The following is a 55,730-nucleotide window of genomic DNA, read 5'->3' on the forward strand; positions in this document are numbered from 1 at the left end:
GCACCGTGGTGGTGGAGCCCGGCGGGGGCGGCGGCAGCTGGGCCACCGCAGGCGCCTCCGGCAGGGTCGGCGACGGCGGCACCTGGGGAGCCACGACCGGCCGCGGCAGCGGCTCCTCCGGCGGCGGCAGCAGCCGTTCGATCTGCGACTTCGCCCCGCGGTCGTTCAGCCGCTCGTAGACCAGCTTGTCCTGGTGCGGCACTTCCATGCCGCCGGGCTGCTCCGGGCGGGCCTTGGTCGGCGCGCTGTCGGCCATCAGCAGCGGCGGAGCGCCGTCCGGCGTGCCGCGGCTTCCGCCGCCATAGACCACGACGATCGCCCCGGCGAAGGCCACGATGCCGACCACCGCCAGACCGAGGCCGAGCAGACCGCGCCGACCTCCCCGCTGCGGCGGCGTGCCGTAGGGATCGCTGGCGTGGTTGACATCGCCCTCATACCTCATGACCGCATTTCCTCCACCGGTTCCACGCCCATGACGGCGAGGCCGGAGGCGATCACCGTGGCGACCGCGCTGACCAGCGCCAGACGGGCCACCGTCACCTCCTCGTCGCCGTCGATCAGGAAGCGCAGGCTGGTGTCGTCGCGGCCCTTGTTCCACAGGGCGTGGAAGTCGCTGGCGAGGTCGTAGAGGTAGAAGGCCACGCGGTGCGGCTCGTGCGCTTCGGCGGCGGACTCGACCAGGCGCGGCCAGGTCGCCATGCGCTTGGCCAGCGCCAATTCCTCCTCGCTGTCGAGGCGGGCGAGGTTGGCCTTGGCGGCCAGCGCCGCCAGCGACAGGTCGGCCCCCGGCAGCGCCGTCGCGGCGTGGCGCAGGACCGAGCGGCAGCGGGCGTGGGCGTACTGCACGTAGAAGACCGGGTTGTCCTTCGACTGCTCGACGACCTTGGCGAAGTCGAAGTCCAGCGTCTGGTCGTTGCGCCGGGTCAGCATGATGAAGCGGACGACGTCGCGGCCGACCTCCTCGATCACGTCGCGCAGCGTCACGAAGGTGCCGGCGCGCTTGGACATCTTCACCGGCTCGCCGTTCTTCATCAGATGGACGAGTTGGCAGAGCTTCACGTCCAGCGACGCCTTGCCTTCGGTGATCGCCGTCGTCGCCGCCTGCATGCGCTTGACGTAGCCGCCATGGTCGGCGCCCCACACGTCGATCTGCAGGTCGAAGCCGCGGCGGTGCTTGTCGTAGTGATAGGCGATGTCGTTGGAGAAGTAGGTGAAGGAGCCGTCCGATTTCTTCAGCGGGCGGTCGACGTCGTCGCCGAAGTCGGTGGACTTGAACAGGGTCTGCGGGCGCGGCTCCCAGTCGTCGGGCTTCTTGCCCTTCGGCGGCTCCAGCACGCCGACATAGATCAGGCCGCGGTCCTCCAGCGCCTTCAGCGCCGTATCCACCGCCCCGGCCTTCACCAGAGCGCGCTCGGAGCTGTAGACGTTCATATGGACGCCGAGGACGCCGAGGTCCTCCTTGATCCATTCCATGATCGTGGCGATGGCGAAGTCGCGGCAGGCGGGCAGCCAGTCGGCCTCGTCCGCGCCGACCCATTTGTTGCCATCGCGCTCGGCCAGGGCCTGCCCGACCTCCTTCAGATACTCGCCGGGATAGAGGCCCGCCGGGATCTCGCCGATGGCCTCGCCCAGCGCCTCGCGGTAGCGCAGGAAGGTGGAGCGGCCCAGCACGTCGACCTGAGCGCCGGCGTCGTTGATGTAATATTCGCGGCTGACGGCGTAGCCCGCCTTCTCCAGCAGCGCGGCCAGTGCGTCGCCGAAGACGGCGCCACGGCCGTGGGCCGCGTGCAGCGGGCCGGTGGGGTTGGCCGACACGTATTCGACGTTCACCGGACGCTGGCCACCCAGCGTGCTCTCGCCATAGGCGGTACCGGCGGTCAGCACGTCGCGGATGCGGTCACGCCAGACGTCGGCCGTCAGGCGCAGGTTCACGAAGCCCGGACCGGCGATCTCGGCGCTCGCCACGTCGGGGCGGGTCTTCAGCTTCGCCACCAGCAGCTCGGCCAGGGCGCGGGGCGGCTTGCCTGCCGGCTTGGCCAGGATCATCGCCGCGTTGGTCGACAGGTCGCCGTGCGCCGCCTCGCGCGGCGGCTCCACCGTCAGGCGCGCGGTGTCGAGCCCCGCCGGGATCTGGCCCTCGGCGGCCAGCTCGTCCAGCAGCTTGCGGATGTCGTTCTCGAAGACCTTGAAGATGTTCATCGGTTCAATTCTTGCTTTAGGTCTGGGCCGTTTAGGTCTGGGCCGTTCAGGTCTTGGCGTCCATGTCGAACAGGCGGGCGTATTCGGCGAGCGCGTAGCGGTCGGTCATCCCGGCGATGTAGTCGGCCACCAGCCGCGCCAGCACCGTCCGCTCCCCCTGTCCCTGCCCGTTCCCGCCCTGTCGGGCGATCTCCTCCTGCCATTGCGTCGGCAGAGTGTTCGGCTCGGCCATGAACAGGTCGAACAGGGCGGTGACCACCCGCTTGCACTTGCTCATTTCCCGGTTGACCCGGTAATGGCGGTACATGCGCTGTTTCAGGAAGGCGCGCAAGGGCCGCTGCGCCTCGAACATCGCGGGGGAGAAGCTGACGACCGGCTCCGGCAGGGCGCGCAGTTCGGCGGCGCTGCCGGGACGGTGGCGGTCCAGCCGCTCCCGCGTCTCGGCCAGCAGGTCGACGACCATGTTGTTGATCATCCGCCGGATCGTCTCGTGGATCAGGCGGGAGCGCTCCAGCCCCGGATAGCGGTCGCAGACCTGCCGCACCACCGGGCCGACCAGCGGCAGCTCCGCCACCTCGTCCACCGTGAACAGGCCGGCGCGCAGCCCGTCGTCGATGTCGTGGTTGTTGTAGGCGATGTCGTCGGCCAGGGCCGCCACCTGCGCCTCGGCGCCTGGGTTGGTGTGAAGCTCCAGGTCCCAGCGCTCCTGGAAGGCGGCCAGGGTCGTCGGCAGCTTCTCGCCATTGCCGAGAGGCAGCAGCGGGCCGTTGTGCTTGACCACGCCCTCCAGCGCCTCCCAGGTCAGGTTCAGCCCGTCGAAATCGGCGTAGCGCCGCTCCAGCATCGTCAGGATGCGCAGCGTCTGGTCGTTGTGGGCGAAGCCGCCGTAGGGCGCCATGCAGGCGTTCAGCGCGTCCTCGCCGGCATGGCCGAAGGGGGTGTGGCCGAGATCGTGGGCGAGCGCCACCGCCTCCGCCAGATCCTCGTTCAGTCCCAGCGCGCGGCTGATCGAGCGGGCGATCTGCGCCACCTCCAGGCTGTGGGTCAGGCGGGTGCGGAAATAGTCGCCCTCGTGATAGACGAAGACCTGCGTCTTGTATTTCAGCTTGCGGAAGGCGCCGGAATGCACGATGCGGTCGCGGTCGCGCTGGTAGCACGAGCGCGTCGGGCTTTCCGGCTCCGGGAACAGCCGGCCGCGCGTCTGTGCGGGGTCGCAGCCATAGGGCGCCGGGCGATCCTGGAAGAAGTCCGCCGTCATGGCGCGGACACTACCGGCGCAAACCGCGCTGTGCAACGGCGAAGGCGGAGACCCGCCGAGACATCCGGAAGCCGCGTCATGGCGAACCGCAGGTCAGGCATGAGTTCGTCGGACATGCCTTTGACGAAAGGCGGACGCACCCTTACATTCGTCATTGTGTCGTCTGTCCCGCGAAACTCCCCCGCGAAACACCGAGGTCCGTCCCATGCCCGACACCGCCCTTCCCGCCACCGCGCAAGAGGGTGCGCGCGTTCTCGCCGTGTCCGACAGCGCCGCCAAGCGCGTCGCCTTCCTGATCGAGCACGAGGGCGACCCGGCCCTGATGCTGCGCCTGACCGTATCGGGCGGCGGCTGCTCCGGCTTCCAGTACGGCTTCGCCTTCGACGCCACTGCGAACGAGGACGACCATGTGTTCGAGAAGAACGGCGTGAAGGTCGTTACCGACGACGCCTCGCTGGACCTGCTGGCCGGCTCCACCCTCGACTATGTCGAGGATCTGATGGGCGCGACGTTCCAGATCAAGAATCCGAACGCCACGGCGTCCTGCGGCTGCGGCAACTCCTTCGCCGCCTGACGGTTCCTTTTTTCCCCCTGGCCTTTGCCGAACAAGAAGAACACGACGTGAAGATCGCCACCTGGAACGTCAATTCGGCGAAGGCCCGCCTTCCGCTGATCACCGACTGGCTGCGCGCGGAGTCCCCGGACGTCGCGCTTCTGCAGGAGATCAAGTGCGAGACCGCGGCCTTTCCCCGCGCCGCCTTCGAAGACCTCGGCTATCACGTCACGCCGGTGGGACAAAAGTCCTACAACGGCGTGGCGTTCCTCTCCAAGGCACCCCATGAGGACATCCTGACCCGCCTGCCCGGCGAGCCGGAGGACGAGCAGGCCCGCTATGTCGAGGCCACGGTGGGCGGTGTGCGCATCGCCTCGCTCTATCTGCCCAACGGCAACCCCCTCGGGACGGAGAAGTTCGCCTACAAGCTCCGCTGGATGGACCGCCTGCACGCCCACGCTCGCAGTCTGCTGGAGCAGGAAATCCCTTTCGTCCTGGGAGGCGACTACAACATCATCCCGGAGCCGCGCGACGTCTTCGACCCGGTGGCCTTCGCCGGCGACGCCCTGTTCCAGCCCGAATCGCGGGCGAAGTTCCGCGCCCTACTGAATCTGGGTCTGACCGAAGCCTACCGCGCCCTGCACGACGACGACCACGCCTACACCTTCTGGGACTATCAGGCGGGATGCTGGCCGCGGGACCTGGGGTTGCGCATCGATCACTTCCTGCTGTCCCCGCAGGCCGCCGACCGTCTGGTGGAGTGCCGCATCGACCGCCGACCGCGCGGTGCGGAGAAAGCGTCCGACCACACGCCGGTCCTGCTCGACCTGCGCGATGGGTCAGACATTTCTTAAATTTTTTCACGCATCCTCAAGGCCGACTCGGAAGCCGAGCGAGCGTCCATCCGCGGGGAGAGGCGGCAAGGCGATGGTCTGGGGACAGGACAGCGGCCGCAGGGCGATCGAAGAGCTGCTGACGGCCATCGAGCAGCAGGCCGGCGAAGCGGTCGCTCTGGGGGCGCGCGCGCAGCGCGACATTGAGGAAGACCGCTTTTCCTCGTTCCTGGGCTTCCGTCGGAAGGTGGAGGAGGTGCGCGCCCTCGTCGCGCTGACGGAAGAGCGCCTGACGACCGTCAACACGGCGAAGCTGTCCGACCTGCGCACGGAGTTCGAGCGGATCGACCTTCTCCTGACCGGTCTGCTGGCCCGCGCCACCCGGAACTATTTCGAACGGATGCGGGAGGATCAGGCGCTCCCCATCGGCGCCCGCGAACTGTTCGAACCGGAGTTGAAGATCATCGAGGAGATGCGCACCAAGCTGGACCGTCCGCACTATGCGGGGCGTGTGTCGGCCACGGTGATCGAGGATCTGGAGGCGACCGGCGTCATGATCCGTAAGGTCCTCAGCCGAGCCCCAAGCCTGCCCGATTTCTCCGACTCCCCGACGCCTCCGAAGCCGACGAAGCGGCTGTCGAACCTGGGCCGCCCGATCCGGATGTGACGGCGTCACGATTAACGTTGGGGTTCGTTGCATAGCGGGGCTCAAAAGCGAGTTGACCCCGGAACAGGGACACGGCATGTTCCCCCCGCTTCCGATCCGCAGCAAGCGGAGAGCCGAGATCAGGCTCCGATTTGGGGATCAGAGCGGGGATCAGCAGGCGATGGTCCCCGAATGCGCAGGGCGACGCTCCTGATGCATTGATTTGGATGGGTGGCCGAGCGGTTTAAGGCTCCAGTCTTGAAAACTGGCGTGGGGGCAACTCCACCGTGGGTTCGAATCCCACCCCATCCGCCACCCAATCTTCTGCCCGGAATGCAAAGCACCGCCCCCTCGTTCGAAGTCTACCAGTTTTCAACGCACCGCGCTTGCATTCGCGCGATTTTCCCAACCGGGTCGGTGCTTGCAACCCCTTGATGCAAGCTCATTCGAAAATCCATACGGTTGTAATGTTTCCTTCAGGGCTTTGTGCTTCTCTGGAGCAATGGTCTCGGAGGCCGCATGCGGATTTTGGTGGTGGACGATTCGCGCATGGCGCGTACGGTGCTGTGCCAGCAGCTTGAAGGCTTCGGCCATCAGACGGCCTTTGCCGAAAGTAGCCACGCAGCGTTGGCACGTTGCCGTGATGAGCCCATCGACATCGCGCTCGTCGATTTCCGGGTTGGCGAGATGGAGGGCGTGGAGGTCTGCTGGCACCTGCGCGCGGCGCAGCGGGAACGGCACCTCTATCTCATGCTGATGATCCCCGGCAGCATCACCAACCAGTTCTTCGAGGTCGTGGAGAACGGGGCCGACGAGTTCCTGCGCAAGCCGCTGGACCTGACATGGCTGCGTGCCCGGCTGCTCGCCGCCTCCCGCGTGGTCGACATGCAGCGCCAGTTGGAGCGGCTGGCCACCACCGATTCGCTGACCGGGGCGCTGAACCGCGGCCGTTTCATGGCGCGCGCCGCCGACGAGGTGGCACGGGCGCAACGCAACGGCCAGCCGCTGTCGGCGATCATGCTGGACATCGACCACTTCAAGAAGGTCAACGACACCTACGGCCACGCCACAGGGGACGAGGCCATCCGCAGCGTGGTCCGGGTCTGCCGCTCCATGGTGCGCGGCGCCGACGTCCTGGGTCGGCTGGGCGGCGAGGAGTTTGCCATCCTGCTGCCCGAAACGCCGCCACAGGGAGCGGCCCTGCTCGCGGAGCGACTGCGCCGGGCGCTGGCGGAAACCGACGTGCGCATCGCCAACGGCGCCGGGTCCGTCCTCACCTTCACCGTCAGCATCGGGGTCAGCGCGCTGCGACCGGGGGAGACCAGCGTCGCCGCGGTGCTGGCGCGGGCGGACGAGGCGCTGTACCGCGCGAAGAACGGCGGCCGCAACCGCGTGGTGTGCGACGCGGCACTGTGATCCGACATCAAGCCGTCAAGTTCCCGGCACCAGCCAGGGCCGCGCCGCGACGTCCGCGCGGTCGAAGTCGTCGATGACGTCCTGGTGGCGCAGGGTCAGGGCCACGTCGTCGAGGCATTCGTACAGGTTTGGTCAGCAGCGATGTTGGGGATGCCAATGATCCAGACGCGATCAATCGGGCGCCTGCGGCACCGCCCACCGAAATCGGCGGGGTCCGCACCCCAAATGTGACGGAGATGGGAAAAGCTCGGTAAGACGGCGCCCAAAAGAAAAAGGCGCCTCGGAAGGGAGGCGCCTTTTCGTCTTACTTGTGGTTTGCCGTCAGGACTGTTCCAGATTGATCCGGCTTGGCAGCGGATCGAGCTGGTCGCGGTATTTGGCGTCGGGGCGCGCAGCGTAGGGCTTCGAAGTCGGCGACATCAGCGTCTCGAAGCTGAGGGCGCAGATGCGCATGCCCGGCCGCAGCGCCAGCGGCAACCGTCCGCAATTGAAGAATTCCAGCGTGATGCGACCGTTCCAGCCCGGATCGATGGTGTGCGCCGTGGCGTGCACCATCAGGCCCAGGCGGGCGAGGCTGCTGCGCCCGTCCAGACGGCCGGCGATGTCGTTGGGCAGACCGATGCGCTGAACCGTGATGCCAAGCACCAGTTCGCCTGGATGCAGGAAGAACGGCTCGCCGACGGGGACCTCGACACGATCCATCAGCTTGTCGGGAACCTGGCTGGGATGGCCCTCGGGTGGGGCGAGGTCGACGAAGGCCGCCTTGCCCGGCGGGAAGACCTGGAAGGCGTTCCCGAGCTGGAGGTCGACCGACATGGCGCCGATCTGGCTCTCGGCCGGCAACGGGTCGATCTCAATGCGTCCTTCGGCGAGGTATCGGCGAATATCAACGTCTGACAGCTTCATTCTTTCCGACCCTCCTGTCGAAACCGCAATCGGCGCGGCTCCGGTCGCTTCCCTGGCGCACTCTATAGCCGGATCGACGCCTCTCGACAACACAATCACCAATCCCTTAGATGGCACCAGTCCCTTAGACGGGGCCGCTTTGCACAAGGGGTGATGGGAATGGCGGTATTCTCGATCGACGCGCCGGCAACGGACTCATCGGCGACAAACCAGGAGGCCGAGTTGCGGCGCCTGTCCGTCATCCTGGGCGAGGTCCCGCCCGTGGACGCCCGGCCCGATGCGGTTTCGCTGTTCCGGACTCGCATCGCCGAACATGGGGAGCGGGTCCGCGCACTTCGCAACTCCGTGTCGCCGCTGTTCGTCGTCAACGGCGACCTCGCCGCCTACAGCGCCGAGGACGGCCCCCTGCCGGAACTGATCCTGGTCGGCGACAACCCGGGGCGCCGGGAGTACGAGCAGTCCGTCTATCTGTGCGCCCAGGGGCGCGCGGGGGCCATGGCGCACAGCTTCTTCGACGGCATCTTCGGCGGCGGGTCCTTTCGCAGCAAGGTGATGGTGCTGAACAAAAGCTCCTTCCACACGCCGCGCACGGTAGGGCTGAACGAGGCGATGCGCGGCGATCCGGGACTCGCCGAGGCTATCCGGCGCGACCAGGAGGAGAACGCGCGCCTGATCGCCGACTCGGTGGCCCTGCTCGGCGTTCCGGTCGTCACCATCGGCATGGAAAGCGGCGGGACGACCTTCCAGAGCTTCCGCAAGACGCTAGAGGCCCGCTATCGCGCCCTCGGCACCCCACCGGCGGTCTTCCAGAAGAAGCGCCTCGCCAGCCCCTTCCGCAAGGTGCCGCACTTCTCGCTGTCGAAGATTTTCTGCCGCAACGCCGATTCCGCCTGGAACGCCGCGTTGGACGGCTTCCTCACACGCCACGCGGCAATTCCAGGCCTGCGAACGGAAAACGGCAACGTGTCGTCCAAACTGCTGCTCGGGCTGGGCGATGGCCCGTTGCTCGCCGATTACCTGGACAGGGTGATCCTCGGCCACGGTGGGTGATCCTCGGCCACAGTGGGTGACCCTGCACCTCCGTCAATGGCTCAGGCCTTGCGCAGCCTTGCGGCAAGCGTCCTCGCAGGTCCGGCAGGACTCGGCGCAGATTCGGCAATGCTGGTGCATGCCGGCGTGCCGCTCGCACTCTTCGGCGCACAGGCGGCAGGCGGTGGCGCAGGCATCGAGCATGGCGCGGATCACCGCCTCGTTGGAGCCGCTGCGCCGGGTGGCGACGGAGCCGGTCGCCGCGCAGACATCGGCGCAATCCATGTTCAGGCGGATGCACTGGACCAGTTCGGCCACCTGATCCTCGCCCAGGCAGGCGTCGGCGCAGGTGGTGCAGGTCTGCGCGCAGTCATAGCAGGCTTCGATGCAGCGGATGAGCGCGTCGTTGGTGTTTCCGCGGACATGCGGGTGCGTGCTGATCATCTCGCGGGCGTGCATGGGCCGCCTCCGAAGGGCAGGGGTGTGGGGATGTGGGCATCGGCGCCCTCCCCCACCAACAGCGCCGCACCGCCATGGTTCGGAATTCTTCCGCTCTTTCCCTGGTCCCACCCACGCGCGCCGGTTTACAAGCGACCGGTACGGCTTTGGGGGAAATGCGGGTGTTCAACGAGACGGTCGGTCTGACGGCGCTGATCCTGGCGGTCGCCACGCTGTACGCCGCGGTCGGACAGGCCGGAGCCTCGGGTTATCTGGCGGTCATGGGCATCGTCGGGCTCGACCCGGCGACGATGAAACCGACGGCGCTCGCCCTCAATCTCCTGGTGGCGACCATCGGCACCGTCCGTTTCGCCCGCGCCGGGCTGTTCGACTGGCGGGCCTTCTACCCGTTCGGCGTGCTGGGGATGCCCTTCTCGTTCCTCGGCGGCACGCTGCACCTGCCGCCGCACCTCTATTACCCGCTGGTCGGGGCGATCCTCCTCTTGGCGGCACTGGAACTGGCGCGGTCCACCTGGGCGGCGCGCGGAATGCCCGAACGGGCGGATAGGACCGCGCCGCCGTTTCTGCCGGCGCTCGCTGCCGGGGCTGCCGTGGGGTTCCTCTCCGGGATGACCGGCACGGGCGGCGGCATCTTCCTGGCGCCACTGATCCTGCTGATGGGTTGGGTCGAGACGCGTCGCGCCGCCGCCGTCTCGGCCGCCTACAATCTGCTCAACTCGGCGGCGGCGCTGGCCGGGACCTGGACGACCACGACGACCCTGCCCGCGGCCCTGCCCTGGTGGCTGGCGGCCGCCGGGATGGGTGGGGCGGTCGGCGCATGGTTGGGCAGCCGCCACCTGCCGACCGCCACATTGCGTTATCTGCTGGCGGCAATCCTCGCCTTGTCCGGCCTCAAGATGCTCACGGCCTGACCCTCGAACCCTCCCACGCCCGCCGCTCCCAGACATGGGCGGGCAGACGGCTCATCAGCGCGATGGGCAGCACGAACAGGGCGAGATTGGTCCAGGAGATGCCCCGGCGCCCGTCCGTCCGTCCCTGCGGCGCCTGCGCGGCGGCGCGCTCCATCCAGCCGCCGCTCGCCTCCCGGTAATCCGGCATGGCCTTCAGAACGCCGCCGGAGGTGTCGTGGGCCGGACGGTTGTCGAACATGTCGCGGTCCATCCGGTGGGCCAGCATGCGGTCGGCCAGCGCCGGCGCCACCACGTGCGGCAGTGCGGCGGAACGCCCCGCGGCTCCGACGAACAACTCCGGCCGGGGATTCTCGGCCAAGCGCAGGATGGCCTCGGCCACCTCCTCCGGCGGGCGCAGCGGGGTCATCGCCTTGACGGCGCGGCCGGTGTAGTTGGCGCCATGCTGCCACAGCGGCGTGTCAATGGGGCCGGGCAGGACGGTGCAGACCTGGATGCCGGGGTCCTCCACCAGTTCCTGCCGCAGCGTTTCGGAAAAGCCGCGCACCGCGAACTTGCTGGCGGCGTAGGCGGCGGCGTAGCGTTGCCCGACGATCGAGGCCAGAGAGGCGACGTTGATGACCGTGCCCTCTTCCCGCTCCAGAAAATGCGGCAGCACGGCGCGGCAACCGTTGGCGGTGCCGAAGAAGTTGGTGCGCATCACCTCCTCGAAGACGTCCTGCGGAGTCTCCTCGAAGCGCCCGAAGGCGATCACGCCCGCGTTGTTCACCCAGACGTCGATCCCGCCGAACACCTCGATGGCGCGCTCGGCCAGCCGGTTCATCTGCTCCTGGTCACGCACGTCAGTGGGCACGACCATCGCCCGCCCGCCCGCCGCCACGCACTCCTCCGCGACCTCGTGCAGGGCGGCGTGGCGCCGCGCCGCCAGAACCACCGCGGCGCCGTGGCGCGCGAACTCCACCGCGGTCGCCCGGCCAATCCCGCTGGACGCCCCGGTGATGACCACCACCTTGTCAAAATGCCGACCGGCCATAAGCGTTGCTCCCGCATTGTTCGTTCGAATCCGTTTCCCTGGCTAACATCCCAAGCCGGCAAAGGTGCCCCGGCCCTCCGGAACGCCCAACCATCCGGAACGGTGGAGACGGAGGCGCGAACCCGGTACAGTCGCGGCGTTCGGTGACGATGCGGAAGAAGAGGTTACGTTCGTGGCGGCCAAGGAACTCGACGTGAAGGGGCTGCATTGCCCGCTGCCCATCCTGCGGACGCGCGCCCTGCTGGACAAAATGGCCGAGGGGGAGGAGGTGATCGTCTACGCCACCGACCCGGCGTCGATCATCGACTTCAAGCATTTCTGCAACACGACCGACAACGTGCTGCTGGCGCACGAGACGCGCGGCGAGGTGTTCGTGTACCACATCCGCCGCGGCGCCTCCGTCGCATGATGCCCGTTCTTGCCTTGGCCGTCGTCCATTCCTGAAGGAGCCCGCCCCATGCCGACCCTGCGCCCCGCGGTTCCTCCCCCGCTGCGTCCCGGCGCGGTGGTCCATGGCCCCGGCTCCGCCGCCGTGGACGCGATGATCGACCGCTTCGTAACGGAGCTGCGGCGGCGCGGCTTCCGCGTCGGCGGCGTGATCCAGCGCAACACCGGCGCGCCCGGCGACTGCGCCGACCTGATGGAGCTGGTGGACGTCGCCACCGGCAAGGCCTACGACATCTCGCAGCATCTGGGCCGCCAATCGCAATCCTGCCGCGTCGATCCCCAGGGGGTGGCGGAGGCCAGCCAGGCGCTGCGCCGGGCCATCGCGGAGCGCGCCGACCTGCTGGTGGTCAACAAGTTTGCCGGGCTGGAAGCGCATGGCGAGGGTCTGGCGGACGAGCTGCTGGCCGGCATCGCCGAGGGCATTCCGGTGCTGACCAGCGTCGGCAGCCGCTTCCTCAACGAGTGGCAGAGCTTCACCGGCGGCTTCACCTCCCTGATCTCGCCGGACGAGGACGCGCTGTGGCGCTGGTGGGGAGCGCACCGGCTCTACGACGACCTGCTGCACGGGGTGGAGGACGCGGAGGTCCGCGCCATCACCATCGGCGCCAAATGGATCATGGTGGAGACGGACGGCGCCACGGGGCCCGGCATCGGGCTGGCCGCCCGCCCGCAGTCGGCGCCGCCGCCCGATCCGGCGCGCTGGGCCGGCGTCGGCCTCGCCAGGCTGGCCGCCCATGCCGCCCGCTCCTGGGACCCTCAGGAGGCCGCGGTCGGCATGGCCGCCCTGAACGCCCACTACAACCGTCCGGACCTGACCGGCTCCGCGGCCAACGGGCTGGACCTGTTCTCCGGCATGGAAGGGCGCGTCGTCGTCTTCGGGGCCTTCCCGCAGATTGCCCGGCGCCTGCCCAACGCCCATGTGGTCGAAATGAACCCCAGCGACGGCGAGTATCCGGAAGCCGCCGGGGAATGGCTGCTGCCGGGAGCGGAGGGGGCGGCGATCACCTCCTCCACCCTGACGAACCGCACCCTGCCCCGCCTGCTGTCGGTGGCCGAGGGCACCCGCGTCGCCCTCGTCGGGCCGGGGACGCCGTTGACGCCGCGGCTGTTCCGCTACGGCATTACCGCGCTGGCCGGCTTCGTGGTTGAGGACCGCGACGCGGTGGCCGAGGCGATCCTGGGCGGCGGCTCGTCCCGGAGCTTCCACCGCCATGGCCGCTTCGTCACGCTGCACAACGAACAGAATTGAGAGGGATAGGAATGGACGAGAAGACCCGCACCGAGCTGGAAGCCGCCGCGTTCCGCGGTCTGGTCGCGCATCTCCAGAAGCGCACCGACGTGCAGAACATCGATCTGATGAATCTGGCCGGCTTCTGCCGCAACTGCCTGTCCAAATGGTACGCCGCCGCCGCCAAGGAGCGGAACGTGCCGCTGACCGACGAGGAGGCCCGCATCGCCGTCTACGGCATGCCCTATTCGGAATGGAAGGCGAAGCACCAGAAGGAAGCCACCCCCGAGCAGCAGAAGACCTTCGAGGACACCAAGCCCCTGCACGCCGAGATCAGCGGCCACATGCCGAAGAAGTAAGGGATCTCCTCCCTCTCCCGGCCCCCCGGGAGAGGGATCGTCCGGCGCTCAGGCGAACAGGCCGGTGAAGGGCAGGAACTCCACCATGTCCCCCTCGCGGATCGTCGTGGCGTCCGCCGGCATGTCCACCAGCCCGTCGGCCTCGACCATCGAGGTCAGGACGCCGGAGCTGTCGCTGGGAAACTTGTGGGCGACCGGGCGGCCATCCGGTCCGGTCGCCAGACGGGCGCGCAGGAACTCGCGGCGGCCCGGCTTCTTCTTGAACTCGAAACCGGCGACGACGAGGCAGCGGGGGGCCGGCGCGTTTTCCGCCCCCGACAGGCGCAGCACCAGCGGGCGCCCCACCAGCATGAAGGTCACCATCGCCGAAACCGGGTTGCCCGGCAGGCCGAGGAACGGCGTGGTCCCGATGCGCCCGAGCGCCAGCGGCTTGCCCGGCTTCAGCGCGAGCTTCCACAGATCGACGGACCCCAGTTCGCCGACCACCGCCTTCACATGGTCCTCCTCGCCCACCGAGGCGCCGCCGGAGGTGACGACGAGATCGGCGGTCGCCGCGGCCTCGGCCAGGGCGGCGCGAGTCACGTCCGGCTTGTCCGGCAGGATGCCGAGGTCGCGCACCTCCGCCCCCAGCGCGTCAAGCTGGGCGGCCAGCGTGTAGCGGTTGGCGTCGTAGATCGTACCCTCCGGCTTCTCCATCCCCGGCTCGCGCAGTTCGTCGCCGGTGGAGAACAGGACGACGCGCAGCCGCTTGCGCACTGACAGGATAGACCGCCCGACCGCGGCGGCCAGACCGATTTCCTGGGCGCGCAGGCGCAGGCCGGGAGTCAGCACGACCGACCCGGCCGTCATGTCCTCCCCGGCGTCGCGGATGTTGGCGCCGCGCTGGAGGGCGGCGGGCACCAGCACCGTCCCGTCCTCGGCCCGGCAATCCTCCTGCATGGCGACGGTGTCGACCCCCGCCGGGACCGGCGCGCCGGTGAAGATGCGCACCGCCTCGCCCGGCCCGACCGTACCGGGGAAGACGGACCCGGCGGGCACACGCCCCACCACGGTCAGCCGCCGGAGATCGCCCGCCTCGGCACCGTCCGCCTTGCCGTATCCCCAGCCGTCCATCGCCGAGACGGCGACCGGCGGCACATTCACCGTCGCCGTCACCGGTTCCGCCAGGATGCGGCCGAGCGCGGCGCGCAACGGCACCTCCTCGGGCTCCGTCACCGCGCCGTAGGTCCGCTGCACGCGGGCCAGCGCCTCGTCCAGCGGGATGGGGGCGGCGGGGCCAGGGCCGGCGAAGCAGTCCATGCGACAATCCTTCTCCCTTGAGGGCCACCCTCACGGGGCGGCGCCGCGTCATATCACCCCGGATAGTCCGGTGCGCGGTCATGTTCCACCTTGATCATCGTCAAGACGCGGCGCGGCGCAAGCGTCCGTTCGTGGACGCTCCATCACGGTGGAACATCACAGCGGATATTTCGCCTCTTAATTGTTTGATGCGCGAATTAAATTTCGCAGCGCTGCGTTTTCCGTCTTGCGCATTTGGATCGATCCAAATAGGCTCCCCCAACATCCGGCGCCGGAGGCATCGCCACGGCTCGCCGGACGACGAGAGGCCGATAACGAGAATCCCGCACAGGGACCGTCCACCGGCGGCGTACAGCGCCCCGGCATGGTTGCGGCCGGCCCGGATGCGGAGGGAAAGCCCGTGAACTACACCTTCGATTTCAAGGCGGTCATCGATTCCTGGGACTACCTGCTCCAGGGCGCGTGGCTGACCGTGCAATTGTCGATCGGCGCCATGATTCTCGGCCTGATCGTGGCCATCCTCTGCGCGCTCGGCAAGACGTCCGGGCCGAAGCCGGTCCGCTGGCTGATCAACGCCTACATCGAGGTGGTGCGCAACACGCCCTTCCTGGTGCAGATCTTCCTGATCTTCTTCGGGCTGCCGACCATGGGCATCCGCCTGTCGCCCGACCTCGCCGCGCTGATCGCCATGGTGGTCAATGTCGGCGCCTACGCGACGGAGATCATCCGGGCCGGCATCGAATCGATCCAAAAAGGCCAGATCGAAGCCGGGCTGGCGCTGGGGCTGAAGCCGTTGCAGGTCTTTCGCTACATCGTCATCAAGCCGGCGCTGCGCACCGTCTACCCCGCGCTGACCAGCCAGTTCATCCTGCTGATGCTCAGCTCCAGCGTGGTCTCGGCGATCTCGGCGGACGAGCTGACCTCGGTCGCCAACAACATCCAGTCGCAGACCTTCCGCAGCTTCGAAATCTACATCGTGGTCACCGGCATCTATCTGGCGCTGGCGATGATGTTCTCCGCGCTGTTCGCCGGCATCTACAAGCTGGCCTTCGCCTACGACACCGACCGGCGCTGAGGGAGGGCCGAATCATGATCCGCGCCTTCGGTTACAACGAGTTCCTCTTCCTCGTCAGCGCCATGCAATGGACGCTGGCGCTGTCGGCCATCGCCTTCATCGGCGGGGCCACGGTCGGGCTGGTCATCGCGCTGGCCCGCACCTCGGACATCAAGGCGGTGCGGCTGGCCGCCACCGGCTACATCCAGCTGTTCCAGGGCACGCCGCTGCTGATGCAGCTCTTCCTGGTCTTCTTCGGCGCCACGGTGCTGGGCCTCGACCTCAACCCCTGGGCCGCCGCGGCGCTGGGCCTGACGCTGAACGCCAGCGCCTTCCTCGGCGAGATCTGGCGCGGCTGCATCCAGGCGGTGCCGCGCGGCCAGTGGGAGGCCGCCTCGGCGCTCGGCCTGCGCTATCCGGGGCTGATGCGCTACGTGATCCTGCCGCAGGCGGTGAAGGTCGCGGTGCCGCCGACCGTGGGCTTCCTGGTGCAACTCATCAAGAGCACCTCGCTGGCCGCCATCATCGGCTTCACCGAACTGACCCGCGCCGGGCAGATTGTCAACAACGCCACCTTCCAGCCCTTCCTGGTGTTCGGGATCGTGGCGGTGCTCTACTTCCTGATGTGCTGGCCGCTGTCGCTGCTCAGCGCCCGTCTGGAGCGGCGCTACGCCCTGGCCACCCGCTGATACTCCCCTTTCATAAGAACCGTGAGGAAACCCCAATGACCCTGTCGATCACCCGCCGCCTCGCCGTCGCCGGCGCCATGATGGCTGCCGCCACCGTTGGCGCCGTCGCCCTGGCCGGTCCCGCCGCTGCCCAGACCGTCGACGAGATCAAGTCGAAGGGCAAGCTGACCATCGGCATGCTGGTGGACTTCCCGCCCTTCGGCATCACCACCGCCGACGGCAAGCCGGACGGCTACGACGCCGACGTCGCCAAGCTGCTGGGCAAGCACATGGGCGTCCCGGTGGAGATCGTTCCGGTCACCGGCCCGAACCGCATTCCCTACCTGCTGACCAACAAGGTCGACCTGCTGGTCGCCTCGCTGGGCATCACCCCGGCCCGCGCCGAGCAGGTCCAGTTCTCCGAGCCCTACGCCGCCATCGAGATCGGTCTGGTCGCCCCGGCCAACACCAAGATCAAGGAGGCCGCGGAGCTGTCCGGCAAGCGAGTCGGCGTCGCCCGCGCCAGCACCCAGGACAACGCCCTGACCGCCATCGCCCCGAAGGACGCGCGCATCATGCGCTTCGACGACGACGCCAGCGCCGTCCAGGCCATGCTGTCCGGTCAGGTGGACGCGCTGGGCCTCAGCAACGTCGTCACCAAGGAGATCAAGAAGCTGGCCCCGCAGGCCAACTACGAGATGAAGTTCGTGCTGAACCGTCAGGTGCAGGGCATCGCCATGCGCAAGGGCCAGGACGCCCTGCTGAAGTGGGTCAACGAGTTCATCGAAACCGCGAAGTCGAACGGCGAGCTGAACGAGGTCCACAAGAAGTGGCTGGGCACCGACCTGCCCCCGCTGACCAAGTCGTAACGACTTAAACTCCCTCTCCCCTCCGGGGAGAGGGTTTACACGGAGCAGGAGGAGTCCCCCATGGCCTCGGCTTACGATACCACGGACGTCCCCGCACCGCGGCCGGTCAGCGGCGAGGTCGTCATCCGCATGGCCGGCGTCCAGAAATGGTACGACAGCTTCCATGTGCTGAAGGACATCGAGCTGGAGGTCCACAAGGGCGAGCGGATCGTCATCTGCGGCCCCTCGGGCTCCGGCAAGTCCACGCTGATCCGCTGCATCAACCAGCTGGAGAAGCACCAGAAGGGCACCATCACCGTCAACGGCGTCACGATCGACGCCCACCACCGCCACCTCGATCAGGTGCGGCGCGACGTCGGCATGGTGTTCCAGCAATTCAACCTGTTCCCGCACCTGACCGTGGTCGAGAACTGCATGCTGGCGCCCATGCGGGTGCGCGGCACCTCCAAGCAGGAGGCGCGCGACATCGCCATGAAGTATCTGGCGCGCGTGCGCATCCCGGAGCAGGCGGACAAGTATCCCGGCCAGCTCTCCGGCGGGCAACAGCAGCGCGTCGCCATCGCGCGGTCGCTGTGCATGAACCCCAAGGTCATGCTGTTCGACGAGCCGACCTCCGCGCTCGACCCCGAGATGGTCAAGGAAGTGCTGGACACCATGATCGGGCTTGCCGAGGACGGCATGACCATGCTGTGCGTCACGCACGAGATGGGCTTCGCCAAGTCGGTCGCCGACCGGGTCATCTTCATGGACCGCGGCGAGATCGTCGAGCAGGCCACCCCCGCCGAGTTCTTCACGAACCCGAAGTCCGAACGGACCCGCAACTTCCTCGGCCAGATCCTCACCCACTGAGCCCACTCCACGAAGGACGCTTTTGATGAAGCCGGAGATCCTCCTCGTCGAATCCATGATGCCGGACATCGAGGCGGCGCTGGACGCGGGCTACACCGTCCACCGCCTCGCCGGGGCGCCCGACCGCGACCGGCTGGTGGCGGAGGTGGGACCGCGCGTCCGCGCCGTCGTCACCGGCGGCGGCACGGGCGTCAGCAACGCGATCATGGACGCCTGCCCCAACCTGGGGATCGTCGCGATCAACGGCGTCGGCACCGACGCGGTGGATCTGAAGCACGCGGCCAGCCGCGGCGTCCGCGTCACCAACACGCCCGACGTGCTGACCGACGACGTGGCCGATCTTGCCATCGGGCTGATGATCGCCGGGTCGCGCCGCATGATGGTCGGCGACCGCTTCGTGCGCGCCGGGCGCKGGCCCGGCGGCGGCCTGCCGCTGGCCCGCAAGGTGACCGGCAAGCGGCTGGGCATCCTGGGTCTGGGCCGCATCGGGATGGCCATCGCCCAGCGCGCCGCCGGCTTCGGCATGGACATCGCCTACACCAACCGCAAGCCGCGCGGCGACGTATCTTACCGCTTCGTCGCCTCCCCGGTCGATCTGGCGCGGGAGAGCGACATCCTGATCGTCGCAGCCTCGGCCGGGCCGGACGCCCGCAACATGGTCAACCGCGCGGTGATCGAGGCGCTGGGCCCGGACGGGCTGCTGGTCAACGTCGCCCGCGGCGCCGTGGTGGACGAGACGGAGTTGGTCGCCGCGCTGACCGACGGGCGTCTCGGCGGGGCCGCGCTGGACGTCTTCGCCAACGAGCCGCACGCGCCGGAGGCCCTGTTCGGCCTCGACAACACCGTGCTCCAGCCGCATCAGGCGAGCGCCACCATCGAGACGCGGATGGCCATGGGCAATCTGGTTCTGGCGAACCTGTCGGCCTTCTTCGCCGGTCAGCCGCTGCCGACCGCCGTCGTCTGAATGGCGGCGTGAATGACCATCCTCGACGAGCGCGGCGGACCGGCCCGCATCACCCTGACGGAGGTGGCACACCACGCCGGGGTGTCGCGGTCCACTGTCTCGCTCGTCCTGCGCGGCAGCCCGCTGGTCGCCGCCGAGACGCGGGAGCGCGTGCAGGCCGCCATCGCGGCGTTGGGCTACGTCTACAACCGCGGCGCCGCGACCCTGCGCGCCGCCCGCACCGACACGGTCGGGCTGCTCGTCTGCGAGATCAACAACTCCTTCTACGGCGAGCTGACCGCCGGGGTGGATGACGTCCTGGGTGAACAGGGGGTCGTCGCCTTCCTCGCCAACACCGCGGAATCGGGAGAGCGGCAGGACCGCTACCTCCAGCGCATGCGCGAGCAGAACGTGGACGGGGTGATCATCTGCCCCGCCGCCGGCACGTCGCCGGCCCTGCTGGACCGGCTGCGCCAGTGGCAGCTTCCCGTCGTCCAGGCGCTGCGCTTCATCTCCGCCCGCGAAGGCGATTACGCCGGGGTGGATTACGAGTTCGGCATGGAGATGGTCACCGAGCATCTGCTGCGGATCGGCCATCGCCGCATCGCCTTCGTCGGCGGCAACCTGTCCCACTCCGCCTTCGCCGGGCGCCGCGTCGGCTTCGCCGCGGCGCTGCGCCGCCACGGCCTGACCCCGGACCTCGTCGTGCGCTGCCCGGCCACCCGCCGCGGCGGGCTGGACGCGGTGGGGCCGCTGATGGATCTTGCCGACCCGCCCACCGCGATGCTGTGTTACAACGATTTGGTCGCGTTCGGCGTGATGCTGGGGCTGGAGGCGCGTGGTCTCCGGGCGGGACGGGACATCGCGGTGACCGGTTTCGACGACGTGACCGAGGCGGCGATGAGCCGCCCCGCCCTGACCACCGTCGCCACCTCCGCCCGCCAGATCGGGCAGGAGGCCGCCCGCCTGCTGCTGCGCCGCATCGCCGACCCGCAGGGCGCGCCGGAGCGCGTGATCCTGCCCGCCCGGCTGGTCATCCGCGAGTCCTGCGGAGCCATGAGAGTCCAACCCGACAAGCACCAATAACCCAAGAAAAGCGAAGGCCCGAGACCATGCCCGAAGAGAAGAACGACGCCGCATTCAGCGATTCCGTCAACGCCCTGATCCAGGCGCGGAAAAACCGCGACTGGCTGTCCGCCCTGCCGACCCGCCCCACCAGCGAGGCCGAGGCCTACGCCATCCAGGACGCCGTGGCCCGCCGCCTCGGCCCGGTCGTCGCCTGGAAGGTCGGCGCCCGCACCCCGGACTCGGAGCCGTTCCGCGCCCCCATCCACGCCGACACGCTGTTCTTCGACACCACGACGCTTCCCGCCGCTGACTATCAGGTCATCGGCATGGAGGCCGAGATCGCCTACACATTCGCCAAGGACCTGCCGCCCCGCGCCGAGCCCTACAGCCGCGAGGAAGTGCTCGACGCCGTCGAGTCCGTCCATCCGGCCTTCGAGATCGTCGACACGCGCTTCGCTGGCTTCGGCTCGCAGGAGTGGTTCAGCCACATGGCCGACCAGTTCAACCACGGCGCCCTGGTTGTCGGCCCGGCCATCGCCGACTGGCGCTCGCTGGAGCCGCTGAAGGAGCGGGTCGCCCTGATCGTCGACGGCGAGACGAAGGCCGATACGGTCGCCGGCAACTCGGCGGGCGAGCCGGTGCGGCTTCTGGTGTGGATGGCCAACACCGGCGCGGTCAGCCTGGGCGGCCTGAAGGCCGGCGACGTGGTGACCACCGGGTCGCACGTCGGCACCGTCATGGTCCCGGCGGGCAGCACGTCCGTCGCCGTGTACGGGACGATGGGCACCTACGAGCTGACCGTGAAGTGATCGGGCTGTCGCCCTGCGAACAAGGCCGTCACCTCTGGCCTTTATAGCCCTCTCCCCCTGGGGAGAGGGTGGCCCGAAGGGCCGGTGAGGGGGTTGCGCATGGCGGTACGTCCGGCACAAGCGCAACCCCCTCACCCTAACCCTCTCCCCGGAGGGGAGAGGGAATCACACTCCCCCGAACACCGACGCCCCGGCCTCGGCGCTGCCGACCGCCCGGCGGAACACGCCGAACAGTTCCCGCCCGCAGCCGACACCGGCATCGGCCGGCGCGTCCGCCAGCGGGCGCGCGGTCCATTCCGCGTCGTCCACCAACACCTCCAGCGTGCCGCGCTCGGCGTCCAGCCGCAACACGTCGCCATCCCGCACCCGCCCCAGCGGGCCGCCCGCCGCGGCTTCCGGCGTGACGTGGATCGCCGCCGGGACCTTGCCCGACGCCCCCGACATCCGCCCGTCCGTCACCAGCGCCACCCGGTAGCCCAAATCCTGAAGCACGCCCAGCGGCGGCGTCAGCTTGTGCAGTTCCGGCATGCCGTTGGCCTTCGGCCCCTGGAAGCGCACCACCACCACGACGTCACGGTGAAGCTCGCCGCGGCGGAACGCCGCCTGCACCGATTCCTGGTCGGTGAAGACGCGGGCCGGCGCCTCGATCACCCGGTGGTCCGGCTTCACGGCGGAGACCTTCACCACCGCGCGGCCCAGCGGCCCGCTCAGCACACGCAGTCCGCCCTCCGCCGCCATGGACGACGCGACCGGCGCCACCACGGCGGGGTCGGCGCTCTCGCGGACCGCCGCGCCGCGCACCAGTTCCCCATCCTCCAGCCGCAGCGGACGGCAATAGGCGGCGATGCTGTCCTCCTCCCACACGGTGGCGGCGTCGCCGTGCAAAAGCCCGGCGTCGGCCAGCTCCCCGATCAGGAAGGCCATGCCGCCCGCCGCCTCGAACTGGTTCACGTCGGCGCTGCCGTTCGGGTAGACGCGGGCGAGCAGCGGCACCACCGCCGACAGCTCGGCGAAGTCCTCCCAGGTCAGGGCGATCCCCGCCGCCGCCGCGATGGCCGGCAGATGCAGCGTGTGGTTGGTCGAGCCGCCCGTCGCCAGCAGCCCGACCACCGCGTTGACGATGGCGCGCTCGTCGACGATCTCCCCGATGGGCGTGCGCAGGGACACCACCCGCCGCGCCGCCGCGTCGGTCAGTGCGTCGCGCAGCGGCGTGCCGGGGTTGGCGAAGCTCGCCCCCGGCAGATGCAGCCCCATCATCTCGACCAGCATCTGGTTCGAGTTGGCGGTGCCGTAGAAGGTGCAGGTGCCCGGCGCGTGGTAGGACGCGGCCTCCGCCTCCAGCAGCGCGTCCTTGTCCAGCTTGCCTTCCGCGTATTGCTGGCGGATGCGCCCCTTCTCCTTGTTGGGCAGGCCGGAGGGCATCGGCCCGGCGGGCACGAAGACGGTGGGCAGATGGCCGAAGGACAGCGCGCCGATCAGCAGCCCCGGAACGATCTTGTCGCAGACGCCGAGGCACAGCACGCCGTCGAAGGTGCCGTGCGACAGGGCGACCGCCGTCCCCATGGCGATCACCTCGCGGGAGAACAGCGACAGTTCCATCCCCGGCTCGCCCTGGGTGACACCGTCGCACATGGCCGGCACGCCACCCGCCACCTGCGCCACGCCGCCCGCCGCACGCACCGCCGCCTTGAGACGCTCCGGATAGTCGCCGTAGGGCTGATGGGCGGACAGCATGTCGTTGTAGGAGGTGACGATGCCGATGGCCGGCGTCGAGCCGCCGCGCAGCGCCGCCTTGTCCTCCGCCGCGGTGCAGCCGGCGAAGCCGTGCGCCCGGTTGGCGCAGCCCAGCGCCAGACGGCGCGGCCCCTGCGCCGCGGCGGCCCGCAGCCGCCCCAGATAGGCGGCGCGGGTGGGCCGGCTGCGCTCGCGGATGCGGCGGGTGACGGCGTCGAGGACGGGATGAAGACTCATCATGGCGCGGTCCTTCCAGACGGCAGAATGTTCAGGCGGCGGAAGCGATTTGGGAGGACACGCGGGCGGCGATCTCCGCCGGGCTGGCGTCGATGTCGCAGACGATGCCGAGTTCCCCGGACTCCAGCGGCTCCAGCGCCGCGAACTGGCTGTCGAGCAGGGTGGTCGGCATGAAATGGCCGGCGCGCAGCGCCATGCGGGCGTGGATGGTGTCCCGGCTGCCGTCGAGATGAGCGAACAGGACGCGCGTCCCACCGGCGCTCAGCCGGTCGCGATAGCGCCGCTTCAGCGCGGAGCAGGACACGACGATCGGCGCCTTCGCCTCCCGCGCCAGGACGATGTGGGCCGCGATGGTGTCCAGCCAGCCCCAGCGGTCCTCGTCCTGGAGCGGGATGCCGGCGGACATCTTCGCGATGTTCTCCGGCGGGTGGAAGCCGTCGCCCTCCAGGAATTGCCAGCCGAGCCGCCGGGCCAGCTCCTCCCCCACCGAGGTCTTGCCGCAGCCCGCCACGCCCATCACCACGATCGCGTCCACGGCCCCGCTTATGTTAGCGGTAACATCGGGAGACGGAAGAGCGCTCATGCCGGTCGGTCCTCGAAACAATATGGGTGGGGAGAGATGCGCATGTTACCGCTAACAAACGAGGCTTGTAAAGCCCAATCCGGCGCGGGATAATGGCCGCCGGACAACTGGAACGCTGATGACCGCCACCCCCCGCAAACCCCGATCCTCGCGCAGCGGGCGCGCCACCATGGCCGACGTCGCCGCCGCCGCCGGGGTCAGCGCCATGACCGTGTCCCGCGCCCTGCGCCGGCCCGACACGGTCAGCGAGGAGGTGCGCGCCCGCGTCGAGGAGGCGAGCCGCCGCCTGGGCTTCGTGCCCAGCCGCGTGGCGTCGGCGCTGGCCTCGGCACGGACGATGACGGTGGCGGTGCTGATTCCTTCCCTGACCAACGCCGTCTTCATCGACCTGCTGGCCGGCGTGCAGGAGACGCTGAGCCCGCAGGGCTACCAGCCGCTGGTCGGCATCACCGGCTACGGCCCGGAGGCAGAGGAGCGCGTTCTGCGCACCCAGCTCGCCCACGATCCGGACGGGGTGATCCTGAGCGGGCTCGACCACACGCCGGGCACCTGGGACCTGCTGCGCGGCCTGACGATCCCGGTCGTCCACACCATGGATCTGACCGCGGATGGTGAACACAGCGATTGCCCGGTGCAGACGGTCGGCTTCTCGCAGTACGACGCCGGCTACGCCGTCGGCGCGCATCTCGCCGCCAGGGGGCGGCGGCGGATCGGGCTGATCGCCGGGCAGCTCGACCCGCGGACGCGCCAGCGCTGCGACGGCTGGCGGCAGGCGCTGCGCGACGCCGGGCGGCACGACCCGGCGCTTGAGTTGATGGTGCCGGACGCCACCTCCGTCGCGCTGGGCGCGGACCTGCTGGAGCGCGCGCTGGCCGCCCATCCGGACACCGACGCGCTGTTCCTGTGCAACGACGATCTGGCGCAGGGCGCGCTGTTCCAATGCGTGCGGCTCGGCATTCCGGTGCCGGAGCGGCTGGCCGTCGCCGGCTTCAACGATCTGGCCGGGGCGGCTTGGACCGTCCCACCGCTGACCACCGTCGCCACCCCCCGCCGCGCGATCGGCGTGGAGGCGGCCCGCCTGCTGATCGCGGGCATGGCGGACCGGACGCCGAAAAGCCGGGAAAATCCGCGCCGCGTGGATCTGGGCTTTCGCCTGATGGTGCGCGAGACCACTTGAGAGACCGAAACCGACCCCCGCGCCGCGGGGCGTCATCAGAGAGCATGTACGGGAGTTCGTCGTAATGGTGCAGGGCAACTCGACCAGGACCGGAGCGGAAACCACCGCCGTCGGCTCGGCCGACATCGCCGTCCTCGGCCTGGGTGTGATGGGGCGCAACCTCGCCGCCAATCTGGCCGACCACGGGGCCGTGGTGGCGGGCTACGACCTGGACGAGGGGCGCCGCGGCGCCTTCGCCGCCCAGGTGGGCAACGCCATCCCCTGCGCGTCGGTGGAGGAACTGCTGGGCGCGCTCAAGGCGCCGCGGACGATCCTGATGATGGTGCCCGCCGGCGCCCCGGTGGACGAGCTGACGGCCGCCCTGCTGCCCCGCCTGTCGCCGGGCGACGTGCTGATCGATGGCGGCAACTCGCATTTCCGCGACACCAACCGCCGCGCCGCGCTCGCCGCGGCGGCGGGCGTGCGCTTCGTCGGGCTGGGCGTGTCGGGCGGCGAGGAAGGGGCGCGCCGCGGTCCCGCCCTGATGGCCGGCGGCGACGCCGAAGCGCTGGCCCCCGTCGCGCCGCTGCTGGCCGCCATCGCCGCCCGCGCCCCGGACGGCGAGTCCTGCTTCGCCCGCGTCGGGCCGGAGGGGGCGGGCCATTTCGTGAAGATGATCCACAACGGCATCGAATACGCCGACATGCAGCTGATCGCCGAGGCGTATCATCTTCTGCGCGAGATCGGCGGCTGCTCCTACGAGCGTCTTGCGGACATCTTCGCCGAGTGGAACGGCGGAGAGCTGGCCTCCTACCTGATGGAGATCACCACCGACATCCTGCGCACCAAGGACGGCGAGACCGGCGCCCCGATCCTGGAGGTGATCCGCGACGCCGCCGGCCAGAAGGGCACCGGCCACTGGGCGGCGACCACCGCGCTGGAGCTGGGCATGCCCGCCCCGACCATCGCCGAGGCGGTGCACGCCCGCTGCCTGTCCGCCCTGAAGGACGAGCGCGTGCGCGCCGCCGAGGCGCTGGCCATCCCGCACGTTCCCTCCACGGAGGATCTGGTCGCGTCAGTCGGCGACGCGCTGCTCAGCGGACGGATCGCGGTCTACGCCCAGGGCTTCGCGGTGATCGCGGCGGGCAGCCGGCAGTTCGGCTGGGACGTCGATCTGGCCGCGGTGGCGCGCATCTGGCGCGGCGGCTGCATCATTCGCGCCCGTCTGCTCGACCGCATCCTGACCGCGCTGAACCGCGCGCCGGAACTGCCGAACCTGATGCTGGACCCCGACATCGCCGGCCTGATGACCCGAGGCGACGCCGGCTTCCGCCGCGTGGTGGCCGCCGCGACGCTGGCCGCGGTGCCGGTTCCGGCGATGGCCTCGGCCCTGTCCTATTGGGACGGCTACCGCAGCGGCCGGCTGTGGGCCAACATGATCCAGGCCCAGCGCGACTATTTCGGCGCCCACGGCTACGAGCGCACCGACCGTCCGGGCATGGTGCACACGGAGTGGAAGGGAGCCTGAGGCTACGGCACGCTGCCCCCTCCCCGGCCCTCCCCCGCTGCGCAGGGGAGGGAGAAACAAGTCCCCACCCCTGCGCGTCGTGGAACAGCGACTCCACGAAGGCGTCGCGCTCGCGGTCGAGCTGGTCGGCCAGCCCGCCGTAAGCCACCTCCAGCAGCCCCTTGGCGCGCCCCAGCGCCGCCGTCGGGCCGGCGGCCAGCCGCTCCGCCCAGGCGGTCGCCTCGGCCAGCGCACCGCCCGGAGCGGTCAGCCGGTTGATCATGCCGAGCTGCGCCAGACGCGGCGCCCCGACGCGCCCGCCCTCGAACAGGATCTCCGCGGCGAGCTGCGGCGGCAGCGCGCGGGCCAGCGACGCCGTGCCGCCGCCGTCGGAGGTCAGCGCCACCTTGATGTAGGACAGGGTGAAGACCGCGTCCTCCGCCGCGACGATCAGGTCGCAGGCCAGCGCCAGCGGGAAACCCGCACCGCCCGCCGGCCCCTCGACCGCGGCGATCACCGGCTTGGGGCAGGCGCGCAGGCTGCGGATCATGGCGTGGAAGCTCTCCACCCCCGCCCGCACCGACTCGCGGTCGCCGCCGCGCGCCTCCTTCAGCCATTTCAGATTGCCGCCGGAGCAGAAGGCCCCTTCGGCACCGGTCAGCACCACCGCCCCGACGCTCGCGTCCGCCGCCGCCGCGTCGAAGGCGGCGCGGGCCGCCTCCATTAGCGCCGGGCCGATCGAGTTGCGGGTGGCCGGGTCGTTGATGGTCAGGCGCAGGACACGGCCGTCCTGCGCGATGTCCAGGCCGGTCTTCTTATCGTTGGTGTTTTCGGTCATCGGGGCGTTCCCTCCGGATTTTCGCTTCCGGGGGCATATTTGAACATTCCCTCGGCGGAAGCCAGCAGCGTGCCGTCGTCCTTGCGCCGCACCTCGCCGCGGCAGCCGACGATCTTGCGCCCGCCGCCCAGCAGCGTGCCGCGGGCCACCACCGTGCCCTCGGCCACGGCACCGAGAAAGCTGGAGGACAGCGACAGCGTGACCACCCGGCGCGAATGGCCGGGCACCGCGCAGTGGGTCGCCGCGAATCCCATGACGGTGTCGAGCAAGGTCATCAGCGCGCCGCCGTGCAGGACACCGCCCCGGTTGCGGTGCTGCGGAGCGATGGTCAGCTCCACCTCCGCGACGCCTTCCTCCCAGCGCACCAGCGTGTAGCCGAGCAGGGTCTGGAAGCCGGAGGCCGGTTCCCCCTTCATCAAGTCGTCCATAAAAGCGCTCTCCAACCCGTCTTCTTGGTTCTGGAGCGCCAGTGTGGCACAGAAGGGCGTGTCAGTGCCGCCGCGCCGCCTTCAAAAAGCGCTCGCGGTCGCTGGAGCCGACGCGCATGTCGAAGACGTCCCCCTCCCGCTCCATGGTCAGCGGCACGTCCACCCCCGCCGGGCCGAGATTCCACAGGGCCCGGTAGAAGTCGGCCAGCGAACCCACCGGCTGCCCGGCGACGGCGCGGACCACATCGCCGGCCCGCAGTTCCGCCCGCTGCGCCGGCCCGTCGCCGGCCAGACCGACCAGCACCACCCGCTCCCGCTCGTCCTGCGTGGCGTAGAGGCCAAGCCAGGGGCGCGGCGGGCCGCCGGCCTTCCCGCGGGTCATCAGGTCGTCCAGGATCGGCTTCAGCAGGTCGATGGGCACGTTCATGTTCAGCGGCAGGACGCGCTCCTCCGGTGCCCGGTACTGGAGTTGCAGGGAACCGATGCCCAACAGTTCGCCCCCCGCCCCCAGCATCGCCGTGCCGCCCCAGTTCGGATGGGCCGGCAGGGTGAACAGCGCGTCGTCGATCATGTACTCCCAGTAGCCGGCGAATTCCTGCCGGGGACCACCCGCGCGGTCAGCGACCGCTCGCGCCCGCCGGCTCCAGCAACCACCACCGGGTCGCCCAACTCCACATGGCGGGAGGAGCCGAGCATCAGAGCCGGCACGCCCAGCGGCGACAGCGCCTGCACCAGCCCGAACCCGCTGGTGTGGTCGTAGGCGACCACATACGCCTGCACCGCCCGCCCGTCGTTGGTGGTCAGCCAGATATCCTCGGCCTCCGCGATCAGATAGCCGATGGTCAGGACCAGCCCGTCCTCGCGGATGACGGCGCCCTGCCCGGCGCGCTCGGTGCCTAGCACGCCGGCAGTGTAGGCGTCTTCGGGAACGCTGGCGCGCAGCCCGACCACGGCGGACAGCGCCCGGTCCAGATCATAGGCCAGATCATCCGGGTCGGGCTGGAATTGCGGCGGAATCCGCCAGTCGTCGGACAGGTTCATCGGCGGCTCCTTTGCGCAGGGGGGGCGGTATGATCCTCTCCCCTTTCGGCGTGATTCTCTATGGCGTTATTTGGGCTCCATGGCCTTATTTGGGAAGTCGAACGCGCCTGCTAAGCCCGGCGTTCCTACCCCCCTCCTCCGCGCGTGAAACCAGCGAGCCGCAGCGATGTTGTCCGGGATCGCTTCACCAAGGCGACCAACCGAGGGAGGACATGATGGGCCTGTTCGATTTCTTCCGCCGCGATCATGGCGAAAAGGTCGGTACCGCGGACACCCCGACCGCCGACGAGCTGAAATCCCACCTGTCGCAGGTCGGTCTGCCGACCAACGGCCTGGACATCCAGGTCGCCGACGACACGGTGACCGTGCGCGGCAGCGCCGCCTCGCAGGAGGAGAAGGAGAAGATCGCCGTGGCGCTCGGCAACGTGAAGGGCGTGTCGCGGGTCGACGACCAGACCGCCGTCATCGCCAAGGACCAGGGGGCGGGCGGTCCGGACCAGCCGACCGTGCCGCCGACCGAGCAGCCGGCCAGCCAGACGCAGTTCCACACGGTGGAGAAGGGCGACACCCTGTCCGCCATCGCCAAGAAGGTCTACGGCGACCCCAACCGCTACAACGCCATCTTCGAGGCGAACAAGCCGATGCTGAAGGACCCGAACAAGATCTATCCCGGTCAGGTCCTGCGCATCCCGCCGCAGTGACGCGGCACCGTCCTGCGGCGAGGGGAAGCGACCCCGCCGCGGGATCGGTCCGCAAAGGTGCAGATCGCGCCGGAGTCTCCCGTCATTCCGACCGATCTCGAATTGCTCCGCCCAAGCCCGTTCGGCAGGCTCTCCCTCACAATCCGGCAGGGAGGCGCAGGCCATGAAGATTATGGGATACCCCGACGAACTCATTCCGCGCGTCGCGGCGGCCAACTTGGGAACCTGCCAGGACCGCCCGGCCTGTGTGAAGTTCCTGGAGGGACTTGCCGCGGCGGAAAAGGCGTACGAGTCGATCACCTGGAACCGGGTGATGCTGCACGCCCTCGCCAATCTGGAGCCGCTGGACGACGACGTCATCAGCACCTACGAAGCCGAGGTGGCCAAGGTCATCACCCCCATGCTCCGGAAGCTGAAGACCGCCGGCACTCTGGCCGCGGAGGCCGCAAAGGATCTGGGCGTTCTGACGAAGGCTCACCCGAAGGCCACGGTGGCGAAGAAGGCCTTGGCCTTCGCCAAATCGGTGCCGGGCGTCACGACCAAGCTCATCAAGGCGTTCGAGGAGGCCGTCGCCAAGGACCGCAAGGACATCAGCGCGCGATTGGCGAAGGACGAGGCCTCCTATGAGAAGCAGCGCAAGGCAGCCGAGAAGGCGCGGGCGCAGGACAAGAACAGTTCGTTCGTCAACCCCTTCGTGGAAAAGGGGATCGAGGAGATCCTGAAAAGCAACAAGCTGACGCTGCTGTTGCATGCCTTCGCCGAGCAGGGACGAACCGGCGAGAACATCGAATTCCTGTCGATCACCCGCAAGGGCGTCGATCAGAAAAGCGCGCCAAAACTCTACAAGGTGTTCATCAATCAGAACAGCGTCAAAGGCCTGAACATCGACGACCACCTCAGGATTGACTTTTTTAACGGAATTGACAGCGGCGCTTACACAGACGCTCTGAAGAGCATCCGGACGCATGTGCTGAAAGTCGTGAACGAAGACACGCTGCCACGCGCCAGGAAGCTCGACGAATCCGCCCTGCGGAAGCTCGGCTACAAGTGAGCGTCGAGCCGCCCCTCAAACCGCGTCGGGCCGCCAGCGGGTCAGGTGCGCCGCCAGCCGGTCGAAGCCGGCGTCCAGCACCACCGCCAGGGCGGCCACGATCACCGCCCCCTGGATGACGTAGGCGGGGTTGGAGCCGTTCAGCCCGACGATGATCGGCAGGCCGAGCGTCTTCGCCCCCACCGTGGAGGCGATGGCCGCCGTGCCGAGATTGACGACCGCCGCCGTCCGCACCCCGGCCAGGATCACCGGGGCGGCCAGCGGCAGTTCCACCCGCCACAGCATGGCAGCCGGCCCCATGCCCATGCCGCGCGCGGCCTCGCGCACCGGTTCCGGCACCGACTCCAGACCGGCCACGGTGTTCTCCACGATGGGCAGCAGCCCGTAGAGCGTCAGGGCGATCAGCGCCGGGGCCGGGCCGAAGCCGAGGACGGGGACCGAAACGGCCAGCACCGCCACCGGCGGGAAGGTCTGGCCCATCGCCGCCACCGCGTCGAGGACGCCGCGAAACTCCCGTCCAAAGGGCCGGGTCACCGCGATGCCCGCCGCCCCGCCGAGCAGAACCGCGATCAGGCTCGCCCCGCCGGCCAGCGCCAGATGGTCCAGCGTCAGGGCGAGGAAGCCATCCGCCTCGTACAAGGGCCGGTCGAGCGCCGGGAAGGCGGCGGCGAACAGCGGCTTCAACGCCGGCATCCCCAGCACCAGTGCCGCCAGGACGAGCAGCCCGAGCGTCAGCCGGTCGGTCAGCAGGCTCCGCAGGCGGCTCACGGCCGGTCCGGCCCGCGCAGCAGGTCGGCGAGATGGAGCGTGCCCGCCAAGCGTCCCTGCCCGTCCGCCACGGGAAGCCGGTCGGTGCCGCGCGCCACCATCGCGGCCAGCGCCTGACGCAGCGACGCCCCGGCCGCCAGGGGATCGCCCGGCACCGCTTCGCCGGGGCGCAGCCGCTCCGCCACCGTCTCCACGGCCAGCCGCTTCAGCCCCCAATCCTCGCGCCCCACCAGATCGCGCACCCGGTCGTCGGCGGGGTCGGTCAGGATGTCGAGCGGCGTGCCGGTCTGCACCAGCCGCCCGCGGTCCAGCACGGCGATCCGGCTGGCCAGCGCCAGCGCCTCGTCCATGTCGTGGGTGACGAAGACGATGGTGGTCCCGGTCGCCTTGTGGATCGCCGCCATCTCCGCCTGCAAGGCGCCGCGGGTGATCGGGTCGAGCGCGCTGAACGGCTCATCCATCAGCAGGATGTGCGGCTCCGCCGCCAGCGCGCGGGCGACGCCGACACGCTGCTGCTGCCCGCCGGACAGCTCGTGCGGGTAGGCGCCGCGGTAGCGCTCCGGGTCGAGGTTCAGCAGGGCGAGCAGCTCCGTCACCCGGTCGCGCACCCGCGCCCTGGGCCAGCCAAGCAACTCGGGCACGGCGGCGATGTTGCGCTCCACCGTCCAGTGGGGGAACAGCCCGATGCTCTGGATCACGTAGCCCATGCGGCGGCGCAGCGCCTCCGGCTTCAGGCGGGCGATGTCCTCCCCCTCCACCCGGATGGTCCCGCCATCCGGTGCGATCAAGCGGTTCATCATCCGCAGCACCGTCGACTTGCCGGATCCGGACGGCCCGATCAGCACCCGGAACTCCCCGGCTGCCACGGTCAGCGACAGGTCGTCCACGGCGGTCCAGGCGCCGAACCGCTTGGTCACTCCCTCGAAGGCGATCACGCCGCCGCCCTCCCAACTCTCGACAGCGCCAGCGCCGAGGCCAGCTTCAGCGCCCCGTCGGCGGCGACGGCCAGCAGGATCACCGGCACCGCCCCCAGCAGCACGAGGTCCAGCGCGTTGGCGAACAGGCCCTGGAACATGATGGCTCCCAGTCCCCCGGCGCCGATCAGCGCCGCCACCGCGGCCAGTCCGACCGCCTGGACCAGGGTGATCCGCAGACCGGCCAGGAACACCGGCAGGGCCAAGGGCGCCTCGACCCGCCAGAAGATTTGGCGCGGCGTCATGCCGATGCCGCGCGCCGCCTCCCGCACCGGCTCCGGCACGCCGGCCAGCCCGGCGGCGGTGTTGCGCGCGATGGGCAGCAGCGAATAGAGCGTCAGCGCGATCACCGCCGGCACCGGCCCCACCCCGCCGATCCCCAGCCACGGAAAGGCGGCGGCCAGCGCCGACAGCGGGGCCAGCAGCAGCCCGAACAGGGCGATGGACGGGATCGTCTGCACGACGTTCAGCACCGGGAAGACCAGCCGCCCCACGGCGGGGGAGCGCTGCGCGGCAATGCCCAGCGGCACGCCGATCAGCAGGGTCGGTGCCAGGGCCGCGGCGACCAGGGCGGCGTGGCGCAGCACGGCCCCGGCGAAGACGTCCCGCTGGTTGGCATATTCCTTCATGATCGAGAGCTGGTCGAGATGCCCGGCGGCGAACTGCCCGCCGATCAGCGCCGCTGCCAGAGCGCCCACGGCGACCCGCCCGGCAGGCCCCAGCCCCAGCCGCCGCACCCCGTCCAAAACGGCGAGCAGAGCCGCCGCCTCCATCACCCAGAATCCCGCCCCGAAGGAGATCCGCGCCGCCGGGCTGGCTGTCGCGGCGAGTTGTGCGGCGTGCTGCCCGGCCAGCCAGACCAGCCCCGCCGCCGCCAGAACGCCCGCCCCGACATACAGGGCATTCACCGCCCGGCCCGCCCGGAGGAAGGGCACGGCCAGCAGCAGGGCGACCGGCAGCAGCGCCGCCCCGCTCCACCCGGCGCCCGCCACCGCGCTCAGCGCGATGGCCTTCCCCGACAGCAGCCGATTTGGCGCGAAGCCGAGGAACGGCAAGCCGAGCGCCGCCGCCACGGTCATGACGGCGAGCAGCAGGGCGACGCGGTTGTGGATCAAACGAACGCGGGCCATTCCGTCGGTTCAGGCCGTCAGTTCAGAAATCCCTTGGATTTTAGATAGGTCGTGGCGACCGCGCGCGGGTCCTGCCCCTCCACGGAAATCTTGGCGTTCAGCCCGCGCAGGGTCTCGGTGTCGAGGGACTTGAAGACCGGGTCCAGCAGGTCGCGGATCTTGGGATGGGCATCCAGCACCCCGTCGCGGATGGTTGGGGCCGGGGCGTAGACCATCTGCGCGTTCTTGGTGTCCTTCATGACAACGAGGTCCAGCGCGGCGATGGCGCCGTCCGTGCCGTAGACCATGGCGGTGTTGACTCCTGACGTGCCCTCCGCCGCCGCGCGGATGGTCGCCGCGGTGTCGCCGCCGGCCAGCACCAGGATCTGGTCGGGCTTCAACGTGAAGCCGTAGGATTTCTGAAAGGAGGGCAGCGCCGCCGGGCTTTCCACGAACTCCGCCGAGGCGGCGAGCTTCGCCGTGCCGCCGGCACCGACCCAGCGCGAGAAATCCTCCATGGTGGCGAGGTTGTTGGGCGCCGCCACGTCGCGGCGCAGCGCGATGGCCCAGGTGTTGTTCGCCGGGGCCGGGGTCAGCCAGACGATGTTGTGTTTGTCCCGGTCGAGCTGCTTCACCGTCTCATAGCCCGCGGTGGCGTTCTTCCAGGCCGGATCGCTGTCGAGGTTGAAGAAGAAGGCGCCGTTGCCGGTGTATTCCGGATAGACGTCGATCTCTCCGGCCAGCAGGGCGCTGCGCACGATCCGGGTGGGGCCGAGCTGGATCTTGTTCTCGACCGGGATGCCGTTGGCCTCCAGCACCTGAAGGATCATGGTGCCGAGCAGGCCGCTTTCGGCGTCCAGCTTCGATCCGACACGGACCTTGTCCGCCGCCGCGGCGCTCCCCGCCGTCAGCAGCGCTCCCAGCGCCAGGGCGGCCACCGCCCGAACCACACGCCGCATCCCCCGCATCCTCCCAACCATCGTCCAATCCGTCCGTCCGCCAGCATGGGGAAGCCGGGCCGCCGCGGCAACCCACCCTTTCCGCCTGTGCGGCCCTCCATTTTGGAGAAGGGGGTCACGCCGTGACGTGGTCCTCCGCATCGCGCGCCGCCCGCGCCCCGGCGCCGTCCACCCAGCCGCCCAGCTCGCGCTCGACGAGATCGGCCAGGAAGATGACATGGTCGGGATGGTCGTTCAGGCAAGGAATGTAGGTGAAGCGCTCGCCGCCCGCCGCCATGAAGGCGTCCTTCACCTGGAACTGGATTTCCTCCAGCGTCTCCACGCAGTCGGCGGAGAAGCCCGGCGCGATCACCGCGATCTTCGTCTTGCCGGCGCGGGCCAGCTCCTCGACCGTCTTGTCGGTGTAGGGCTTCAGCCACTCGGCCTTGCCGAAGCGCGACTGGAAGCTGTACTGCACCCGCCCCGGCTCCCAGCCCAGCCGCTCGGCCAGCAGGCGCGCGGTCTTCACGCAGAAGCAGTGGTAGGGATCGCCGCGGTCGAGATAGGCCTTGGGCAGGCCGTGGAAGCTCGCCAGCAGCACGTCCGGCGTGTAATCCAGCGCCGCGATGTGCCGCACCACCGAGCGGGCCAGCGCCTCGATGTAGCCCGGCTCGTCGTGGTAGGCGGGGACGGTGCGCACCGCCGGCTGCCAGCGCATGGTCATCAGCTGGCGGAAGGCCTGATCGTTGGCCGTGGCCGTCGTGGTCGCCGAATATTGCGGGTAGAGCGGGAACAGCAGGATGCGGTCGCAGCCCTGGTCCTTCAGCCGCTGGATCGCCGGACCCACCGCCGGCTGGCCGTAGCGCATGGCCCAGTCGACCACCACCGCTTCGCCGTGCCGTGCCGCCAGCGCCGCCGCGACGCCCTCCGCCTGGGCGCGGGTGACGGTCTTCAGCGGGCTTTCGTTGCGCTCCTCGTTCCAGATGCTTTTGTAGGCATGGCCGCTCTTGCCCGGGCGCACGGTCAGGATGATACCGTTCAGCACCGGCCACCACACCGCCTTCGGGACCTCGATCACGCGGGGGTCCGACAGGAATTCCTTCAGATAGCGGCGCATCGACCAGTAGTCGGTCGCCTCCGGCGTTCCGAGATTCATCAGAAGCACACCGACGCGGCGCGCGGGAACCGGCGGGTGGTCGGCGGGCTTGGAAATGGGCTGCATGATGTCGGTCACCTCGATGTCGCGGCGGGCAGCATAATAGCGGGCCGAACCCATCGGAAGCAGCCCTTTGTCCCTATGCGGTCGATAGGGCCGAGCTATCCTCCGGCCGTTCGGACAGGCTCTTCCGTCCTGTCCGCCGGCCGATCCGCGAAAACGGATTTCAAATCGACCGCGCCGTCCGACCGCGCGTCGAGGTCGAGCTGCCGCTCCACCTCGTCGAGATGCTCCATCATCAGCCGCATCGCCGCACCGGGCAGGCCGGACTCCAGCGCCTCGACGAAGCGCCGGTGCTCGGTGGCGGAACAGGAGTGGGAGGACCGCCGCTCGAACGCCGCGATGGCGAGGCTGGAACGGTCGATCAGGTCCGCCAGGATGCCGGCCAGCGTCGCGTTTCCGGCGAAGTCGGCCAGCAGTTGGTGAAACTGACCCGACAGGCGGATCAGCGCCATGCGGTCGCCGGCCCGGTCGGCCTCCTCCTCCCGCGCCAGATGGGCGCGCAGCTTCGCCGACATCTCGTCCGGCAGGGGGCGCGGGTTGCGCTCCAGCGCCTCGACCACGGCGCGCTCGATCACCCGCCGGGCCTCGAACACCTCGCGTGCCTCCCGCGCGGTGGGCTTGGCGACGAAGGCGCCGCGGTTGGGGATCAGCGTCACCACGCGCCGCTGCGCCAGCAGAAGCAGCACCTTGCGCACCCGCTCGCGGCTGACGCCGAACACCTCGGCCAAGCTCTCCTCCGCCAGCTTGGTGCCGGGCGGCAACCGGCGGTCGGCGATGGCCTCGCCGATGCTGCGGACGATGCGGGCCTCCGCCCCCTCCCCCCGCCCGCGGACGGCGCGGCGGGGGGCGCTCAGGACAGTTTTCATGACGGCACGGGCGCTGTTCAATTCGTTGCCGCGGATTGTGCACAAAACGGACCAGCGGACAAACGCCGCCGTTACGCCCTGCCCATGCATCGGGCACAGCCCACCCATGCACAATTTCGCGCCACAGCGCTGAAATCCTGACCAGTCGCTGATTTTTGCCGCCGGGAAACCGCGGAATTCCGCCATTTGCACGCTGGCATGGAACTTGCGGACAGTCTCGACAGCCGCAGCGGGACCTGCGGATTGTGCACAAAATGGGAGAGGGCCATGACCGCCAGAGCGACCGCAGCCGGATCGCCCGCCACCGGATCGACTATCGAGCTGGTGAAGCTGCGCAAGTTCTACGGCTCCACGGTCGCGGTGGACGGCATCGACCTGCGCATCGCCGCCGGCGCCTACTGCTGCCTGCTCGGCCCCAGCGGCTGCGGCAAGACCTCCACGCTGCGCATGATCGCCGGGCATGAGGACATCTCCGACGGCGACCTGCTGATCGGCGACACGGTGGTGAACGGGGAGCCGCCGGCCCGCCGCGGCACCGCCATGATGTTCCAGAGCTACGCCCTGTTCCCCCACCTCGACTGCACCGACAACGTCGCCTTCAGCCTGAAGATGAAGGGCGTCGCGAAGGAGGAGCGGCGCCGCCGCGCGCGGGAGATGCTGGACCTCGTCCACATGTCCCAGTACGCGGACCGGCTGCCCGCCCAGCTCTCCGGCGGCCAGCAGCAGCGCGTGGCTCTGGCCCGCGCGCTGATCACCCGGCCGGGCGTCCTGCTGCTCGACGAGCCGCTGTCGGCGCTGGACCCCTTCCTGCGCATCCGCATGCGCGAGGAGCTGAAGCGCCTGCACACCGAGCTTGGCATCACCTTCGTCCATGTCACCCACAGCCAGACCGAGGCGATGGCGCTGGCCGACCTCGTGGTGGTGATGAACCAGGGGCGGATCGAGCAAGCCGGCCCGCCGCGCGAGGTCTTCAACCAGCCGCGCACCGCCTTCGTCGCCCGCTTCATCGGCGGCCACAATGTGGTGGAGGACGCCGCCGGCCGCCGGGCCGTGCGGGCCGACCGCATCCTGCTCGGCCAGCCAGAGGGCAGCGACCACCAGTTGGAAGGCACCGTCCGTGCGCTGGAGTATCACGGCGCATCCGTTCACCTGACGCTCGATGTGCCGGGTGCGGAGGACTTCGCCGTGGTGCTGGACGAATCCCGTTTCTACGACGCCCCGCTCGCCATCGGCGACCGCGTGACCGCGGGCTGGAAGGCGCGCGACGTCCACCCCCTGGTTGCCTGATTTCCCGACCAATCCCCAAGAACCGACTCCCAAAAACCGACTCCCAAAAACCGACCGACCATACTGGAGGCACAGAGCATGACCGAGACGCGCACCGGCTCGCCCCTTTCCGCCGGGACCACCAAGGGCGTCAGCCGCCGCACGCTGCTGAAGGGCACCGCCGCCGCCGCAGGTGTCGCCATCGGGTCGGGGGCGATCACCGGCTTCCCTACCATCTGGGCGCAGAACATCAAGAACGTCACGCTGCGCCAGTTCGGCACCGGCGTGTCGAACCTGAACGCCGTCGCCGACAAGGTGAAGGAGGATCTGGGCTTCACGCTGCAGATGACCGCTCTTGATTCGGACGCGGTGGCTCAGCGCGCGGTGACCCAGCCGAAGTCCTACGACATCGCCGACATCGAATACTGGATCTGCAAGAAGGTCTTCCCGGCCGGCGTGATGCAGCCGATGGACGTTTCGAAGATCAAGAACTTCGACAAGATCGTCCCGATCTTCGTCAACGGCAAGCTGACCCCGGAAAGCGCCGTCGCCCAGGGCACCGCGCCGCACACTGTCGGCTTCGTGGAGGGCAAGGACAGCATCAAGTTCGCCAAGTCGGCGACCCAGTGGATGACGCTGATCCCGACCATCTACAACGCCGACACGCTGGGCATCCGCCCCGATCTGGTCGGCCGCCCGATCAGCAGCTGGAAAGACCTGCTCGACCCCGCCTTCAAGGGCAAGGCGTCGATCCTGAACATCCCCTCCATCGGCATCATGGACGCCGCCATGGTCTGCGAGGCGATGGGCGAGGTGAAGTACGGCGACAAGGGCAACATGACCAAGGAGGAGATCGACAAGACCCTCAAGATCATGACCGACGCCAAGAAGGCCGGCCAGTTCCGCGCCTTCTGGAAGACCTTCGACGAGAGCGTCAACCTGATGTCGTCGGGCGAGGTCATCATCCAGTCGATGTGGTCGCCGGCCGTGGCCGCCGTGCGCGCCAAGGGCATCCAGTGCGTCTACCAGCCGCTGAAGGAAGGCTACCGTGCCTGGGGCGGCGGCCTCGGCATCGCCAAGCATCTGAGCGGGCTGGAGCTGGAGGCGGCCTACGAGTACATCAACTGGTACCTGTCGGGCTGGGTTGGCGCCTATCTGAACCGCCAGGGCTATTACTCCGCCGTGCTCGACACCGCGAAGGAGCACATGTCGCCGGATGAGTGGGCCTTCTGGATGGAGGGCCAGCCGGCCAAGACCGACATCCTCAGCCCCGAAGGCAAGGTGATGGAGAAGGCCGGCGCCGTGCGCGACGGCGGGTCGTTCCAGGACCGCATGGGCCGCGTCGCCTGCTGGAACGCGGTGATGGACGAGGACCGCTACATGGTCCGCAAGTGGAACGAGTTCGTCGCGGCGTAATCTCGGTCAACGTGCCCCCACCCTCCCGCTTCGCGGGTCCCTCCCTCCCCCGCTTCGCAGGAGAGGGCCGATTTCCCCTCCCCTGCGAGAGCGGGGGAGGGTCAGGGTGGGGGCAAGACTCTCCCACACCACGCACTCCCCCACGGCACCGGACCCCTGCGCCATGACCGTCTCCGCCGTCCCATCCGAAGCGTCCAGCGCGTCCGCGGCACCGCGGAGCGGCGGGGTGCGCCGTTCCGTGCTGCGCCGGGTCGCCCCCTATCTCCAGGCCGGGCCGCTGGCGCTGACGCTGCTGGTCTTCCTGCTGATCCCCATCCTGACCATCGTCGCGGTCAGCTTCTGGGACTATGACAGCATCCGCATCTACCCGGACTTCGTGCTGACCAATTACGAGGAGCTTCTGACCTCCCCGGTCACCTGGAAGACCTATCTGAACACGGTGAAGTTCGCGGCGCTGACCTGGGTCATCACGCTGCTGATCGGCTTCACGGTGGCCTATTTCCTGGCCTTCCACGTCCGGTCCACGACGTGGCAGATGGTGCTGTTCCTGGTCTGCACGATCCCGTTCTGGACCTCCAACATCATCCGCATGATCTCGTGGATTCCCTTCCTCGGGCGCAACGGGCTGCTGAATTCCGGGCTAATCTCCGCCGGGCTGATCGACCAGCCGCTGGAGTTCCTGCTGTTCTCCGACTTCGCGGTGGTGCTGGCCTTCGTGCACCTCTACGCGCTGTTCATGGTGGTGCCGATCTTCAACTCGATGATGCGCATCGACCGTGCCCTGGTCGAGGCGGCGCGCGACGGCGGCGCCAGCGCGGCGCAGGTGGTGTGGAACGTCATCCTGCCGCTGGCCAAGCCGGGCATCGCCATCGGCTCCATCTTCGTGGTCACGCTGGTGATGGGCGACTTCATCACCGTCCGCCTGATGAGCGGCGGGCAGAGCGCCTCCATCGGGCTGATGATCGCCAACGAGATCTCGCTGCTCCAGTACCCCGCCGCCGCCGCGAACGCGGTCGTGCTGCTGGCCGTCGTCCTCATCATGGTCGTGGCGATGCTGCGCATCGTCGACATCCGCAAGGAGCTTTGAGCGATGACCGGCACCAGCGCCCGCCGCGGCCTGTCCTTCTACCTGCTCGCCGCCTTCTTCGGGCTGTTCGTCCTGTTCCTCTACGGGCCGATCGCCACCATCACCATCCTGTCCTTCCAGGGGCCGGAGGGCGGGCTGACCTTCCCGATGAACGGCGTCTCCCTCCACTGGTTCAAGAACCTGTTCGAGCAGCAGGCGGTGGGCGATTTCGGAGGCTCCTTCCGCCGCTCCCTCGCGCTGGGGCTGACGGTGATGGTGCTGACGGTGCTGTTCTCGCTGCTCGCCGGCTTCGCCTTCCGCCGCCGCTTCCTGGGCAGCGGGGCACTGTTCTATCTGGCGGTGGCGAGCCTGATCGTGCCGTCGATCCTGGTCAGCCTGGGCATCGGCCTGCTGTTCAACATCCTGGGGTTCGAGCCGACCTGGTACGGCTCGGCGCTCGGCGCGCATCTGACCTGGACGCTGCCCTTCGGCCTGCTGATCGTCTTCGCCATCTTCAACCGCTTCAACCCGGCCTACGAGGAGGCGGCGCGCGACCTCGGCGCCACACCCTGGCAGACGGTGCGCCATGTGGTGCTGCCCATCCTGCTGCCCAGCCTGATCGGCGTCGGGCTGTTCGGCTTCACCCTGTCCTACGACGAGTTCGCGCGCACGCTGATGACCGCGGGGTCCTTCAACACCCTGCCGCTGGAGATCTACGGGATGACCACCAACGTCACGACGCCGGTGCTCTACGCGCTGGGCACGCTGACGACGCTGTTCTCCTTCACGGTGATCGGCCTGTTCCTCGCGGGGGCGATGGTCCTGCGCCGTCGCCGGCTGCGGCGCACCGGCGCCGCTTAAAACGCAAAGAGCCAACCATGCGAATCCTGGTCGTCAACCCGAACACCACCGCCTCGATGACCGAGAAGGCCGGGAATGCCGCCCGCGCCGTCGCGGCGCCGGGGACGGAGATCGTCGCCACCAACCCGGCCATGGGTCCCGCCAGCATCGAGGGATATTACGACGAGGCGCTCGCCGTTCCCGGCCTGCTGGAGGTGATCGCCGCCCACGAGCGTGCCGCACCCGGCATCGACGGCGTCGTGATCGCCTGCTTCGACGACGTCGGGCTTGACGCCGCGCGCTGCCTGTCCGCCGTCCCGGTGGTCGGCATCTGCGAGGCGGCGATGAAGACCGCCACCCTGCTTGGCGGGCGGTTCAGCGTGGTCACCACCATGCCGCGCTCCGTCCCGGCGCTGGAGCATCTGGCCGAGCGCTACGGCGTGGCCGGGCGCTGCCGGGTACGCGCCGCGGGCGTGCCGGTGCTGGCGCTGGAAGACCCGACGTCGGGCGCCGTGGAGCGGGTGCGCGACACCATCCGCCAAGCCATCGCCGAGGATGGGGCGGAGAGCGTCGTTCTGGGCTGCGCCGGCATGGCCGATCTGGCGCGCGCCCTGACCGCCGAGATGGGCGTGCCGGTGGTGGATGGCGTCACCGCCGCGGTGAAGCTGGTGGAGGGGCTGGCCGTGCTGGGCTTGCGCACCGGCAAGACCGGCGGTTACGCTTTCCCCCTGCCCAAACCCTACGCCGGGGAGATGGCGCGCTTCGCCCCCGCCCCGCAGCCCTGAACCGGAGGGACGCCATGGAAGGCTACCGCGTGCGCGTGATGAGCCGGGCCGAATTGGATCTGGCCGTCGACTGGGCGCGGGCGGAGGGCTGGAACCCCGGCCTGCACGACGCCGGAGCCTTCCACGCCGTGGACCCCGAAGGTTTCCTGATCGGGGAACTGTACGGCGAGCCGGCGGCCTGCCTCTCCGTCGTGCGCTATCCCGAGAACTTCGGCTTCCTCGGCTTCTACATCGTGCGGCCCGAGATGCGCGGGCGCGGCCTCGGCTGGGACCTTTGGCGGGCCGGGCTGAGGCATCTGGAGGGCTGCACCGTCGGTCTGGACGGGGTGGTGGCGCAGCAGGACAATTACCGCAAGTCCGGCTTCGCGCTCGCGTACCGCAACATCCGTTATGGCGGCACGCCGCCCGCCGGAACCTCCTCCGCCGCGGCGCTGGTGGACACGCGGACGGTGCCCTTCGACCGGCTGCTGGACTGGGACCGAGCGCTGTTCCCGGCGCCCCGCGCCGGCTTCCTGTCCAACTGGATCGCCTTGCCCGGCGCCACTGCGCTCGCCGCCATGTGTGACGGGGAGTTGAGGGGCTTCGGGGTGATCCGCCCCTGCCACACCGGCAGCAAGCTCGGCCCGCTCTACGCCGCCGACCGCGCCACGGCGCGCGATCTGGCGCTGGCGCTCGCCGCTACGGCGGGAGAGGGTCCTATCTTCCTCGACGTGCCGGAGGTCAACCGCGACGCCGTCCTGCTGGCGGAGGAGCTGGGCCTGACCCCGCAATTCGAAACCGCCCGCATGTATCTCGGCCCCGCCCCAACCATCGACACCGCGCGCCTGTACGGCGTCACGACCTTCGAACTCGGCTGAGCCGTAACAGTCCGTTACCAAACAGGGGGCCGCCGGACACACGCCGGCAACAGGGCTCGCGCAGCATCGGGGGCATCGGGATCATGATCCCGGCCTGATGAGAAGAGGGACACCCCCATGTCGCGCATCCTGATCGCCACCATGACCACCGCCTTGACCGCCGCCTCCGTGCTGGTCGGCCTGGGCACCCAAGACGCCTCCGCCGCCGGCTGGGGACCTGATCATCGCGAGCCGCCGCGGATGGAACGCGACCACCGCGGCCCCGATCTGCGCCACCCCGATCTGCACCGCCCGCCTCCGCCCGTCCACCGCGCGGCGCGGCATTGGAGGCCCGGCGACCGGCTGCCCGCCACCTACGCGTCGCGGCGCTACGTCATCGCTACGCCCGCCGCGTATCATCTGCACCGGCCGCCGCGCGGGCATCATTGGGTCCGCGCCGGGTCGGACGCCGTTCTGGTGGCGTCCGGGTCGGGCGTCATGGTCCGGATCGTCACTGGCCTCTTCCGCTGAGAACCCGCCCTTCCCTCATGGACGTGACCTTGCCGGGCGGTCTACTCTCCCCCGAGTTGCACTGCCAACTCCCGCGATGCCCGCTCCTCAAGATGGACGCTCCATGACGGACCACCGCAGCCCCCGGCCCTCGATCACCGATGCCCTGACCCTCCACAACGAAGGCCGCGGCGACGAGGCGGAGCGGGCGTACCGCCAGATCCTGAAGCGTGAGCCGCGGAACCCCGACGCCTGGCATCTGCTGGGCGTGCTGCAGTCCGAACGCGGCGACCACGAATCCGGCATCGCCAGCATCCGCACCGCCTTGTCCTTCCGGGAAGCGCTGGAGTACCACCTGAATCTCGGCTCCGCCCTGCTCGACGCGGGCCGCGTGGACGAGGCCCTGGACGCCCTGATGGCGGCGCTGCGCCTCGGCCCGGACCGGGCGGACATCCATTTCCGGCTGGGCAATCTGTTTCGCCTTCAACGGCGGCCCAACGAAAGCGTCGCCGCCTACCGTCAGGCCATCGCGCTCCAGCCCGGCTTCGTGGAGGCGCTGAACAACCTCGGCTCGTTGTTCCTGGAGGTCGGGCAGACCGACGCCGCCATCGCCGCCTTCACCGACGCCATCCAGGCGGCGCCGGCCAACGCCGACGCCCATTGCAATCTCGGCTACGCCCTGGACCTGCAGGGCCGGCTGGGCGAAGCGGCAGCGGCCCACCGCGTCGCCCTGACCTTCCGGCCCGATTTCGCCCTGGCCTGGTCCAACCTCGGCAACACGCTGAAAGGACAAGGGCATCTGGAGCAGGCCATGGCCGCCTACCGTTCGGCGTTGACGCACCGTCCGGACTACCCGATGGCGCACAGCAACGTTCTGATGGCGCAGCATTATGTGCCAGAGTGCGGGAACGCCGATTTCCTTGCTGCCGCCCGCGACTGGGCCGAACGAAGCGGCGGCGCACTCCCGGCGGCCGCTCCGATGGTCCGCGACGACCGCCCCCGTCCGCTGCGCATCGGCTACGTTTCCAGCGACTTCAACAGCCATCCCGTCGGCTACTTCCTGGAAAGCGTCCTGAAGGCGCACGACCGCAAGGCGGTTGCCGCCTTCGGTTATGCCAACAACGGCCGGACCGACGACGTGACGGAGAGCCTTCGCGCGGCCGCCGACGGATGGCGCCCGATCGTCGGCATGGACGACGGGGCGGTGGCCGACCTGATCCGCCGGGACGGCATCGACATCCTCGTCGACCTGTCCGGCCATACAGGAAACAACCGCCTCACCCTATTCGCCCGGCGGCCCGCGCCCGTCCAGGCGAGCTGGCTCGGCTATTTCGGGACGACCGGCCTGCCGGCCATGGACTGGATCATCGCCGACCGCCACGTCCTGCCGCCGGGGGAGGAGCGGTTCTTCACCGAGAAGGTCTGGCGCCTGCCTGACAGCTATTTGTGTTTCACCCCGCCAGTGGAGGATGTGCCGGTCGGGCCACTCCCGGCGCTCAGCGGCGGTCCGGTCACGCTCGGCGCCTTCCACAACCGGGCCAAGATCACCCGCCCGACCATCGCGCTGTGGGCGCAGGTCCTGGCCGCCCTGCCGCAAGCCCGCCTGCTGCTGAAGTCGCGGGAGTTCGGCGATTACGGGGTGCGTCAGGCCCTGCGCGACCAGTTCGCCGCGCACGGTATCGCGCCGAACCGCCTGCGCATGGAGGGGAAGACGCCGCGGGTCGACTATTTCCGCAGCCACAACGGCATCGACCTCGCGCTGTCCCCCACCCCCTTCGGCGGCGGCACGACGACGGCCGAGAGCCTGTGGATGGGCGTGCCGGTGGTGACCCTGCGCGGCGACCGCTGGGCGGGGCGGATCGGGGTCAGCTTCCTGGAAACGCTCGGCCTCGCCGACCAGCTGGTGGCGGACACCCCGGAGGACTACGTCGCCAAGACCGCCGCCCTCGTCGGCGACCTGGAGTCCCTGGCCGCCCTGCGCGCCGGCCTGCGGGAACGCCTACGCCAGTCCCCGCTGTGCGACGCGCCGGCCTTCGCCCGGTCGCTGGAGGACGCCTATCGGTCGATGTGGCGCGAACCGTAAGGGGGCCGTGGCCGTGCCAAAGGAAGTCCTTCCGATACGCCCTGGCACAACGGCACCGAACATGCGTTGAAGGAACCGACGACGCAGCGGAAGCGAGGCCGAGACGCCGATGATGAAAGATCCCAAACAGATCGCGCGGGTTGCCCTGCAATCGGCCCGCGTCAATGTCGAGGTCTACGAGGCCTGCGGCCTGATCGACACGCCGTCGGCCCACGGCCTGCGCTACAAGATTGCCGTGCAGGCCAGCGACGTGAACGGCGACGAGTGCCGTTTCCCCTCCTGCGCCTGCCCCTGGCCGGACTGTTCCCGCCAAGCGGAGGCCGGAGCGGAAGGCGATCAGCCCAGCGGCCCGACCGTCTCCACGTAACGCTCCATGGCGGCCACGCCCTCTTCGGTCAGTTCGATGAAGACGCGGCGGCCGTCCTTGTCGTCGGCGATGCGCCGGACCAGCCCGCGGTCGTGCAGGTCGGTGATGCGGCGCAGCGCCGTGGTCTGGGCGACGCCGGAGGCGATGCACAGCGACGACACGGAAATCCGCCGCCCCTGGAGATGGTTGATCATCAGGTCCAGCAGCATGTCCCAGCACGGGTCTTCGAACAGGCCCTTGGGAAAGAACTTCTCGCGGGCGGCGCGCTTGCGCCGGATCGCCGTCAGGATGCCCAGGCTGTCCGGCGTGCCGCCATCGGCCGCCGCTTCGCAAGCGGGTTGAGCCGCGGTGGTGATCGCCGCAGGAGAGGTTGCTGGTGCGGTCGCCGCGCGATGCGCCGCGACGAAGGGCATCACACGGGCCGCCGCGGCCTCCCCGCGCAAGGCCCGCACCGTTTCGACCAACGCCAGCCCATGGCGGTAGGCCTGTTCCAGCGCGTCGTCATGGCTGCCCATCGAGACCGGCGGCCGATCCGGGACCGACGATGCGACGCCCTCACCACCACCGAGGACACGGGCGAGCGCGCGCTCGATCTGCGCCTCGTCCTCCGGGTCGGTCACCACGTCGGCGGCGTCGAGCCGCAGGGCGCGCACCACGTCGTCCGCCTCCGGGTTTCGGGCGAAGAGGATGCAGGCGAGGCCGCGGTGGGTGCGGTGCAGCCGTTCCATCAGCGCCAGCCCGTCGAACCAGGGCGACCCGCCATCCACGAACACGACACCGACGCTGCGATCCACATCGAGCAGGCCCAGCGCGGAAATCACGTCGCGCGTGTCCTGCACCCGATGGCCGAGCCTCAGGGCGCAATCACGGATCCCGGCGATGGCGGCGCTGTCATTGCCGACGATCAAAATGGAAGGCGCCGCTGCTGAGTAACGCGGTGCCGGGTAATCCGTCACCGTTTGACTGGCCGCCGTTTGATTGGCCGCCATGCGACCAGTCAGCGCGAGACGCTCCGCCGAACGCGAAACCAGGGACCGTTGCATGCCGCTCTCACCCGCATCAGATCGCACGCCGGTGGCCGGCGGCGGTGTCAGGCCCGGCGCGGCGACCCGATGCGGCGGAACGCTCCACCACCCCCGGGTACCCGCTTGGAACCGTCAATCATTCGTTGGGTGATGTATAGCATTACCCCGTTCGAACGCGTATCAACGGCCGTTGATACTTTTCGAACGGAGTAACATGCGATTTATTATTGCATATTAATCATTATCGTCAAGATTCGTCAGATTCCAACGCATAACCGACCCCGCGGACGGTAATGATCGGTGAAGGCGCGCTGTCGTCCAACCGCATCTTGCGACGCAGCCGGGTGATCAGCGTGTCCACCGTATGCTCGCTGATGGAGCGCGGGTCACGGTTGCTGATCACGTCGAGCAGGTATTCACGGCTGACCGGGTTTGGCCGCATGGCCGCCAGCGCCGCCAGGATGTTGAACTCCCCCGTCGTCAAAGCGAGGTAGGAGCCATCGGGACGGAACAGCGCACGGCGCACCAGATCCAGACGCCATCCCTGAAAGGTCAGCGGCGCGTCGGGCGACGGAACCGCTCCACCTTCCGCGGATGCGGCCGGAACGGCGGACGCTCCGGAGCGGCGCAGCAGGTTGCGGATGCGGATCAGCAATTCGAGCAGGTCGACCGGCTTGGTCACATAGTCGCCGCCATGGGACAGGCCGGCGATACGGTCGGTCGGGCTGTCGCGGCCGGTCACGAAAATCAGCGGAACGGCTTCTCCCAGGCGCAGCCGCTCGGCAAGGGCCAGCCCGTCGCAATCCGGCAGGTTGATGTCCAGCAGCACGAGATCGGGCCGGTCTTCCGCAATGCGCGCGGTCAGTTCCGCCCCATTCGCAGCCCGCAGGACCCGCAGCCCCTGATGTTCCAGATAGGTCGCGATCAAATCCTGCGTCTCCGGGGAGTCCTCGACCACCAGCACGGTCCGCCCGACCAACTCCGATCCGACGCTCATGATGCCCTGCCCGCCGCTGCCGTTCCCGCCGCAACAACCCCTGTCGCCGTCATGTCAGTTTCGCCTCCCCTTTTTCGATGGCGCGCAGGGCGGCGTGAAGCCGGTCCCGAAGCGCCGCCGCGTCCCCTTGCATGGAAGCGGCCTCCCCGCTTCCGTTTTCGACGGCCTGCGCCGTCCGCTCCAGCGCCCGCGCCGCGGCGCTCACCTCCGGAAAGCCATAAGTCCCGCCGCTGCCCTTCATGCGGTGGGCCGCGTCGACCACGCGCCGGGGCGGCGATTCCGGATCTTCGAGAACCGCCAGCACCTCCCGGCAGGCCTGGGCGAAGCGGTCCATCAACCGCGCCCGGTCCGCGACGGTTAGACCTCCTGTGACCGGTGCCGCCGTGGGCGGCGCCCGCTGGATCGCGAAGACCGGAGCGGGTGCGCAGGAGCCGGACGGCGCGTGTCGGGCGAGCGCGTCCTGAAGCGCGTCGGGGTCCACCGGCTTCGCCACCACCTCGTCCACGCCGGCGTCCAGATAGTCCGCCCGGTCCTCCGGAGAGCTGTTGGCGGTCACCGCGATCACCGGTATCAGCGCCCGCTCGGCGTCCGGCAACGCGCGGATGCGCCGCGTCACCTCCACCCCGTCGATGCCCGGAAGCCGCATGTCGAGCAGCACGACGTCCACGACGCGACTGGCCAGCACCGCCAGGGCCTCCTCGCCGCTGTCCACATAGACGGCGCGGTGGCCGCCGGGCGCCAGAAACTCACGAAGGACGGCTTGGTTCTCCGGCGCATCCTCCACCACCAGGATGTCCAGGCTGCCCGGAACGGGCATCGGAGCGGCGCGGTCCGGCGACGGGGCGGCGACCGGCAACGGGCGCGTCGGCAGCGAAACGGCGAAGAGGGAGCCGCCACCCGGCCGCCCCTCCAGGCAGACGTCGCCCCCCATCAGCCGGACGAGCCCATCGACGATGGCGAGGCCAAGCCCGGCACCGTCGCGACGGTTGCCTTCCAACCGGCTGCCCTCCAACCGATGGAAGGGCTCGAAGATGATGGCCTGCGCCGCCCGCGGCACGCCGGGTCCGCTGTCCGCCACGGACAGACACAGAACGACCGTCCCACTTCCCGTTTCCGTCCCACTTCCCGTTTCCGACGGTGCCGGCTTCGTGGTCAGCGTCACCTCCACCCCGCCACGTTCGGTGAATTTCACCGCGTTGCTCAGCAGGTTCAGAACGATCTGACGCAGGCGCAGTGGATCGATCCAAAAGCGCGCCACCCCCAACCCGCTCACCGTCAGGGACAGGGCTAGGCCCTTCTCCTCCGCGCCGGCACGCATCAGCGCCACGGCGTCCTCAACCAGGGCGACCACGTCGGTGGGCTGGGGGTGCAGCTCCATCCGCCCCGCTTCCAGCCGCGACAGGTCGAGGATGGTGTCGAGCATGGAAACGAGATGCCTCCCCGCCCCGTCCGCGACGCGCAACCGCTCGTCCATCTGGTCGGTCGCCCCCTCGCGGCGGATCACCCGCACCATGCCGAGAATGGCGTTCAGCGGGGTCCGGACCTCGTGGCTGAGGTTGGCGAGGAAGCGCTCCAGCGTTGCGGACTTGTCCGACAAGGCGCGGGTGCGCTCGGCGATCTGGCGCTCCAGCCCCTCGTTGAGGGCGGCCAGTTCCTGCGACAGCCGGCGTTCGTTGAGGAAGGCCGTCTCCACCCGCCGCCCCAGCACCAGCGCGTGGCTGAACAGGAACAGCAGCGCGCCGTAGGGAACGAGGTCGATGCTTTCGAAGAAATGCGCGTACATCAGCGCGTCGTGCACCACCGACCCCAGGAAGGCCAGCGCCCCCGCCCCCAGCAGGAGCGCGCCGGAATGGCGGCGCAGGGCCGCCACGGCGAGCCGCCACGCGAAATACAGGGCCGACAGCACCAGCAACAGACTCGCCACGTCGCGCAACCGCGTGAACTGCGCCGGTTCGGTCACCAGCACCAGGAACACACCCGGCACGGCGACCGCCAGCATGGCGCGCCCGACCCCACGGTGCAGGCATCCGGGAAACAGCTCGCGCAGCAGGTGGAAGTAGATCGGGTAGAACAGGTAGATTGGCAGATACTCCAGCCGGTAGGCCCACACCTCCGACACGCCGGGAAAGAAGACGCGCAGCAGTTCGCTGGTGCAGATCAATCGCATGGCGCAGGCGGCCAGAAGCATCACCAGGAACAGCGGAGCCGCCGAGAGGCGTCGACGGAGGAAGGCGCCGATGAACAGCGCCATCAGGGACAACGACATCAACGCCCCGGCGTTGGTCATCAGCTGCCGCTGCCACAGCCGCGACAGCCCGCCGTTGGCGTCGAGATAGATCGTGCGCCCGATCCCGCCTTCGAAATGGAAATGGTTGGAGACCTCCACCGCCAGTTCGATCACCCGCTGGCCGCCATGCAGCGTGACGAAGCGGGAGACAGAGGAGGACTGCTCCTGCGCGGCGGCCAGGGCCGGAACCCCGGCGGCGGCGGCCGAGCGGCCGTCGACCCACACCCGCATGGCGGAGTTGACCGGCGGCATCTTCAGCGTCAGCGGCGGCATGCCCGGCGGCAGCAGGATCTTCAGGCGGAAGGTGGCGGCTCCCATCCCGTCCATTTCCCGGCCGTCCGGGCGCTCGGCGCCGTTCCAGATCGCCGGCAGGGCGAAGGGCGTCCAAAGCGCTCCATCCGGCTCCGGCAGCGGGTTCAGGCTTTCCTCACCGGCCAGACGGTCCCACGATACCAGCCATTCGCCGTCCAGCGACACCGGCCCGTCAAGGTCGGCGTACCAGCCGCGCAGATCGAGCACGCCGCGCTCCGCCTGCGGCAGGACGGTGGCAAGGGCCGGAACGGTGCAAAGAAGGGCGAGGAGCAGAACCGCGCCCAGCCATCGGGCGACACGCGCAAAAACGGCGGTTACGGACGGCATGACGGCAGGCGGCAGAGGCACCGGAGCACAGTTCCTTCGACAGGCGCATGACACAAGCCGCGGCCCGCCCCGCAGGTCGAAAGGCGCCGAGCCGATCCCATCATGAGAGGTATCGCATAACGGTTGTTGCGGAAATACCGATGCACCCAGGCATTTAAAGCCGACACCCCATGAAACCGAAACCGGCCACGCTGCGAAGTATAATCAGCCAACGACGCAACAACGACTCAGAAATTTGCGATAAGCTTGATCAATCGTAAATCCTATAGAAAATGTGGATTTAACCTCTCAGTCAGGGACTCGGCCTGTATTTGGCACCGACCGTCGAATGCGGCGTTTCCAACAGAATCCGCTAATGGAAAAGCGTCCGGATTCGCCTGAACACCGGCGAACGTCCGGACGCCTCACCCTTTGCACCCGATGGACCGCCGCGCTGAACGCGGTCAGGCCATGGCCTTCATCTGCTTGTCCATGCGGGCGAGCACGGCCATCACCTCCTTGCAACGGCCCTTCACGTCCTCGTCGGTTTCCGGAATGCCGTCCTGGGACGAGATGTTGCGCCAGTCCTTCAGAAAGGCCTTCAGCTCGGGCATTTTCGGCAGCTGGGTGCCGACGCCGCGGATGTCTTCCTTCCACAGGTCCTGGTAGTCGCTCACCGTCTTCGCCGTCTTCAGCTTCTTCGCCAGGGACAGCATGTACTTCTCCAGGATCTCCCGCCCCTTGGCGCGCACCTTGTCGGCCTTCTCGATGGCATCCTTCATGCCCTCGTAATCATCGACGATCTTGTCGCCGAGCGAGGACTGGTTGAAGGCGACGAAGAGCTGATCGGCGGCCTTGGCCACCTTCTCCGCGTGAGCGGCGGAGTCCTTCGGGATCAGCTTGTTGGATTTGAACTTCTTCGCCGTCGCCTCGGCCAGATCGCGCAGCTTCTGGAGCTGGGTGCGCAGCGGCTCGACCGAGCGCTTGTACTCCGCCCGCGCCTCCTCCAGCAGCGAGTCGAGATCGTCCAGCGTGGCGTTGCTGGGGGAGTTGACCGACACGCTCAGCTTCTTCCAGTCGATGGCGCCGTGCGCCTTGTCCACCGCCTTCATCGCGTCGCCGATGCCGGTCTTGCCGGCGATCTTGGCGATGGCGCCCTTCTTCTTGTCCCAGTCCTTCTGGGTCAGGATGTCCGGGATGTCGATGCGCTTCAGGGGACCACCCATGTCTCAGCTCCTCCGCTTAACCAAGTCTTCACCCTATCGGTCCGCATGGTAGGAGGCGGGCGCGCCCCTCGGAATCGGCGATTGCTCCTCTCCCACCGCTACCGGAACCGAATGGGTCCAAAACGGCGGCTTCCCTCCCCGCCTCGTTTCAGCGGCCGCCCACCAGCTGCACCACGCCCTTGCAGACGGTGGCGAACTCCTTGATGAGGTCGGTGATCTGACGGGCGGTGTAGTCGGGTGGCACGCGCATCGGCGGCCCGTCGCCGCCCTGCCCGGCCCAGGGGGCAAGCTTCCGGCGGTAGAAGTCCGGATCGGCGCGCAGCCCGTCCAGCGCCTTCGCCGCGGCGAGCTGGGTGGCGAGATCGCGGGCCAGCGCCGGGAACAGCTCGTTGTAGGTGTCCGGCGTCGGCTTGGCGCGCACCTTGGCGACTCCGGCGGCGGCACGGGCCAGCGCGCCGTTGATGTTCGCCTCCCACCGCTTCTGCGCCCGCTCCGCCGAGGCGGCGTCCTTCTCGGCCTGCGCGGCTTGCGCCTTGAAGCGGTCGGCGTCCGCGCCGATGTCCGCTTCAAGTTCGGCGAGGTCCTTGGCGAGCGCCTTCATCGCCCGCTCGCAGGCCGCCGCCGCGGCCTTGTCGCCACGGCTCGCCGTATCCTCGTCCAACGCCTTTGCCAGCACGGCCAGATAGGCCTTGCGCGCCTTCGTGGCGTCCTTTCCGGCGGCAACGAGATCCTTCGCGGCCTCGTCACCGGCCGTGGCGGCGCGGTGGACGGCGTCGCCGGCCTTCAGCGCCTTGACCAGCGCGGCGTCGCCGTTCAGCGCGGCGGCGACCGCCTTGGCGTCCTTCGGCCGGTGCTTCGCCGTTGCGGCCTCGAAGCGCTTGCGGGCCGATGCCCAGCGCTGCTCGTATGGGACATGCGCCATCGCCGCCCGCCCGCTCCGACGCTACGCGACGGTCGGCTGGAGACTGTCCTCCAGCGAGCGGATGGCGGCCCAGTCGCGCTCGAACACGGCGCGGTCCGGATGGGCGAGGTAGATTTTCGCCAGCACCTGCGTCAGATCGAGCGTCGGCACCACCTCGTCCCCCAGCCGCGGCACAAGGCTGTAGCCGCGCACGCTCGCCATCCCGTCCAGAATGGAGAGATCCGGAAGCGCCTCCACCCGGCCCGACACCAGCACCGGCAGATAGAGGACCATCGCGTCGGCCAGGAACCGGTAATGGCCGTCGAGCAGCGGCCCGACCGCCGCCGCCCCGTCGAAGGAGTCGATCAGCAGATCGACCTGATCGTGCCCGGTGCCCGCCGCGATGCCGGTGGTGGAGCCGGCCGGCCCCATGGCGCGCGCCGCGATCTCCACCAGGGCGGGGCCGCGCGCGGTCATCCGCACCTCGGCATGGCCGGCGCCGTCGGTGATCTCCAGCGCGTCGAGAACGCGGCGGATGTAGGCCATCAACGCCTGCGCCACCGGCTCCTCCGGCGGCAGAAGCCGGTAGTAATCATAGACGAAGGGCGACCCGTTCAGCGCCCGCTTGGCGGACAGCAGCACGTCGCAGACATAGTGGCGACCGCCGCGGCTGACCGTGTTGACGACGTATTCGAGGCCGTCGAGGTAGGTTTGCACCAGCACCCGCTCGTTGGCCGAGCCGCAGAAATCGCGGCTGCCGAGGATGGCGTCGACGGCGGCGCGCAACTGCGCGGGTGTGTCACAGAAATAGACATGGTCGGTGGAGGCGCTGGCCATCGGCTTCGCCACCACGGGCCAGCCCGCCTGCGCCGCCCATTCCACCGCCTCCGCGGCGCCGGTCGCCATGGTCTGGCGGGCGGTCAGCAGGCCGGCGGCGGCCAGCCGCTCGATCATCATGAACTTGTTGCGGCGCGCGGCGGTCAGCTTCGGGCTGTTGCCCGGCGTGCCCAGGACGGCGCCCAGCGCGTCGGTCAGCTCCACCGCGGACTCGTTGCCCGGAAGGATGAAGGCCGGGGCCAGAGGGCGCAACCGCTCGGCCAGCGCGTCGAGATCGCCGTCATGGAGGATGTGCGCCGCGAAGTCGCCGGGCTGGTAACTGCGCAGCAGCGACGGCGCGAGGTCCGGGCGGCTCTGCACCGCGACCACCTCGTAGCCCCGCGCGCGCAGGCGCGGCGCCAGAAGGACGCCGGTGGAATAGGGATCGACGACGACCGCCGTCCTGCGGGGGGCGCTCACGGCAGGGCCTCCAGCGCGGCATCCTGCGGCACGGCCTGCACCGCCTGCACCGGGCGCGCGTAGGTGACCAGCGGCACGGGACCGTCCAGTTCCACCGAACGCCCGACCCAGCCGGCCTCGATCACCGCCCTCTGCTCCTCCAACTCCGGCACGGCGAAGACGCGCTCGCTGCCCGGCACCCAGGTGGGCGGCGCCGCGCCGAGGTCGCGGTGCAGCAGGTAGCGCAGCCGGCCGCTGGCGTGCATGACCAGGACCCGGCGCACCAGGAAGCCACCGGCCAGCAGGTTCGACAGGCTGCGCGGATTCGACAGGGCGACGCGTGAGAGCAGATGCGGGCGCCCCGCCCCCAGCGCGTGGAGCGTGCGCAGCGTCACCAGCAGCCGTTGCAGCCCGTTGCCGCGGAAGTCCGGATGGACCATGCAGCTCGCCATGTGGGCGGTGGCGGCCACGGCGGGACGGGCGTGCGGCAGGTCGTCCACGAAGGCCGGCATGCCGGGCATGGGCAGCCCCAGGATGGCGCAGCCGATCAGCCGGCCCTCGGCCTCCAGCCCCAGCGTCACACCGCGCTCGCCCAGATGCAGCCCGGTGAACTCCGGCGTTTCGGGGAAATAGGCGTCGATGTCCGGCAACTGCCCGAAGATGTAGCCGCGGAACGCCTCCAGAGCCGGCAGGTCGGCGGGACCGAGGAAGCGGATGCGGTAGGGAACGCAGACCGGCTCGCCGCGCCGGACGCGCAGCATACCCGTGTGGACCGTCTGTTCGGGGGATAAGAGGACCGTCATGTCAGGCGTCCTGCACGATTTCGGCGATGTTGAGCAGGCGCATCGGCGGGTAGAGGTCCAGTTGTTTGGCCGCCCCGATGCGCAGCAGCAGGGAGAAGCGGTTCAGCGTTTCCACCGGGATGGTGTCGGCGGGCTTGGCCCCGGTCAGGATCTCCACCGCCTTCAGCCCGGCGAAGCGCCCGACGTTGACCGCCGGGCTGACCAGCCCCATCAGCAGGTTGGCCCGGCGGATCGGCAGCTCGGTGGAGCAGAAGGTGGCCAGCCGGTGCGCCAGCGCCTGCTCCGCCACCACAGCGTTATTGCCGGAGGCGACCAGCGTGTCCGGCCCGATGTAGACCAGCTCCGACCCGGTGCGCGCCGCGTCGGCGATCAGGTCGGGAATGGCGGCGGCGACCGGCGCGCCGGAGGCGTCGCGCGGCAGGGCGGCGTCGTGGACCTCCACCCCCTGGCGGGCGGCCTCCTCCTTCAGGTCGCGCACGGCAACGACCATGTTGTCCTCCGCCGGGTTGTAGACCGCGGCGATCTTTTTCCAGCGACGGTAGGACAGCATCGTCTTCATCTGCACCGCGACCGGCGCGATGTGCCGCGTGCCGGTGACCGCGCGCCCCGGACGATCGAGCCCACGCACGACGCGCGACGCCACCGGGTCGGTGACCGAGGTGAAGACCACCGGCACGTCGGTCAGGAAGCGCGACGGGTCCGGATCGTCGTAGCGCCCGACCGTTCCCAGCGTGAGCGGGGTGAAGACCGTCACCACCAGATCGGGCTTGGACGCCCGGATCTCCGGCAGCAGCGCCGGCATGGCGGAGGCCTGAGGCACCTCGCGCACCTCCACCGTGGCGGACAGGCCGCTCGACGCGATGAAGTCGCGCAGGCCCAGCACGTCGCCCACATCCTTGCGCGGGGTCAGCACGACGATGCGCGCCGGCTTGGCGGCGGTGAAGGTCCGGGCCGTCGGACCGAAGGATGGCTGCTGCGCAAGGGCCGGGAAGCCGCCGGCCGCCAGCGTTCCAGCGGTGAGGGCTCCCGTCAGGACGGTGCGGCGGGACAGGCTCATGCGGGGGTCCTCTGCGGAAGATCGGCGGCGGGCGGGCGCGGGCGGAACAGGGCGCTCAGCAGAAGCTGCACGGCGACGCAGGCCGCCAGCACCGCGCCGATGCCCTTCAGCGCCCCGGCATAGCCGTAGTGGGCCAGGAACAGCCCGGCCAGGAATGGAGCGACGACGGAGCCCAGCCGCTCGATCAGGCGGAACATGCCGATCACCGTGGTCTCGCCCAACGCCGCCCGCTCCTTGACGCAGACGTCGGCGAGCATGGCGAGTTGCGGCGCGCCGAGCATGGCGTGCGCCACCCCCAGCAGGGCGACCCCGGCCAGCGCCGTGCCGAGCGAACCCGGCATCGACAGCACATACGCCGCCCCGGCGGCGGTCAGCCCGCCCGCCACCAG

General features: G+C 69.4%; 55 protein-coding genes, 1 tRNA gene and 2 pseudogenes (1 of these 58 running past the window's edge). 30 read left to right on the plus strand and 28 right to left on the minus strand.

Annotated features, from left to right (window positions below; genetic code table 11):
* The 3 genes and pseudogenes from AC1DVI_RS18855 to AC1DVI_RS18865 all read right to left on the minus strand — a co-directional run.
* Positions 1-442 (minus strand): annotated as a pseudogene (locus AC1DVI_RS18855) (SPOR domain-containing protein); the annotation flags it as partial.
* Positions 439-2,199, minus strand: coding sequence for an arginine--tRNA ligase (gene argS, locus AC1DVI_RS18860; protein WP_476959279.1), 1,761 nt, complete (start codon positions 2,197-2,199; stop codon positions 439-441). The pseudogene AC1DVI_RS18855 and the gene argS, both read right to left, overlap by 4 nt.
* 46 nt (positions 2,200-2,245) lie before the next feature.
* A complete protein-coding gene (locus tag AC1DVI_RS18865) occupies positions 2,246-3,457 on the minus strand; it encodes a deoxyguanosinetriphosphate triphosphohydrolase (protein WP_476959280.1) in 1,212 nt (403 codons plus the stop codon).
* Between the two features lie 205 nt (positions 3,458-3,662).
* Here AC1DVI_RS18865 and erpA point away from each other — a divergent pair, with 205 nt between their 5' ends.
* The 5 genes from erpA (at position 3,663) to AC1DVI_RS18890 (ending at position 6,905) form a co-directional block, all read left to right on the plus strand.
* A complete protein-coding gene (gene erpA / locus AC1DVI_RS18870; protein ID WP_476959281.1) occupies positions 3,663-4,031 on the plus strand; it encodes an iron-sulfur cluster insertion protein ErpA in 369 nt (122 codons plus the stop codon).
* Between the two features lie 47 nt (positions 4,032-4,078).
* Complete coding sequence (locus tag AC1DVI_RS18875) at positions 4,079-4,864, plus strand: exodeoxyribonuclease III (RefSeq protein ID WP_476959282.1); 786 nt, start codon at positions 4,079-4,081, stop codon at positions 4,862-4,864.
* A 73-nt stretch (positions 4,865-4,937) separates the two neighbouring features.
* On the plus strand, positions 4,938-5,510 hold the full coding sequence (locus AC1DVI_RS18880; RefSeq protein ID WP_476959283.1) for a hypothetical protein: 573 nt from the start codon (positions 4,938-4,940) through the stop codon (positions 5,508-5,510).
* A gap of 204 nt (positions 5,511-5,714) precedes the next feature.
* Positions 5,715-5,804 (plus strand) — tRNA-Ser (locus AC1DVI_RS18885).
* Positions 5,805-6,008: 204 nt separating this feature from the next.
* On the plus strand, positions 6,009-6,905 hold the full coding sequence (locus AC1DVI_RS18890) for a GGDEF domain-containing protein (protein ID WP_476959284.1): 897 nt from the start codon (positions 6,009-6,011) through the stop codon (positions 6,903-6,905).
* A gap of 321 nt (positions 6,906-7,226) precedes the next feature.
* On the opposite strand, the gene dcd is transcribed toward AC1DVI_RS18890, so the two are convergent.
* Positions 7,227-7,811, minus strand: a complete 585-nt coding sequence (gene dcd, locus AC1DVI_RS18895) for a dCTP deaminase (RefSeq protein ID WP_109070429.1) — start codon at positions 7,809-7,811, stop codon at positions 7,227-7,229.
* 159 nt (positions 7,812-7,970) lie between these two features.
* Here dcd and AC1DVI_RS18900 point away from each other — a divergent pair, with 159 nt between their 5' ends.
* Positions 7,971-8,861 carry a hypothetical protein gene (locus tag AC1DVI_RS18900; RefSeq protein ID WP_476959285.1) on the plus strand — a complete coding sequence of 297 codons (891 nt, stop codon included), beginning with the start codon at positions 7,971-7,973 and terminating at the stop codon, positions 8,859-8,861.
* A gap of 33 nt (positions 8,862-8,894) precedes the next feature.
* On the opposite strand, the gene AC1DVI_RS18905 is transcribed toward AC1DVI_RS18900, so the two are convergent.
* A complete protein-coding gene (locus AC1DVI_RS18905) occupies positions 8,895-9,299 on the minus strand; it encodes a four-helix bundle copper-binding protein (RefSeq protein ID WP_476959286.1) in 405 nt (134 codons plus the stop codon).
* 155 nt (positions 9,300-9,454) lie between these two features.
* Between AC1DVI_RS18905 and AC1DVI_RS18910 the strand changes: the two genes are divergently transcribed.
* Positions 9,455-10,210, plus strand: coding sequence for a sulfite exporter TauE/SafE family protein (locus tag AC1DVI_RS18910; RefSeq protein WP_476959287.1), 756 nt, complete (start codon positions 9,455-9,457; stop codon positions 10,208-10,210).
* Here AC1DVI_RS18910 and AC1DVI_RS18915 read toward each other — a convergent pair.
* The gene (locus tag AC1DVI_RS18915) at positions 10,200-11,240 is read right to left on the minus strand and encodes an SDR family oxidoreductase (RefSeq protein ID WP_476959288.1); all 1,041 of its coding nucleotides are present in this window, start codon (positions 11,238-11,240) and stop codon (positions 10,200-10,202) included. The genes AC1DVI_RS18910 and AC1DVI_RS18915 overlap by 11 nt on opposite strands.
* Before the next feature lie 172 nt (positions 11,241-11,412).
* On the opposite strand from AC1DVI_RS18915, the gene AC1DVI_RS18920 reads away from it, so the two are divergent.
* Genes AC1DVI_RS18920 through AC1DVI_RS18930 form a run of 3 tightly spaced genes read left to right on the plus strand, consistent with a single transcriptional unit; the run spans position 11,413 to position 13,274 of the window.
* Positions 11,413-11,649: a sulfurtransferase TusA family protein gene (locus AC1DVI_RS18920; protein WP_476959289.1), complete on the plus strand. Its 237-nt coding sequence runs from the start codon at positions 11,413-11,415 to the stop codon at positions 11,647-11,649.
* Between the two features lie 48 nt (positions 11,650-11,697).
* Positions 11,698-12,936 carry a DUF2478 domain-containing protein gene (locus tag AC1DVI_RS18925; protein WP_476959290.1) on the plus strand — a complete coding sequence of 413 codons (1,239 nt, stop codon included), beginning with the start codon at positions 11,698-11,700 and terminating at the stop codon, positions 12,934-12,936.
* 11 nt (positions 12,937-12,947) lie between these two features.
* Entirely contained in the window at positions 12,948-13,274 is a 327-nt protein-coding gene (locus AC1DVI_RS18930; protein WP_014197334.1) for a DUF1244 domain-containing protein, read from the plus strand.
* A 48-nt stretch (positions 13,275-13,322) separates the two neighbouring features.
* Here AC1DVI_RS18930 and AC1DVI_RS18935 read toward each other — a convergent pair whose 3' ends face one another.
* The gene (locus AC1DVI_RS18935) at positions 13,323-14,573 is read right to left on the minus strand and encodes a molybdopterin molybdotransferase MoeA (RefSeq protein WP_476959291.1); all 1,251 of its coding nucleotides are present in this window, start codon (positions 14,571-14,573) and stop codon (positions 13,323-13,325) included.
* Between the two features lie 400 nt (positions 14,574-14,973).
* Here AC1DVI_RS18935 and AC1DVI_RS18940 point away from each other — a divergent pair, with 400 nt between their 5' ends.
* From AC1DVI_RS18940 to AC1DVI_RS18970, 7 genes are read left to right on the plus strand one after another with little or no spacing between them, the layout of a single operon-like run.
* Positions 14,974-15,648: an amino acid ABC transporter permease gene (locus AC1DVI_RS18940; protein WP_476959292.1), complete on the plus strand. Its 675-nt coding sequence runs from the start codon at positions 14,974-14,976 to the stop codon at positions 15,646-15,648.
* Positions 15,649-15,662: 14 nt separating this feature from the next.
* A complete protein-coding gene (locus tag AC1DVI_RS18945; RefSeq protein ID WP_476959293.1) occupies positions 15,663-16,316 on the plus strand; it encodes an amino acid ABC transporter permease in 654 nt (217 codons plus the stop codon).
* 35 nt (positions 16,317-16,351) lie between these two features.
* A complete protein-coding gene (locus AC1DVI_RS18950; RefSeq protein WP_476959294.1) occupies positions 16,352-17,164 on the plus strand; it encodes a transporter substrate-binding domain-containing protein in 813 nt (270 codons plus the stop codon).
* Positions 17,165-17,224: 60 nt separating this feature from the next.
* Complete coding sequence (locus tag AC1DVI_RS18955; protein WP_014197340.1) at positions 17,225-18,013, plus strand: amino acid ABC transporter ATP-binding protein; 789 nt, start codon at positions 17,225-17,227, stop codon at positions 18,011-18,013.
* Positions 18,014-18,038: 25 nt separating this feature from the next.
* A complete protein-coding gene (locus tag AC1DVI_RS18960) occupies positions 18,039-18,977 on the plus strand; it encodes a 2-hydroxyacid dehydrogenase (RefSeq protein ID WP_476959295.1) in 939 nt (312 codons plus the stop codon).
* Between the two features lie 12 nt (positions 18,978-18,989).
* On the plus strand, positions 18,990-20,042 hold the full coding sequence (locus AC1DVI_RS18965; RefSeq protein ID WP_476959296.1) for a LacI family DNA-binding transcriptional regulator: 1,053 nt from the start codon (positions 18,990-18,992) through the stop codon (positions 20,040-20,042).
* A 26-nt stretch (positions 20,043-20,068) separates the two neighbouring features.
* Positions 20,069-20,833: a 2-keto-4-pentenoate hydratase gene (locus AC1DVI_RS18970; protein ID WP_476959297.1), complete on the plus strand. Its 765-nt coding sequence runs from the start codon at positions 20,069-20,071 to the stop codon at positions 20,831-20,833.
* 165 nt (positions 20,834-20,998) lie between these two features.
* Here the strand turns inward: AC1DVI_RS18970 and edd are convergent, their stop codons facing one another.
* Both edd and AC1DVI_RS18980 read right to left on the minus strand, forming a co-directional pair.
* Positions 20,999-22,804, minus strand: coding sequence for a phosphogluconate dehydratase (gene edd, locus AC1DVI_RS18975; protein ID WP_476959365.1), 1,806 nt, complete (start codon positions 22,802-22,804; stop codon positions 20,999-21,001).
* Between the two features lie 31 nt (positions 22,805-22,835).
* On the minus strand, positions 22,836-23,339 hold the full coding sequence (locus AC1DVI_RS18980; RefSeq protein ID WP_476959298.1) for a gluconokinase: 504 nt from the start codon (positions 23,337-23,339) through the stop codon (positions 22,836-22,838).
* 166 nt (positions 23,340-23,505) lie between these two features.
* Here AC1DVI_RS18980 and gntR point away from each other — a divergent pair, with 166 nt between their 5' ends.
* Positions 23,506-24,564 (plus strand): HTH-type transcriptional regulator GntR, encoded by a 1,059-nt coding sequence (gene gntR / locus AC1DVI_RS18985; RefSeq protein ID WP_476959299.1) that lies wholly within the window; start codon positions 23,506-23,508, stop codon positions 24,562-24,564.
* A gap of 64 nt (positions 24,565-24,628) precedes the next feature.
* Complete coding sequence (gndA, locus tag AC1DVI_RS18990; RefSeq protein WP_476959300.1) at positions 24,629-26,071, plus strand: NADP-dependent phosphogluconate dehydrogenase; 1,443 nt, start codon at positions 24,629-24,631, stop codon at positions 26,069-26,071.
* 121 nt (positions 26,072-26,192) lie between these two features.
* On the opposite strand, the pseudogene AC1DVI_RS18995 reads toward gndA, so the two are convergent.
* From AC1DVI_RS18995 to AC1DVI_RS19010, 4 genes and pseudogenes are all read right to left on the minus strand, one after another.
* Positions 26,193-26,888, minus strand: a pseudogene (locus AC1DVI_RS18995) (enoyl-CoA hydratase-related protein); the annotation flags it as partial.
* Positions 26,885-27,316, minus strand: coding sequence for a PaaI family thioesterase (locus tag AC1DVI_RS19000; RefSeq protein ID WP_476959301.1), 432 nt, complete (start codon positions 27,314-27,316; stop codon positions 26,885-26,887). The pseudogene AC1DVI_RS18995 and the gene AC1DVI_RS19000, both read right to left, overlap by 4 nt.
* A 61-nt stretch (positions 27,317-27,377) precedes the next feature.
* Positions 27,378-27,887, minus strand: a complete 510-nt coding sequence (locus AC1DVI_RS19005) for a S1C family serine protease (protein WP_476959302.1) — start codon at positions 27,885-27,887, stop codon at positions 27,378-27,380.
* Entirely contained in the window at positions 27,884-28,357 is a 474-nt protein-coding gene (locus AC1DVI_RS19010; protein WP_476959303.1) for a trypsin-like peptidase domain-containing protein, read from the minus strand. Before AC1DVI_RS19010 ends, AC1DVI_RS19005 begins: the two co-directional genes overlap by 4 nt.
* 215 nt (positions 28,358-28,572) lie before the next feature.
* Between AC1DVI_RS19010 and lysM the strand changes: the two genes are divergently transcribed.
* On the plus strand, positions 28,573-29,058 hold the full coding sequence (gene lysM, locus AC1DVI_RS19015) for a peptidoglycan-binding protein LysM (protein WP_476959304.1): 486 nt from the start codon (positions 28,573-28,575) through the stop codon (positions 29,056-29,058).
* Between the two features lie 247 nt (positions 29,059-29,305).
* On the plus strand, positions 29,306-30,109 hold the full coding sequence (locus AC1DVI_RS19020; RefSeq protein WP_476959305.1) for a hypothetical protein: 804 nt from the start codon (positions 29,306-29,308) through the stop codon (positions 30,107-30,109).
* Between the two features lie 15 nt (positions 30,110-30,124).
* On the opposite strand, the gene AC1DVI_RS19025 is transcribed toward AC1DVI_RS19020, so the two are convergent.
* The 6 genes from AC1DVI_RS19025 to AC1DVI_RS19050 all read right to left on the minus strand — a co-directional run bounded on the left by AC1DVI_RS19025 (position 30,125) and on the right by AC1DVI_RS19050 (position 35,983).
* Positions 30,125-30,877, minus strand: coding sequence for an ABC transporter permease (locus AC1DVI_RS19025; RefSeq protein WP_476959306.1), 753 nt, complete (start codon positions 30,875-30,877; stop codon positions 30,125-30,127).
* The gene (locus AC1DVI_RS19030) at positions 30,874-31,812 is read right to left on the minus strand and encodes an ABC transporter ATP-binding protein (protein ID WP_476959307.1); all 939 of its coding nucleotides are present in this window, start codon (positions 31,810-31,812) and stop codon (positions 30,874-30,876) included. The genes AC1DVI_RS19025 and AC1DVI_RS19030 overlap by 4 nt, the downstream gene beginning before the upstream one ends.
* The gene (locus AC1DVI_RS19035; protein WP_476959308.1) at positions 31,809-32,981 is read right to left on the minus strand and encodes an ABC transporter permease; all 1,173 of its coding nucleotides are present in this window, start codon (positions 32,979-32,981) and stop codon (positions 31,809-31,811) included. The genes AC1DVI_RS19030 and AC1DVI_RS19035 overlap by 4 nt, the downstream gene beginning before the upstream one ends.
* A gap of 17 nt (positions 32,982-32,998) precedes the next feature.
* Positions 32,999-33,919, minus strand: coding sequence for a glycine betaine ABC transporter substrate-binding protein OsmF (gene osmF / locus AC1DVI_RS19040; RefSeq protein ID WP_476959309.1), 921 nt, complete (start codon positions 33,917-33,919; stop codon positions 32,999-33,001).
* Between the two features lie 115 nt (positions 33,920-34,034).
* On the minus strand, positions 34,035-35,174 hold the full coding sequence (hemH, locus tag AC1DVI_RS19045; protein ID WP_476959310.1) for a ferrochelatase: 1,140 nt from the start codon (positions 35,172-35,174) through the stop codon (positions 34,035-34,037).
* Positions 35,175-35,215: 41 nt separating this feature from the next.
* The gene (locus AC1DVI_RS19050; RefSeq protein ID WP_476959311.1) at positions 35,216-35,983 is read right to left on the minus strand and encodes a GntR family transcriptional regulator; all 768 of its coding nucleotides are present in this window, start codon (positions 35,981-35,983) and stop codon (positions 35,216-35,218) included.
* A 267-nt stretch (positions 35,984-36,250) separates the two neighbouring features.
* On the opposite strand from AC1DVI_RS19050, the gene AC1DVI_RS19055 reads away from it, so the two are divergent.
* From AC1DVI_RS19055 to AC1DVI_RS19095, 9 genes are all read left to right on the plus strand, one after another.
* Entirely contained in the window at positions 36,251-37,270 is a 1,020-nt protein-coding gene (locus AC1DVI_RS19055) for an ABC transporter ATP-binding protein (RefSeq protein ID WP_476959312.1), read from the plus strand.
* Positions 37,271-37,348: 78 nt separating this feature from the next.
* Positions 37,349-38,665 carry an ABC transporter substrate-binding protein gene (locus tag AC1DVI_RS19060; RefSeq protein WP_476959313.1) on the plus strand — a complete coding sequence of 439 codons (1,317 nt, stop codon included), beginning with the start codon at positions 37,349-37,351 and terminating at the stop codon, positions 38,663-38,665.
* 163 nt (positions 38,666-38,828) lie between these two features.
* Positions 38,829-39,752: an ABC transporter permease gene (locus tag AC1DVI_RS19065; protein WP_145623761.1), complete on the plus strand. Its 924-nt coding sequence runs from the start codon at positions 38,829-38,831 to the stop codon at positions 39,750-39,752.
* Between the two features lie 3 nt (positions 39,753-39,755).
* Positions 39,756-40,592, plus strand: a complete 837-nt coding sequence (locus tag AC1DVI_RS19070; protein WP_476959314.1) for an ABC transporter permease — start codon at positions 39,756-39,758, stop codon at positions 40,590-40,592.
* A gap of 17 nt (positions 40,593-40,609) precedes the next feature.
* Positions 40,610-41,356, plus strand: coding sequence for an aspartate/glutamate racemase family protein (locus tag AC1DVI_RS19075; RefSeq protein WP_476959315.1), 747 nt, complete (start codon positions 40,610-40,612; stop codon positions 41,354-41,356).
* A 14-nt stretch (positions 41,357-41,370) separates the two neighbouring features.
* Positions 41,371-42,213: a GNAT family N-acetyltransferase gene (locus AC1DVI_RS19080; protein ID WP_476959316.1), complete on the plus strand. Its 843-nt coding sequence runs from the start codon at positions 41,371-41,373 to the stop codon at positions 42,211-42,213.
* A gap of 117 nt (positions 42,214-42,330) precedes the next feature.
* Entirely contained in the window at positions 42,331-42,723 is a 393-nt protein-coding gene (locus AC1DVI_RS19085; protein ID WP_476959317.1) for an RcnB family protein, read from the plus strand.
* A 103-nt stretch (positions 42,724-42,826) separates the two neighbouring features.
* Entirely contained in the window at positions 42,827-44,785 is a 1,959-nt protein-coding gene (locus tag AC1DVI_RS19090) for an O-linked N-acetylglucosamine transferase, SPINDLY family protein (RefSeq protein WP_476959318.1), read from the plus strand.
* A 112-nt stretch (positions 44,786-44,897) separates the two neighbouring features.
* The gene (locus tag AC1DVI_RS19095) at positions 44,898-45,152 is read left to right on the plus strand and encodes a hypothetical protein (RefSeq protein ID WP_476959319.1); all 255 of its coding nucleotides are present in this window, start codon (positions 44,898-44,900) and stop codon (positions 45,150-45,152) included.
* On the opposite strand, the gene AC1DVI_RS19100 is transcribed toward AC1DVI_RS19095, so the two are convergent.
* The 9 genes from AC1DVI_RS19100 to AC1DVI_RS19140 form a co-directional block, all read right to left on the minus strand.
* Positions 45,122-46,060 carry a response regulator gene (locus AC1DVI_RS19100; RefSeq protein ID WP_476959320.1) on the minus strand — a complete coding sequence of 313 codons (939 nt, stop codon included), beginning with the start codon at positions 46,058-46,060 and terminating at the stop codon, positions 45,122-45,124. The genes AC1DVI_RS19095 and AC1DVI_RS19100 overlap by 31 nt on opposite strands.
* Before the next feature lie 364 nt (positions 46,061-46,424).
* A complete protein-coding gene (locus AC1DVI_RS19105) occupies positions 46,425-47,174 on the minus strand; it encodes a response regulator transcription factor (RefSeq protein WP_476959321.1) in 750 nt (249 codons plus the stop codon).
* 49 nt (positions 47,175-47,223) lie between these two features.
* The gene (locus AC1DVI_RS19110) at positions 47,224-50,121 is read right to left on the minus strand and encodes a response regulator (RefSeq protein WP_476959322.1); all 2,898 of its coding nucleotides are present in this window, start codon (positions 50,119-50,121) and stop codon (positions 47,224-47,226) included.
* A 422-nt stretch (positions 50,122-50,543) separates the two neighbouring features.
* Positions 50,544-51,305: a hypothetical protein gene (locus tag AC1DVI_RS19115; protein WP_476959323.1), complete on the minus strand. Its 762-nt coding sequence runs from the start codon at positions 51,303-51,305 to the stop codon at positions 50,544-50,546.
* A gap of 148 nt (positions 51,306-51,453) precedes the next feature.
* Positions 51,454-52,227: a hypothetical protein gene (locus tag AC1DVI_RS19120; protein WP_476959324.1), complete on the minus strand. Its 774-nt coding sequence runs from the start codon at positions 52,225-52,227 to the stop codon at positions 51,454-51,456.
* Between the two features lie 21 nt (positions 52,228-52,248).
* On the minus strand, positions 52,249-53,502 hold the full coding sequence (locus tag AC1DVI_RS19125) for an ATP-grasp domain-containing protein (RefSeq protein ID WP_476959325.1): 1,254 nt from the start codon (positions 53,500-53,502) through the stop codon (positions 52,249-52,251).
* Positions 53,499-54,284 (minus strand): GNAT family N-acetyltransferase, encoded by a 786-nt coding sequence (locus AC1DVI_RS19130; RefSeq protein ID WP_476959326.1) that lies wholly within the window; start codon positions 54,282-54,284, stop codon positions 53,499-53,501. The genes AC1DVI_RS19125 and AC1DVI_RS19130 overlap by 4 nt, the downstream gene beginning before the upstream one ends.
* A gap of 1 nt (position 54,285) precedes the next feature.
* A complete protein-coding gene (locus AC1DVI_RS19135; protein ID WP_476959327.1) occupies positions 54,286-55,341 on the minus strand; it encodes an ABC transporter substrate binding protein in 1,056 nt (351 codons plus the stop codon).
* On the minus strand, positions 55,338-55,730 hold the final stretch of the coding sequence (locus AC1DVI_RS19140) for an MFS transporter (protein ID WP_476959328.1). The gene runs 1,587 nt beyond the window's last position; the window shows 393 of its 1,980 coding nt (coding positions 1,588-1,980); its start codon lies beyond the right edge, outside the window; it ends in the stop codon at positions 55,338-55,340. The genes AC1DVI_RS19135 and AC1DVI_RS19140 overlap by 4 nt, the downstream gene beginning before the upstream one ends.

This window comes from Azospirillum sp. P4_B5, from assembly GCF_056402275.1.

Excerpts from the sequence above, each read along its gene's own strand:
- argS (WP_476959279.1), bottom strand. The coding sequence starts at position 2,199 with ATGAACATCTTCAAGGTCTTCGAGAACGACATCCGCAAGCTGCTGGAC.
- AC1DVI_RS18865 (WP_476959280.1), bottom strand. The coding sequence starts at position 3,457 with ATGACGGCGGACTTCTTCCAGGATCGCCCGGCGCCCTATGGCTGCGAC.
- erpA (WP_476959281.1), top strand. The coding sequence starts at position 3,663 with ATGCCCGACACCGCCCTTCCCGCCACCGCGCAAGAGGGTGCGCGCGTT.
- AC1DVI_RS18880 (WP_476959283.1), top strand. The coding sequence starts at position 4,938 with ATGGTCTGGGGACAGGACAGCGGCCGCAGGGCGATCGAAGAGCTGCTG.
- AC1DVI_RS18890 (WP_476959284.1), top strand. The coding sequence starts at position 6,009 with ATGCGGATTTTGGTGGTGGACGATTCGCGCATGGCGCGTACGGTGCTG.
- dcd (WP_109070429.1), bottom strand. The coding sequence starts at position 7,811 with ATGAAGCTGTCAGACGTTGATATTCGCCGATACCTCGCCGAAGGACGC.
- AC1DVI_RS18900 (WP_476959285.1), top strand. The coding sequence starts at position 7,971 with ATGGCGGTATTCTCGATCGACGCGCCGGCAACGGACTCATCGGCGACA.
- AC1DVI_RS18905 (WP_476959286.1), bottom strand. The coding sequence starts at position 9,299 with ATGCACGCCCGCGAGATGATCAGCACGCACCCGCATGTCCGCGGAAAC.
- AC1DVI_RS18910 (WP_476959287.1), top strand. The coding sequence starts at position 9,455 with ATGCGGGTGTTCAACGAGACGGTCGGTCTGACGGCGCTGATCCTGGCG.
- AC1DVI_RS18915 (WP_476959288.1), bottom strand. The coding sequence starts at position 11,240 with ATGGCCGGTCGGCATTTTGACAAGGTGGTGGTCATCACCGGGGCGTCC.
- AC1DVI_RS18925 (WP_476959290.1), top strand. The coding sequence starts at position 11,698 with ATGCCGACCCTGCGCCCCGCGGTTCCTCCCCCGCTGCGTCCCGGCGCG.
- AC1DVI_RS18930 (WP_014197334.1), top strand. The coding sequence starts at position 12,948 with ATGGACGAGAAGACCCGCACCGAGCTGGAAGCCGCCGCGTTCCGCGGT.
- AC1DVI_RS18935 (WP_476959291.1), bottom strand. The coding sequence starts at position 14,573 with ATGGACTGCTTCGCCGGCCCTGGCCCCGCCGCCCCCATCCCGCTGGAC.
- AC1DVI_RS18945 (WP_476959293.1), top strand. The coding sequence starts at position 15,663 with ATGATCCGCGCCTTCGGTTACAACGAGTTCCTCTTCCTCGTCAGCGCC.
- AC1DVI_RS18950 (WP_476959294.1), top strand. The coding sequence starts at position 16,352 with ATGACCCTGTCGATCACCCGCCGCCTCGCCGTCGCCGGCGCCATGATG.
- AC1DVI_RS18955 (WP_014197340.1), top strand. The coding sequence starts at position 17,225 with ATGGCCTCGGCTTACGATACCACGGACGTCCCCGCACCGCGGCCGGTC.
- AC1DVI_RS18965 (WP_476959296.1), top strand. The coding sequence starts at position 18,990 with ATGACCATCCTCGACGAGCGCGGCGGACCGGCCCGCATCACCCTGACG.
- AC1DVI_RS18970 (WP_476959297.1), top strand. The coding sequence starts at position 20,069 with ATGCCCGAAGAGAAGAACGACGCCGCATTCAGCGATTCCGTCAACGCC.
- edd (WP_476959365.1), bottom strand. The coding sequence starts at position 22,804 with ATGAGTCTTCATCCCGTCCTCGACGCCGTCACCCGCCGCATCCGCGAG.
- gntR (WP_476959299.1), top strand. The coding sequence starts at position 23,506 with ATGACCGCCACCCCCCGCAAACCCCGATCCTCGCGCAGCGGGCGCGCC.
- gndA (WP_476959300.1), top strand. The coding sequence starts at position 24,629 with ATGGTGCAGGGCAACTCGACCAGGACCGGAGCGGAAACCACCGCCGTC.
- AC1DVI_RS19000 (WP_476959301.1), bottom strand. The coding sequence starts at position 27,316 with ATGGACGACTTGATGAAGGGGGAACCGGCCTCCGGCTTCCAGACCCTG.
- AC1DVI_RS19005 (WP_476959302.1), bottom strand. The coding sequence starts at position 27,887 with ATGATCGACGACGCGCTGTTCACCCTGCCGGCCCATCCGAACTGGGGC.
- AC1DVI_RS19010 (WP_476959303.1), bottom strand. The coding sequence starts at position 28,357 with ATGAACCTGTCCGACGACTGGCGGATTCCGCCGCAATTCCAGCCCGAC.
- lysM (WP_476959304.1), top strand. The coding sequence starts at position 28,573 with ATGGGCCTGTTCGATTTCTTCCGCCGCGATCATGGCGAAAAGGTCGGT.
- AC1DVI_RS19035 (WP_476959308.1), bottom strand. The coding sequence starts at position 32,981 with ATGGCCCGCGTTCGTTTGATCCACAACCGCGTCGCCCTGCTGCTCGCC.
- osmF (WP_476959309.1), bottom strand. The coding sequence starts at position 33,919 with ATGCGGCGTGTGGTTCGGGCGGTGGCCGCCCTGGCGCTGGGAGCGCTG.
- hemH (WP_476959310.1), bottom strand. The coding sequence starts at position 35,174 with ATGGGTTCGGCCCGCTATTATGCTGCCCGCCGCGACATCGAGGTGACC.
- AC1DVI_RS19050 (WP_476959311.1), bottom strand. The coding sequence starts at position 35,983 with ATGAAAACTGTCCTGAGCGCCCCCCGCCGCGCCGTCCGCGGGCGGGGG.
- AC1DVI_RS19055 (WP_476959312.1), top strand. The coding sequence starts at position 36,251 with ATGACCGCCAGAGCGACCGCAGCCGGATCGCCCGCCACCGGATCGACT.
- AC1DVI_RS19060 (WP_476959313.1), top strand. The coding sequence starts at position 37,349 with ATGACCGAGACGCGCACCGGCTCGCCCCTTTCCGCCGGGACCACCAAG.
- AC1DVI_RS19065 (WP_145623761.1), top strand. The coding sequence starts at position 38,829 with ATGACCGTCTCCGCCGTCCCATCCGAAGCGTCCAGCGCGTCCGCGGCA.
- AC1DVI_RS19070 (WP_476959314.1), top strand. The coding sequence starts at position 39,756 with ATGACCGGCACCAGCGCCCGCCGCGGCCTGTCCTTCTACCTGCTCGCC.
- AC1DVI_RS19075 (WP_476959315.1), top strand. The coding sequence starts at position 40,610 with ATGCGAATCCTGGTCGTCAACCCGAACACCACCGCCTCGATGACCGAG.
- AC1DVI_RS19080 (WP_476959316.1), top strand. The coding sequence starts at position 41,371 with ATGGAAGGCTACCGCGTGCGCGTGATGAGCCGGGCCGAATTGGATCTG.
- AC1DVI_RS19085 (WP_476959317.1), top strand. The coding sequence starts at position 42,331 with ATGTCGCGCATCCTGATCGCCACCATGACCACCGCCTTGACCGCCGCC.
- AC1DVI_RS19090 (WP_476959318.1), top strand. The coding sequence starts at position 42,827 with ATGACGGACCACCGCAGCCCCCGGCCCTCGATCACCGATGCCCTGACC.
- AC1DVI_RS19095 (WP_476959319.1), top strand. The coding sequence starts at position 44,898 with ATGAAAGATCCCAAACAGATCGCGCGGGTTGCCCTGCAATCGGCCCGC.
- AC1DVI_RS19105 (WP_476959321.1), bottom strand. The coding sequence starts at position 47,174 with ATGAGCGTCGGATCGGAGTTGGTCGGGCGGACCGTGCTGGTGGTCGAG.
- AC1DVI_RS19115 (WP_476959323.1), bottom strand. The coding sequence starts at position 51,305 with ATGGGTGGTCCCCTGAAGCGCATCGACATCCCGGACATCCTGACCCAG.
- AC1DVI_RS19120 (WP_476959324.1), bottom strand. The coding sequence starts at position 52,227 with ATGGCGCATGTCCCATACGAGCAGCGCTGGGCATCGGCCCGCAAGCGC.
- AC1DVI_RS19130 (WP_476959326.1), bottom strand. The coding sequence starts at position 54,284 with ATGACGGTCCTCTTATCCCCCGAACAGACGGTCCACACGGGTATGCTG.
- AC1DVI_RS19135 (WP_476959327.1), bottom strand. The coding sequence starts at position 55,341 with ATGAGCCTGTCCCGCCGCACCGTCCTGACGGGAGCCCTCACCGCTGGA.